Annotated in this window: 53 protein-coding genes (2 of these 53 running past the window's edge); 31 read left to right on the plus strand and 22 right to left on the minus strand. The window is 71.5% G+C overall.

Features of this window, described 5'->3' with window-relative positions; translation table 11 throughout:
• On the minus strand, nt 1–755 hold the 5' portion of the coding sequence (gene eno / locus QSJ33_RS06765; RefSeq protein ID WP_285723838.1) for a phosphopyruvate hydratase. 526 nt of this gene lie to the left of the window's left edge; the window shows 755 of its 1,281 coding nt (coding positions 1–755); the start codon lies at nt 753–755; its stop codon lies beyond the left edge, outside the window.
• 73 nt (nt 756–828) lie between these two features.
• A complete protein-coding gene (locus QSJ33_RS06770; protein ID WP_285723840.1) occupies nt 829–2,280 on the minus strand; it encodes an indole-3-glycerol phosphate synthase TrpC in 1,452 nt (483 codons plus the stop codon).
• Between the two features lie 208 nt (nt 2,281–2,488).
• Between QSJ33_RS06770 and upp the strand changes: the two genes are divergently transcribed.
• On the plus strand, nt 2,489–3,115 hold the full coding sequence (gene upp / locus QSJ33_RS06775; RefSeq protein WP_285723842.1) for a uracil phosphoribosyltransferase: 627 nt from the start codon (nt 2,489–2,491) through the stop codon (nt 3,113–3,115).
• Between the two features lie 41 nt (nt 3,116–3,156).
• Here upp and QSJ33_RS06780 read toward each other — a convergent pair whose 3' ends face one another.
• From QSJ33_RS06780 to QSJ33_RS06800, 5 genes are all read right to left on the minus strand, one after another.
• Nucleotides 3,157–3,456, minus strand: a complete 300-nt coding sequence (locus QSJ33_RS06780; protein ID WP_285723844.1) for a hypothetical protein — start codon at nt 3,454–3,456, stop codon at nt 3,157–3,159.
• Nucleotides 3,453–3,872: a flagellar export chaperone FliS gene (gene fliS, locus QSJ33_RS06785; protein WP_285723846.1), complete on the minus strand. Its 420-nt coding sequence runs from the start codon at nt 3,870–3,872 to the stop codon at nt 3,453–3,455. Before fliS ends, QSJ33_RS06780 begins: the two co-directional genes overlap by 4 nt.
• Nucleotides 3,873–3,922: 50 nt before the next feature.
• Nucleotides 3,923–5,629 (minus strand): flagellar filament capping protein FliD, encoded by a 1,707-nt coding sequence (gene fliD, locus QSJ33_RS06790; protein ID WP_285723848.1) that lies wholly within the window; start codon nt 5,627–5,629, stop codon nt 3,923–3,925.
• Nucleotides 5,630–5,653: 24 nt separating this feature from the next.
• On the minus strand, nt 5,654–6,040 hold the full coding sequence (locus QSJ33_RS06795) for a flagellar protein FlaG (RefSeq protein ID WP_285723850.1): 387 nt from the start codon (nt 6,038–6,040) through the stop codon (nt 5,654–5,656).
• 73 nt (nt 6,041–6,113) lie between these two features.
• Nucleotides 6,114–6,899, minus strand: coding sequence for a flagellin (locus tag QSJ33_RS06800; RefSeq protein ID WP_285723852.1), 786 nt, complete (start codon nt 6,897–6,899; stop codon nt 6,114–6,116).
• Nucleotides 6,900–7,023: 124 nt separating this feature from the next.
• Here QSJ33_RS06800 and QSJ33_RS06805 point away from each other — a divergent pair, with 124 nt between their 5' ends.
• The gene (locus tag QSJ33_RS06805; protein WP_285723855.1) at nt 7,024–8,352 is read left to right on the plus strand and encodes a TPR domain-containing glycosyltransferase; all 1,329 of its coding nucleotides are present in this window, start codon (nt 7,024–7,026) and stop codon (nt 8,350–8,352) included.
• A gap of 3 nt (nt 8,353–8,355) precedes the next feature.
• Here QSJ33_RS06805 and QSJ33_RS06810 read toward each other — a convergent pair whose 3' ends face one another.
• Nucleotides 8,356–9,744, minus strand: a complete 1,389-nt coding sequence (locus QSJ33_RS06810) for a tetratricopeptide repeat protein (protein ID WP_285723856.1) — start codon at nt 9,742–9,744, stop codon at nt 8,356–8,358.
• A 155-nt stretch (nt 9,745–9,899) separates the two neighbouring features.
• Here QSJ33_RS06810 and QSJ33_RS06815 point away from each other — a divergent pair, with 155 nt between their 5' ends.
• Genes QSJ33_RS06815 through queA form a run of 10 tightly spaced genes read left to right on the plus strand, consistent with a single transcriptional unit; the run spans nt 9,900 to nt 20,878 of the window.
• The gene (locus QSJ33_RS06815) at nt 9,900–11,594 is read left to right on the plus strand and encodes a serine/threonine protein kinase (protein WP_285723858.1); all 1,695 of its coding nucleotides are present in this window, start codon (nt 9,900–9,902) and stop codon (nt 11,592–11,594) included.
• Between the two features lie 2 nt (nt 11,595–11,596).
• Nucleotides 11,597–12,295 (plus strand): ribonuclease III family protein, encoded by a 699-nt coding sequence (locus QSJ33_RS06820; RefSeq protein WP_285723860.1) that lies wholly within the window; start codon nt 11,597–11,599, stop codon nt 12,293–12,295.
• A 35-nt stretch (nt 12,296–12,330) separates the two neighbouring features.
• Nucleotides 12,331–13,044, plus strand: a complete 714-nt coding sequence (locus QSJ33_RS06825) for a HisA/HisF-related TIM barrel protein (protein ID WP_285723862.1) — start codon at nt 12,331–12,333, stop codon at nt 13,042–13,044.
• 8 nt (nt 13,045–13,052) lie between these two features.
• The gene (locus QSJ33_RS06830) at nt 13,053–14,840 is read left to right on the plus strand and encodes a hypothetical protein (RefSeq protein ID WP_285723864.1); all 1,788 of its coding nucleotides are present in this window, start codon (nt 13,053–13,055) and stop codon (nt 14,838–14,840) included.
• A 42-nt stretch (nt 14,841–14,882) separates the two neighbouring features.
• On the plus strand, nt 14,883–15,899 hold the full coding sequence (locus tag QSJ33_RS06835; RefSeq protein ID WP_285723866.1) for a hypothetical protein: 1,017 nt from the start codon (nt 14,883–14,885) through the stop codon (nt 15,897–15,899).
• On the plus strand, nt 15,896–16,492 hold the full coding sequence (locus QSJ33_RS06840) for an RNA polymerase sigma factor (RefSeq protein ID WP_285723868.1): 597 nt from the start codon (nt 15,896–15,898) through the stop codon (nt 16,490–16,492). The genes QSJ33_RS06835 and QSJ33_RS06840 overlap by 4 nt, the downstream gene beginning before the upstream one ends.
• Nucleotides 16,489–17,163, plus strand: coding sequence for a hypothetical protein (locus tag QSJ33_RS06845; protein ID WP_285723870.1), 675 nt, complete (start codon nt 16,489–16,491; stop codon nt 17,161–17,163). The genes QSJ33_RS06840 and QSJ33_RS06845 overlap by 4 nt, the downstream gene beginning before the upstream one ends.
• A complete protein-coding gene (locus QSJ33_RS06850; protein ID WP_285723873.1) occupies nt 17,160–17,975 on the plus strand; it encodes a tetratricopeptide repeat protein in 816 nt (271 codons plus the stop codon). Before QSJ33_RS06845 ends, QSJ33_RS06850 begins: the two co-directional genes overlap by 4 nt.
• A 34-nt stretch (nt 17,976–18,009) precedes the next feature.
• A complete protein-coding gene (locus QSJ33_RS06855) occupies nt 18,010–19,803 on the plus strand; it encodes an ABC transporter ATP-binding protein (RefSeq protein WP_285723875.1) in 1,794 nt (597 codons plus the stop codon).
• Nucleotides 19,804–19,813: 10 nt separating this feature from the next.
• Complete coding sequence (gene queA / locus QSJ33_RS06860; RefSeq protein ID WP_285723877.1) at nt 19,814–20,878, plus strand: tRNA preQ1(34) S-adenosylmethionine ribosyltransferase-isomerase QueA; 1,065 nt, start codon at nt 19,814–19,816, stop codon at nt 20,876–20,878.
• Here queA and QSJ33_RS06865 read toward each other — a convergent pair.
• On the minus strand, nt 20,869–21,216 hold the full coding sequence (locus QSJ33_RS06865) for a hypothetical protein (RefSeq protein ID WP_285723879.1): 348 nt from the start codon (nt 21,214–21,216) through the stop codon (nt 20,869–20,871). The two genes, queA and QSJ33_RS06865, sit on opposite strands and share 10 nt — an antisense overlap.
• A gap of 134 nt (nt 21,217–21,350) precedes the next feature.
• Between QSJ33_RS06865 and QSJ33_RS06870 the strand changes: the two genes are divergently transcribed.
• Genes QSJ33_RS06870 through QSJ33_RS06880 form a run of 3 tightly spaced genes read left to right on the plus strand, consistent with a single transcriptional unit; the run spans nt 21,351 to nt 24,864 of the window.
• Nucleotides 21,351–21,842, plus strand: coding sequence for a hypothetical protein (locus QSJ33_RS06870; protein ID WP_285723881.1), 492 nt, complete (start codon nt 21,351–21,353; stop codon nt 21,840–21,842).
• A 15-nt stretch (nt 21,843–21,857) separates the two neighbouring features.
• Nucleotides 21,858–23,507 carry a DUF1800 family protein gene (locus QSJ33_RS06875; protein ID WP_285723883.1) on the plus strand — a complete coding sequence of 550 codons (1,650 nt, stop codon included), beginning with the start codon at nt 21,858–21,860 and terminating at the stop codon, nt 23,505–23,507.
• Nucleotides 23,508–23,520: 13 nt separating this feature from the next.
• On the plus strand, nt 23,521–24,864 hold the full coding sequence (locus tag QSJ33_RS06880; protein WP_285723885.1) for a DUF1501 domain-containing protein: 1,344 nt from the start codon (nt 23,521–23,523) through the stop codon (nt 24,862–24,864).
• On the opposite strand, the gene QSJ33_RS06885 is transcribed toward QSJ33_RS06880, so the two are convergent.
• Nucleotides 24,865–25,647, minus strand: coding sequence for a sulfite exporter TauE/SafE family protein (locus tag QSJ33_RS06885; RefSeq protein WP_285723887.1), 783 nt, complete (start codon nt 25,645–25,647; stop codon nt 24,865–24,867).
• Nucleotides 25,644–26,492, minus strand: coding sequence for a CE1 family esterase (locus QSJ33_RS06890; protein ID WP_285723889.1), 849 nt, complete (start codon nt 26,490–26,492; stop codon nt 25,644–25,646). Before QSJ33_RS06890 ends, QSJ33_RS06885 begins: the two co-directional genes overlap by 4 nt.
• Before the next feature lie 64 nt (nt 26,493–26,556).
• On the opposite strand from QSJ33_RS06890, the gene QSJ33_RS06895 reads away from it, so the two are divergent.
• Entirely contained in the window at nt 26,557–27,333 is a 777-nt protein-coding gene (locus QSJ33_RS06895; RefSeq protein ID WP_285723891.1) for a metallophosphoesterase family protein, read from the plus strand.
• Between the two features lie 3 nt (nt 27,334–27,336).
• Here QSJ33_RS06895 and QSJ33_RS06900 read toward each other — a convergent pair whose 3' ends face one another.
• Nucleotides 27,337–27,828 (minus strand): DUF192 domain-containing protein, encoded by a 492-nt coding sequence (locus QSJ33_RS06900; RefSeq protein ID WP_285723893.1) that lies wholly within the window; start codon nt 27,826–27,828, stop codon nt 27,337–27,339.
• Between the two features lie 128 nt (nt 27,829–27,956).
• On the opposite strand from QSJ33_RS06900, the gene QSJ33_RS06905 reads away from it, so the two are divergent.
• A complete protein-coding gene (locus QSJ33_RS06905; protein ID WP_285723894.1) occupies nt 27,957–30,395 on the plus strand; it encodes a DUF5916 domain-containing protein in 2,439 nt (812 codons plus the stop codon).
• On the opposite strand, the gene QSJ33_RS06910 is transcribed toward QSJ33_RS06905, so the two are convergent.
• Together QSJ33_RS06910 and thyX are read right to left on the minus strand one after the other, a co-directional pair.
• The gene (locus QSJ33_RS06910) at nt 30,392–31,606 is read right to left on the minus strand and encodes an aminotransferase class V-fold PLP-dependent enzyme (protein WP_285723896.1); all 1,215 of its coding nucleotides are present in this window, start codon (nt 31,604–31,606) and stop codon (nt 30,392–30,394) included. The genes QSJ33_RS06905 and QSJ33_RS06910 overlap by 4 nt on opposite strands.
• Nucleotides 31,603–32,283 (minus strand): FAD-dependent thymidylate synthase, encoded by a 681-nt coding sequence (gene thyX / locus QSJ33_RS06915; protein WP_285723899.1) that lies wholly within the window; start codon nt 32,281–32,283, stop codon nt 31,603–31,605. The genes QSJ33_RS06910 and thyX overlap by 4 nt, the downstream gene beginning before the upstream one ends.
• A 283-nt stretch (nt 32,284–32,566) precedes the next feature.
• Here thyX and QSJ33_RS06920 point away from each other — a divergent pair, with 283 nt between their 5' ends.
• The 8 genes from QSJ33_RS06920 (at nt 32,567) to QSJ33_RS06955 (ending at nt 40,930) form a co-directional block, all read left to right on the plus strand.
• Entirely contained in the window at nt 32,567–34,438 is a 1,872-nt protein-coding gene (locus tag QSJ33_RS06920; protein ID WP_285723901.1) for a hypothetical protein, read from the plus strand.
• Nucleotides 34,439–34,647: 209 nt separating this feature from the next.
• Nucleotides 34,648–35,295 (plus strand): fructose-6-phosphate aldolase, encoded by a 648-nt coding sequence (gene fsa / locus QSJ33_RS06925; RefSeq protein WP_285723903.1) that lies wholly within the window; start codon nt 34,648–34,650, stop codon nt 35,293–35,295.
• Nucleotides 35,296–35,598: 303 nt separating this feature from the next.
• The gene (locus QSJ33_RS06930) at nt 35,599–36,225 is read left to right on the plus strand and encodes a hypothetical protein (RefSeq protein ID WP_285723905.1); all 627 of its coding nucleotides are present in this window, start codon (nt 35,599–35,601) and stop codon (nt 36,223–36,225) included.
• Between the two features lie 61 nt (nt 36,226–36,286).
• A complete protein-coding gene (locus QSJ33_RS06935; RefSeq protein ID WP_285723907.1) occupies nt 36,287–36,970 on the plus strand; it encodes a hypothetical protein in 684 nt (227 codons plus the stop codon).
• A gap of 112 nt (nt 36,971–37,082) precedes the next feature.
• Nucleotides 37,083–37,571: a DinB family protein gene (locus QSJ33_RS06940; RefSeq protein ID WP_285723909.1), complete on the plus strand. Its 489-nt coding sequence runs from the start codon at nt 37,083–37,085 to the stop codon at nt 37,569–37,571.
• Between the two features lie 95 nt (nt 37,572–37,666).
• A complete protein-coding gene (locus QSJ33_RS06945; protein WP_285723911.1) occupies nt 37,667–39,205 on the plus strand; it encodes an acyl-CoA carboxylase subunit beta in 1,539 nt (512 codons plus the stop codon).
• Between the two features lie 45 nt (nt 39,206–39,250).
• Complete coding sequence (locus QSJ33_RS06950; RefSeq protein ID WP_285723913.1) at nt 39,251–39,994, plus strand: tetratricopeptide repeat protein; 744 nt, start codon at nt 39,251–39,253, stop codon at nt 39,992–39,994.
• Between the two features lie 78 nt (nt 39,995–40,072).
• Entirely contained in the window at nt 40,073–40,930 is an 858-nt protein-coding gene (locus QSJ33_RS06955; RefSeq protein WP_285723915.1) for a CPBP family intramembrane glutamic endopeptidase, read from the plus strand.
• On the opposite strand, the gene QSJ33_RS06960 is transcribed toward QSJ33_RS06955, so the two are convergent.
• On the minus strand, nt 40,931–42,400 hold the full coding sequence (locus QSJ33_RS06960; RefSeq protein ID WP_285723917.1) for a methyl-accepting chemotaxis protein: 1,470 nt from the start codon (nt 42,398–42,400) through the stop codon (nt 40,931–40,933). It lies immediately after the preceding gene.
• Nucleotides 42,401–42,527: 127 nt separating this feature from the next.
• On the opposite strand from QSJ33_RS06960, the gene QSJ33_RS06965 reads away from it, so the two are divergent.
• From QSJ33_RS06965 to QSJ33_RS06990, 6 genes are all read left to right on the plus strand, one after another.
• The gene (locus QSJ33_RS06965; RefSeq protein WP_285723919.1) at nt 42,528–43,343 is read left to right on the plus strand and encodes an MBL fold metallo-hydrolase; all 816 of its coding nucleotides are present in this window, start codon (nt 42,528–42,530) and stop codon (nt 43,341–43,343) included.
• An 8-nt stretch (nt 43,344–43,351) separates the two neighbouring features.
• Nucleotides 43,352–44,356, plus strand: coding sequence for a hypothetical protein (locus QSJ33_RS06970; protein WP_285723921.1), 1,005 nt, complete (start codon nt 43,352–43,354; stop codon nt 44,354–44,356).
• A 2-nt stretch (nt 44,357–44,358) separates the two neighbouring features.
• Nucleotides 44,359–45,057, plus strand: a complete 699-nt coding sequence (locus tag QSJ33_RS06975; protein ID WP_285723923.1) for a LolA family protein — start codon at nt 44,359–44,361, stop codon at nt 45,055–45,057.
• 32 nt (nt 45,058–45,089) lie between these two features.
• The gene (locus QSJ33_RS06980; RefSeq protein WP_285723925.1) at nt 45,090–45,704 is read left to right on the plus strand and encodes an FHA domain-containing protein; all 615 of its coding nucleotides are present in this window, start codon (nt 45,090–45,092) and stop codon (nt 45,702–45,704) included.
• A 9-nt stretch (nt 45,705–45,713) separates the two neighbouring features.
• On the plus strand, nt 45,714–47,567 hold the full coding sequence (locus tag QSJ33_RS06985) for a hypothetical protein (RefSeq protein WP_285723927.1): 1,854 nt from the start codon (nt 45,714–45,716) through the stop codon (nt 47,565–47,567).
• Nucleotides 47,568–47,631: 64 nt separating this feature from the next.
• Entirely contained in the window at nt 47,632–48,261 is a 630-nt protein-coding gene (locus tag QSJ33_RS06990) for a flavin reductase family protein (protein ID WP_285723928.1), read from the plus strand.
• A 3-nt stretch (nt 48,262–48,264) separates the two neighbouring features.
• Here QSJ33_RS06990 and QSJ33_RS06995 read toward each other — a convergent pair whose 3' ends face one another.
• The 7 genes from QSJ33_RS06995 to lysC form a co-directional block, all read right to left on the minus strand.
• Nucleotides 48,265–49,101, minus strand: a complete 837-nt coding sequence (locus QSJ33_RS06995; protein ID WP_285723930.1) for a bifunctional transcriptional activator/DNA repair enzyme AdaA — start codon at nt 49,099–49,101, stop codon at nt 48,265–48,267.
• Between the two features lie 62 nt (nt 49,102–49,163).
• A complete protein-coding gene (locus QSJ33_RS07000; protein WP_285723932.1) occupies nt 49,164–50,321 on the minus strand; it encodes an alanine racemase in 1,158 nt (385 codons plus the stop codon).
• 7 nt (nt 50,322–50,328) lie between these two features.
• On the minus strand, nt 50,329–51,444 hold the full coding sequence (locus QSJ33_RS07005) for a pyridoxal phosphate-dependent aminotransferase (protein WP_285723934.1): 1,116 nt from the start codon (nt 51,442–51,444) through the stop codon (nt 50,329–50,331).
• Nucleotides 51,441–52,262, minus strand: coding sequence for a 2,3,4,5-tetrahydropyridine-2,6-dicarboxylate N-succinyltransferase (locus QSJ33_RS07010; protein WP_285723953.1), 822 nt, complete (start codon nt 52,260–52,262; stop codon nt 51,441–51,443). The genes QSJ33_RS07005 and QSJ33_RS07010 overlap by 4 nt, the downstream gene beginning before the upstream one ends.
• Nucleotides 52,262–53,164: a 4-hydroxy-tetrahydrodipicolinate synthase gene (gene dapA, locus QSJ33_RS07015; protein WP_285723955.1), complete on the minus strand. Its 903-nt coding sequence runs from the start codon at nt 53,162–53,164 to the stop codon at nt 52,262–52,264. Before dapA ends, QSJ33_RS07010 begins: the two co-directional genes overlap by 1 nt.
• Nucleotides 53,161–53,898 (minus strand): 4-hydroxy-tetrahydrodipicolinate reductase, encoded by a 738-nt coding sequence (locus QSJ33_RS07020; protein ID WP_285723957.1) that lies wholly within the window; start codon nt 53,896–53,898, stop codon nt 53,161–53,163. Before QSJ33_RS07020 ends, dapA begins: the two co-directional genes overlap by 4 nt.
• Nucleotides 53,895–54,771: the 3' portion of a lysine-sensitive aspartokinase 3 gene (gene lysC / locus QSJ33_RS07025; protein ID WP_285723960.1), read on the minus strand. Its footprint extends 461 nt past the window's final position; only the last 877 of its 1,338 coding nucleotides appear in the window; its start codon lies off the right edge, out of view — the gene reads right to left on this strand; its stop codon occupies nt 53,895–53,897. The genes QSJ33_RS07020 and lysC overlap by 4 nt, the downstream gene beginning before the upstream one ends.

Genomic DNA, 54,771 nt, shown 5'->3' on the forward strand with positions numbered 1-54,771 from the left:
TTCCCGTGGAGGAATTCGCTGGCGGCGCAGTCGAGGCCCAGGAAGACCTCCTGGCCTAGCTTGTAGCCGGCCTTCTTCACGGCCTCGCCGATGAGCTCCAGGGCCTCCTCGTTGGACGCGAGGTTCGGGGCGAAGCCGCCCTCGTCTCCCACCCCCGTAGCCAGCTTGCGGGCCTTCAGGACCCCCTTCAGGGCGTGGTAGACCTCCGCCCCCCACCGGAGGGCCTCCCGGAAGCTCGGGGCCCCCACGGGCAGCACCATGAACTCCTGGATGTCCACGTTGTTGTCGGCGTGGGCACCGCCGTTGAGGATGTTCATCATGGGCACGGGGAGCAGCCGGGCCGAGGCCCCGCCCAGGTAGCGGTAGAGGGGCATGCGCGAGGCCCGGGCCGCGGCGTCCGCCAGGGCCATGGACACACCCAGGATGGCGTTCGCCCCCAGGCGCGCCTTGTTCTCGGTCCCGTCCAGGTCGCACATCAGCTCGTCGAGCTCGGCCTGCTGGAAGGGATCCATCCCCTGCAGGGCGCCCTGCAATTCGACATTGATGGCGTCGACGGCCCCCAGCACGCCCTTGCCGAGGTAGCGCTTCTTGTCGCCGTCCCGGCGTTCCAGGGCCTCTCGGCTGCCCGTCGAGGCACCGGAGGGCACGAGCGCCTGGCCAAGGGTCCCATCCGACAGCTGGACCCGGGCGAGCACGGTCGGGTTCCCCCGACTGTCCAGGACTTCGAGGGCGGATACGCGTTCGATCACGTTCATGGCGGCACCTGGTCCAGAGAGGCGCGCTAGCGCGCCTCTCTGATCTTAGCCAGGTTGTTGAACCGGACGGTTCCTACTTCTTGGTGGCCTTCTTGGCGGCCGGCTTCTTCGCGGCGGCCTTCTTGGCGGCCGGCTTCTTGGCGGCGGCCTTCTTCGGCGCGGCCTTCTTCACGGCCTTCTTCACGGCCTTCTTGGCGGCCGGCTTCTTCGCGGCGGCCTTCTTGGGGGCGGCCTTCTTCGCGGCGGCCTTCTTGGGGGCGGCCTTCTTCACGGCCTTCTTCGGAGCGGCCTTCTTCGCGGCGGCCTTCTTGGGGGCGGCCTTCTTCACGGCCTTCTTCGGGGCGGCCTTCTTCGCGGCGGCCTTCTTGGGGGCGGCCTTCTTCACGGCCTTCTTGGCGGCCGGCTTCTTGGCGGCGGCCTTCTTCGCGGCGGGCTTCTTCGCCGCAGGCTTCTTGGCGGCGGCCTTCTTGGGGGCGGCCTTCTTCGCCGGCTTCTTGGCGGCGGGCTTCGCGGCCGCGGGGGCGGCGGGGGTGGCGACCGGGGTGGTCATTTCGGCCATGGGTGGCTCCTTTACGCCCTTTTGGGCGGTGTTGGAAGGGGAAGTGCGGGAAGTCGGCGAAGCCTTAGCATTTTTCATGCCATGGCCAGCCTGGTCCCGCTGGGTGGATGTACGATCCTTGGCTGCGGCGGCAGCCGCGGGGGGATGCGCCGCATCGGCGGCGGAGCCGGCTTTGCCCTTGGGCTTGGCGGCTTTCTTCGGAGGTTCAAGGCCCGCAAGGATCTGCGCGAGGCGCTTGCCGGGATAGTAGTCGTCCAGGAGGGCATCGCCCACCAGGACGCCATGGACGCCGAGGGCCTCCATCTGCTTGATCTGGTCGAGCCGCTGGATCCCGCCCTCGACCATCTTCAGACACTTCTTCGGGACCTTCTTCACCAGCGCTACCGCCTGGTCCCAGGAGGCCTCCCAGGTGTCCAGGTTGCGGCCCACGGCGCAGATGATGTCCGCCCCGGCGTCCACGGCCCGCTGCAGCTCGGCCTCGGAGGTGACCTCCACCACCACGTCGAGCCCCTTGCCGGTGGCGAACTTCAGGAGCGCCTGCAGGCGCTCCTGGGTCAGGAGGGCGGGCATCAGGAAGATGGCATCGGCGCCCAGGATCTTGCTTTCCTCGACCTGGTACTCCTCGAAGATGAACTCCCGCCGGATCAGGGGGACCTTCACCTGCCCCCGGACCTCGGAAAGATGCTTGTCGTCGCCGAAGTAGAGGAACTTGTCGGTGGCCACCGACAGGGCCCGGGCCCCGTTCTCGGCCAGGCTCTTGGCGTGGGTGGAGGCCTTGTAGCTGTCGCGGACCTGCCCGCGGCCGGGATCGCCCCCGGCCACTTCACCCAGGATGGTGATTCCCGGCTGGCTCAGCTCTTCCTTCAGGGAGTGGTGCCCCTTGTAGGCATCCTTTACCGCCACGGGGCCCCTCTGCTTCTTGATTTCCACATCGAGGGCCTTGAAGATGGCGACTTTCTTTAGCATTTCCCACTCTCCAAATCTCAGATACCTCGCAGCTGGCCCTATGGGGAAGATGATCGTCCGTTTTTCCTCTGAGACAACATGAAACCAGCGATCCAGATGAGGTCAACAGAGAAATCAAAAAAATCTTCATTTTTTTTGACGCTACCTCCGCCGACCCGACCATTCAATTCCACCCCCTTCCGCGCGACACTGGAGCGAGAGGCGCGCCATGACCACCACTGTGCTCGATCACCCACTCGTCCATCACAAGCTTTCCCTCATCCGCGACCGGAAGACGCCGGGGAGCCTGTTCCGCACCCTCATCGAGGAAGTCGGCCTGCTGCTCGCGGTCGAGGCGACACGCACCCTGCCGGTGGAACCGGTGGTCATCGAGACGCCTCTGGAGCGCACGGAGAGCCAGCGCCTCCGCCAGCTTGACCCGGTGCTGGTGCCAGTCCTCCGGGCGGGTCTGGGGCTCCTGCCCTCGTTCCTGCGGCTGCTCCCCACGGCGAAGGTCGGCCACCTCGGCCTCTATCGGGATCACGATTCCCTGGTGCCCGTTCCGTACTACCGGAACTTCCCGCCCCTGCTGGAAGCGCGACCCGTCTTCGTGCTGGATCCCATGCTCGCCACGGGCGGCAGCGCCTCGGAAGCCGTGCGCCAGCTGAAGGGCGCCGGGGCCGCGAACCTGACCCTGGTCGCCGTGCTCGCGGCCCCCGAGGGCCTGCGGCGCCTCCAGGAGGACCACCCCGACCTGCGGATCATCGTGGGCGCCGTGGACCGCCAGCTCAACGAGAAGGGCTACATCCTGCCCGGCCTGGGCGATGCGGGGGACCGGCTCTTCGGAACGGCCTGAGGCGGCACCGCAGGCCGGAGTCCATCCGCGCCCTCATCCGGTCAGTGGGTATGGCTTCCGTACCCCTTGAGGGCCCGCTCCCCCTGGAGCTGCTGCTGCAGCTCCCGCCGGATGGCCTCCCGCTGCCCCTCCAGCTCGTGCTGGCGGGCCTGCACCTGCTGCCCCAGCCTGCGGGCCAGAGCGAGGGTCTCCTCCCAGCCAGGGCCCCGTTCCGCGCCGGCGAGGGCCTCCTTGAAGTTCCGGTTCCACGCTTCGAGCAGGGCCCCATCCAGGGGCGTGGCGCCATCCCTCAGCCAGTCCTCCAGTTGCCCCAGGGCCGCCCGGACCGCGGCGTCGCTCATCCCACCAGGTCCCGGACCGCCATCGCCGCCGGCGCGGTCCGCTGCTGGAGGTCCAGCTGCTCCCAGGCCTGGCGGATCTCCCCCATCTGGCGGTGCACCTCCTCCAGGCGCTTCGCGTCCTTGGTCCTGCTGGCCGCCAGGATCTCCGAGGACCACCACCGGTGGAGCCCCTGGAGGTTCTGGGCCAATCCGCCGCCGTTCTCCACATCCAGGCGATTCGTCAATTCCTCGATGATGGCCAGCACCCGGTTGGTGTGCCGGGCCTTCGCCTCGTAGTCCTTCCGGTCGAGGGCCTGCACAGCCTGGAAGAGGAACCGCTGACCCCCCTCGAGCAGGAGGGCCACCAGCTGCACCTGGGAGGCGCCCATCACGCGCTGGAAGAGGTACTGGTTGCTGGCCTTGGCATAGGGCGTCATGGATCACTTCCCGGAGGATTCTTCGGCACGAACAGCGAATGGCTTGAGGCTCAGCCCATGCCGGAGATGCTCTGCCCGGCGGCCTGGAGCTGGCCGATGACAGATTCGACCTGGGCGAACTGCGCCTGGAGCTGGACCTTGCGCCGATCCAGCCGGGCCTGCCCCACGGTGATCTGGCTGGCCAGGGTGCGATTCTGGTCGTTGATGCTGCTGATGATGCGGGTCAGCATCCCCGAGCCGTAGTCCGTGATGCTCGAGACGGCGTCCTGGGTGGCTTGGCTGACGCCTCGCGAGACGGTGAGGGTCCCGCTTCCGACGCCGCTCACTCCCAGGATGAGGCCTTCCAGGGGCGTTCCGGCCGTGCCCACCAGGCTCCCGTTGGCCCCCGACAGGGTGTAGCTGTTCCCGCCCACGGTGAAGGTGCCGGACACGGCGCCGCCGCTGACGTAGGAGGTGATGTTGAAGCCGATGGCGCCGGTGGCGGTGTTCGGCCCCGCGCCGTAGAACGAGACGGCAGCGCTGGTGGAGACACCGCTGTTGGCGAAGACCTGCTTCGCCGCGGTGGGATCCTTGTCGAGGGCGGCCTGGAAGGCCGTCGTGTCGAGGCTCAGGGTCCCGTCCTGGTTGGTCTTGACGCCGAGGCTGGCCGTCGAGTTGAAGGTCGCGGTGGAGCTCAGTCCCGCTGGCACCCCCGTCAGCGCGGAGCGGATCTGGGAGATGAAGCCCCGGGAGGAGGAGTCGTTGTAGAGGGCCCCACCCGCGGCCGAAGCGCCCTTGTAATCGCTGAGGAGCGAATTGAACTTGCTGATGACGTCCTGCATGGCGCTGGTGATGGACGACTTGTCCACCCCCACCGTGAGGGTGGTGATCCCCGTCTGGCCGCCCTGCTTGAGGTTGAAGGTCACCCCGGCCACGGCATCGGTGACCGAATTGGTCTTGCGGGTGAGCTGCACGCCATTGACGGAGAACAGCGCGTCCTTGGCCACGTTGGCGCCGCCGGAGGCGAGTCCGCCGCTGATCGTGGTGGGCGCGGTCATGCTGTCGACCGTGCCCGCGGCGATCCCGAGGGTGTTGACGGCGCCTCCGGCGGTGACGTCCGCCAGGGTCACCACGCCCCCGGTCGTGCCGGTTCCGGTCGTGTTGGACGTGAGCACCAGCTGGTAGGGGTTGGCGCCGCTCCCCGTGTTCACCACGGTGGCGGTCACGCCCAATCCCTTGGAGCCTGGCACGTTCGGGTCAGGCGTGCTCAGGGCGTTGATGGCGTCCCGGAGCCCGTAGAGGTTGTTGTTGGCGCTGCCGAGGGTCAGGGTCCGGATCACGCCGTCCGTGCCCTGGATGGCGAAACTGGCGGAGCTCCCGCTGAAGACCGGGGTGGCCAGGGGATCCGCCACGGCGAGGTTGGTGGGCAGGCCACCGGACAGGGTCGGCGAGATCTTTCCAGCCGTGGCGACCTGGGTCACCTGGAGGTCGTAGCTGCCCACGGCGGCCCCGGTGGCCGTGGCCGTGACATAGGTGTTGTTGGTGTCGGAGCTGGTGACGGTACGGGCGTCGAAGGCGGTCCCGCCAAGGGTCGCCGCGCTCGAGGAAAGGGCATTCATGTCACCCTGCAGTTTCTGCAGGGCCGCCAGGCGGTTGTTGTTGGCCGTTTGCTGGTCCTGGAGCCGCTGCACCGGCTGCCCCTCCTGCTGGAGGATGGCGCTGATGAGGGAATTCCAGTCGATGCCGGTCGCCACACCGGTGGAACTGATGGTCGCCATGGTTGCCTCCTTCGGGGAGCGCGTTCAGCCCTGCTGATCCACCAGGACACCGGAAGCGTCCATGGCGTGCGACAGTTCACGCAACTTGTGGGCCATGGCCAGCACCTCCTCGGAGGGCACCTGACGGATGACCTTCCGGGTCCTGGCGTCCACGACCTTGAAGTAGGGCTCGTTGGTGGCCCGGTCCACCTGGAAGACCAGATCGGGCTGGGTCTGCTGCAGGAATTCGCTGAACACCTGGGCCGCGGAGTTGACTTCCGCAGACGTGGGGACCTTGGCGGACGCCGAAGGCACCCTGTCTGAGGCCGCAGGAACGGCCTGTGCCGGGAGCGGCTGGTTCGGCTTGGCCGGAGGGCCAGCCGGCGGGAGGCCCGGCGCCAAGCTCACCGCGAGGTTGACTTGATCGGCCATGGGGGAGACTCCTTACCCGATACCCAAAGGGGGCCGGCCCTTCGGCCCGCCCCCCATGGGATCAGATTCCAGACTACTGGAGGAGAGCGAGGACACTCTGGGCGGACTGGTTGGACTTGCCCAGGGCGCTGATGCCCGACTGGTTCAGGATCTGGAACTTGGACAGGTTCACCACCTCGTTCGCGATGTTCGCGTCCGTGATCTGGCTGGAGGCGGCCTGCAGGTTCTGCGACTGGATGCCGAGCACGGCCGAGTAGGAGTTCAGCGTGGCCTCGGAGGCACCGAGGGTCGCCCGCTGGGTGGACACCGTCTGGAGGTCGGCCTTCACGGCACTCAGCTGGCCGGCGACAGAGGCATCCGTCCCGCTGGTGATGCTGGTCTTGGCCAGGGAAGTGGTGAGATCCACCGCAGCAAAGGACCCGACCGAGATCTTGGCCGTGTTGCTGAACACCGACGTTCCGTTGAAGGTGGTGCTATTCAGGATGTCCGCGATGGTGGCGTTGTTCTTGGAGTACTCGGCGTTGATGTTGGCCTTGCCGTTGGCATCCAGGGTACCAGTGGAGGCCTGCTGGGTCAGCTCGGCCTGCCGCTGCAGGAGGTTGGTGATGGTGTCCAGCGCGCCGTCCGCCACCTGGAGGAGGGAGACGCCGTCGTTGGCGTTGCGCTGGGCCTGGTCGGCCACCTTGACCTCGGTATTCAGCTGATTGCTGATGCCCAGGCCAGCCGCATCATCCGACGCCTTGTTGATGCGCTTGCCGCTCGTGAGGCGCTCGATGGTCTGGTTCAGACCCATCTGGGTGAGGCCCAGCTGGCGGGAGGCGTTGAGGCCGGTGATGTTGTTGAGAATGGAAAGGGACATGGCATCCTCCTTGATGCACAGGACAGCATCCGTGCCGTCCGGGTTGGGTCGCGGATGGGAACCCGCTGAGTGCCTATTCGACGGGGCCGGGCCGAACCTTTAATTTTTTTTTCGAAGCCCTACCATGGGCCCCATGCCCACCCTCTCCCTGTCCATGATCGTGAAGAACGAGGCGGCCCACCTGCCCCGGTGCCTCGCCTCCGTCCGCGATCTCGTGGACGAGATCGTGGTGGTGGACACGGGCTCCACGGACGAGACGGTCCACATCGCGGAGACCTTCGGGGCCCGGGTGGGCCACTTCCCCTGGACCGGCGATTTCTCCGCAGCCCGGAATGCCAGCCTGAGGCTCTGCACCGGCGACTGGATCCTCGTCCTCGACGCCGACGAGGCGGTGGATCCCCTGGACCACCCCACCCTCCGGAAGGCCTGCGAACAGAAGCGGATCCCGGCCTTCACCCTGACTTTCCGGAACTACTTCCTGGATGGCGACCGGCTCATGATGGACCAGGCCGTCCAGCCCAACGACGGCCGCTACCCCCTCGGCGCGGGCTACAGCCTCTTCGCGACCCACCGGGGTTTGCGTCTCTGCCGGAACGCCCCGGGTCTGGCCTTCACGGGGCGCATCCACGAGCTCCTCGATCCGTACTTCCACCGGCGGAAGCTCCCCATCGGTTCCCTCGATGCGGTGATCCACCACTTCGGGAAGGTGGACCTCGCCCGCGAGGAGGCCAAGAAGACCCTGTACCTGCAGATGGCCCTCGACGCCGCCGGGGCGGAGCCGCGGAACCAGCAGCACCAGTTCAACGTGCTGCTCCAGGCGGCCGTCGCCCGGGACTGGGAGCTGGCGATCCGGGCTGGGACCGCCTGGCTGGCGCTGTCGCCCGCCCCCAAGACCTCGGGCCTCATGACCCTCGCCGTGGCCTACCAGGGCGCCGGGCGGGTGGAGGAGTCCATCCCCCTCTTCCAGCGGATCCTGGCCCTGGAGCCGGACCACCCCACGGCGCTCTGCCGGCTCGCCCTCTCCCTCGCCGCCCTCCAACGGACCAGCGAGGCCCTGGAGATGCTGGAAGGCACCCTCCGGCGGCGCCCGGATCTCTCCGCGATCTGGCTCGCCATCGTCGACATCCTGAGCGCCATGCGGCGCTACGACGATACCCGGGAGGTGCTCAAGCGGGCCGTGGCCGCCTGCCCCAAGGATCCGGCCCTCCGCACGAAGCAGGTGGACCTCGATCTGCAGCTGGGCCTGAAGGCGCAGGCCGTGGCCGATGCCTGGGAGGCCCTGCGGGCCATCCCCGCCTGCGGGGGCGGCCAGTGGCACAGCCTCGTGGCGTCCCACCTGCTGGCGTCCGGCCATGCCCCCGAAGCCAGGGTGGTGGTCGACCTCGGGTTGAAGGCCTTCCCCGGGAACCCGGAGCTGGAGGCCCTCAGGCATTCGATGGCGACCCCGATCTGACCCTCAGCCGGAGTCCCGGCTCAGCATGCCCTTCAGCCGGCTCATGAGCCCGCCGCGAGGCTCCTTCGCCCCGGAGGATGGCGGTGCGCTCTCCACCTCCCAGTCGGCCGGCACCGCCACCGAGGGATCCAGCTCCAGGGCCCGGCGGAAGCAGCCCTGGGCGTTGGCCGTGAAGCCCTTGCGGTGGTAGAGCTCGCCCATGAGGGCCCAGGGTTCGGCGGCCTTGGGCTTGAGACGGGAGGCGACCTGGAGGGCCTCGATGGCGCGGGTGGACCAGGCCGGGTTGGCCAGGCGGAGGCGGCCGAGCAGCAGCCAGGTGTCGTAGGACTCCGTCGAATCCCCATCGAGCTTGATGGATTGCTCGAGCGCGCGGATGGCCTCGCTGGTGCGGTCCTGCATCAGGTACGACTTGGCCTTGATGTACAGTCGACGGGCCCGGTCGGCGGGCGGCTCCTCCCCGGGCTCGAGGGCCGGTTCCGGGACGGGCGGAACCCGGGCCGCGGGTGTGGCCGGGAGGTCGGGCGGCATCATCAGCTCCAGGGGCTCCCCGTCGTAGGGCATCGCCTCCAGGACGGGAGGGGGGTCCACGGGCGCCGGGGGCGGTTCGAGGTCTTCCGCCAGGATCTGGATGGGCTCGGGCTCAGGAGCCGGCGGGGGCTCGGGCTTCGGCAGAAGGGGGAGGTCGCCGCGGATGAGGGAAAGGCCGCCGAGGGTCCAGAGGGCCGCCACGAGCCGGGCCGCATCCGGCGCATCCAGCCCCGTGAGCGACGTGAGGGTGTCGCAGGCCAGGGGCTCGGTGCCCATGAGGGTCATGGCATAGGCGATCTTCGGGTTGAGCGGCAGATCCGAGAGGGAGAGCAGCAGGTCCGGCGGGGCCTGCCAGCGCCACTCCGGCTCGCTGCGGAACATCTCCAGCAGCTCCCGGTCGATCTGCGCGCTCTGGAACACATCCCACACCAGACGGCGGTGGTCCAGGCGGAACTGGAGGTCCCCGCTGAGGCTCCCGTCGAGGGGCCCGGGCAGCCAGGTCAGCTTCAGGATGGGATGCTCGAGGGCGTGCAGGAGGATGGAGGCGAGCAGCTCGTGCAAGCGGGCATCCCGCTCCTCCACGGACATGAGCCCCCACTGCACCACCCGGTCTCCCACCCGCGCGCCCTCGCCGTCGGCCAGCAGCTCGTTGAGGGCCGCCATGTCGAGTACGCCGCGCCGGATGAGGAAGTTGCCGAACTGTTCGCCGACGGCATCGCTGCGCAGGTACCTCAGGTCACCGCCGGACCAGTAGAGGCGGCGGGTCCCGTCGTTCTGCTCCAGCACGAGCTCCCCCCCGGCTCCCTGCTGGTGGAGGGAGCCCATGAGGGCGGGAAGGAAATGGCGGAGGCGGACTTCGGGCACTCACACTCCGGGATCTGATCCCTAAGTTTGCATTTTCCAGGCCAGGATTCCAGTACGGAAAGCGCCAACCATGCCGGGATATCCCAACTCCCTTGGCCCGGACCAGGACTGGCCCTATGCTTTCCCTCCATCCAGCCCGGCCTGGGAGAGTCCGCATGTTCGAGAAGCTCGGCAAGTTCGAGATCCGTCGCGTCCTCGGCAACGGTGCCATGGGCGAGGTCTACCTCGGCGTGGATCCCTCCATCGGGCGCGAGGTGGCCATCAAGACCATCCTCCCCGCCGCGGCCCAGGGTGACGAGGCCAAGGAGCGCTTCGCCCGGGAAGCCCGGGCCGCCGGGGTGCTGAACCACCCGAACCTGGTGACCATCTACGAGTTCGGCGAGGACCAGGGCGTGCTCTACATCGCCATGGAGTTCGTGAAGGGCCACGACCTCGACGAGCTCATCTCCCAGCAGGTCCTCACCCGTTCCGAGATCCTGGAGGTGCTGGCGCAGGTCTGCGACGGGCTGGGCTTCGCCCACCGCCAGCACATCGTCCACCGGGACATCAAGCCCACCAACGTCCGGGTGCACCAGGACGGGCGGCGCCTCCACGCGAAGGTGATGGACTTCGGCGTGGCCAAGATCAGCAACTCGGACATGACCGCCACCGGCATGGTGATGGGCACCGTGAGCTACATGGCCCCGGAGTACATCCGCACGGGCAAGCCCGATCCGCGGAGCGACCTCTTCGCCGTGGGCGTCATGCTCTACGAAGCCCTCAGCGGACGGAGGCCCTTCGCGGGGGACACCACCCCGACCATCCTCTACAAGATCGTCAATGAGCCCCCGGAGCCCATCGACACCCAGCAGCTCCAGGGCATCAGCCCCGCCATCAAGTCCGTGCTGGACCGGGCCCTCACCAAGAACCCGGACGACCGGTACCAGACCGCGGAGGATCTGGCCAAGGCCCTCCGGGCGGCCAAGGACCCCTCGTGGATGGGCCAGCTCGACGAAGCCACCTCCCTGCTCCGGGCTGCGGCGCCCACGGCCCCCGCGCCGGCCGCCCCCGCCGCCCCCACGGCCCAGGCCACGGCGGTCCTGGCCTCCCAGCCCACGGCCGGCGTGCCCCAGGCCACCCCCGTCCCGGCGCCCCGACCCGCCACCCGCCCGGCCGCCGGATCCCGCACCGGCCTCTGGATCGGCACCGCCGCTCTCCTGCTGGCGGGCCTGGGCGGCCTGGCCTGGTGGAAGCTCCGCGGGTCCACGGCCGCCCCTCAAGCCGCCGCGGCGGCCGCCCCGGATTCCGGGCTGCCCGCCCCCTCCGGGGCTCCGGCCACACCGACACCGGCCGCCCATCCCGCGCCAGGGACGCCCCCGCGGCCGGCCGGACCCGACCTCGCGCCGTCGGCCCCAGCGACGCGGCCGACGCCCGCGAAGGAGTCGCCACGGCTGGAGACGCCTCCCGCCGAGTCCCGCCCCGCCCCCGCCCAGAAGGCTCCTGAGCCGAAGACCCTCGACCAGCCGGAACGCTTCCAGGACGACCACCTGGAAAAGCTGCAGCCCTCCGAACGGATGAACCTGGGCAACGTCTCCATGAGCGAGGCGATCCAGATGGCCGACTCCCAGCCGGAGAAGGCCATCCACGGCTTCCGCCAGGCGCTCAAGGCCGATCCCTACAACGTCAACGCCCATGCCTGGCTGGCCGCCGTCCTCTACGAGCAGGGGCGGATGGGCGAGTTCCACCAGGAGCTTCGCGAGGCCCGCCGGCTGGGGCTCCTGGGCCAGATGGCCAGCCGGAACATCCGCTTCCGCCAGGCCCTGAACCAGGCCCGCTTCAACCGGAAGCTTCCGCCCGACCTGGCGGAGTGAGCATGGCCGCACGCAGGGACGGAACCGCCGCCCTGGAGGCGCGACTGGGCCACGCCTTCAGGAACCCGGCGTTCCTGAGGGAGGCCCTCACCCACGCCTCCTCGGGGAGGGGCCGCGACAACCAGCGCCTGGAATTCCTCGGAGACGCCCTCCTCAACTTCTGTGTGGCGCTGGCCATCCACCGCGAGCGCCCCGACTGGGAGGAGGGCCCCATGAGCAAGCTCCGGGGCGTGCTGGTCTGCACCGAGGCCCTGCACGCGTGGGCCCTCGACCTCGGCCTGGACCAGGCCCTGAGTTCCGCGGGCCGGACCGCCCTGGGCCCCAAGCCCCTGGCGGATGCGGTCGAGGCCCTGCTGGCCGCGGTCTTCCTCGATGCCCAGGCCGCCGGCGGCGACGGCGCCTCCCGGGTGCAGGCCCTCGTCGAGGCGCGGCACCTGGCGGCGATCCGGAGCGCCGACCCCGGCCTCTGGACCCGCCGGGACGCGAAGACCACCCTCCAGGAGACCACGGCCCGGCTGGGCCTCCCGGCGCCGGCCTACACCCTGCTCGGGCAATCCGGCCCCGACCATGCGCCGCGGTTCTCCGTGCGGGCCGCCACCGGCCCCCACGTGGCGGAGGCCGAGGGGAACACCCGGAAGAAGGCGGAGACCGAGGCCGCCCGGAAGCTGCTCGACCTGCTGGGACCCGGCCCATCGGCGTGACACTTGCGTTACACTCGCCCTGCTGGGATGCCCGCTTGAAGATCTACCCCACCCTCAACCTCCAACACGGACTCGTGGTCCCCGCCGGGCAGGCGGGGCCGATCGCCGTCGCCCCCCTCGAGCTGGTGGCGTGGATGCTGGACGAAGGGGCCTGCCGCCTCGCCCTGGTGGATGTGGATGCGGCGCACGGCACCGGCAACAACCGGGAGGTGATCGCGCAGATCCTCCAGATCTGCCGGACCCAGGGGCGGAAGGTCTGCATCCAGGTGGCCGGCGGTGTGCGCAGCTCGGACCAGGCGCAGTTCTTCATCGACCACGGCGCGACCTGGCTGGTGGTGGGCACCATCCTCCACAAGTCCCCCATGGTGGTGGAGCAGCTCGTGGCGCGGTTCCAGTCCCACCTGACGGCCGGCGTGGATGCCCGGGGCGGCCGGGTCCACCGCTCGGGCTGGGTGGACGCCACCGGCCTCAGCGCCGTCGAGGTGGCCACCCGGGCCCGCGACTACGGTTTCAAGCGGCTGCTCTTCGTGGACATCCCGGAAGAGGTGGATGCCGACCCCGATTTCGAGACGGCCCGCCTCCTCAGCACCGCGACCGGCCTGCCCCTCATCATGGGCGGCAGCATCACCCGGCCGGAACACCTCGACCGGCTGCACGCGCAGCAGGGCCTGAAGGGCGCCCTGGTCGACGCCCTGCTCTTCCGGGGCAACGCGCGCCTCATGGCCTTCCTCCAGACCGCCTGCGCCTAGGAGCGCCCTTGAGGGAGACGACGGAGGCCCCCTTCCTCGCGACCCTCGGGGAGTCCGACCGGAACCACTTCCGGCACCTGGCCCTGATCCGTCCCCAGCTGCCCTCCGAGACCCAGATACGCATGCTGGAGGGCCTGGCCCACTCCCTGGCCTCGCCCCGGCTCCTCACGCTCATGGCGCGCACGCCGCACTGGCTGGCCCACTGGCCCATCCTCCTGGGCCTGGCGGAGAACGAGGCCACCCCGGAATCCATCCGCCGCGACCTCGAGATGGTGGTCTCCCTCTTCGACCAGATGCGGGAGATGGACCACGCGCCCGCCCAGGAGAAGGACGAGCGGGCCGAGGCGGTGAAGACCCTCTACCACCAGCTCAGCCCCGCCCTGAAGCCCGTGGCGAAACTCCTCGCCAAGCAGCTGGCCAGGACGGTCTCCGCCACGGGCACCACCCAGGAGCTCCCGCCCCTGCCCTCCGAGGACGAGGACTGGGAGACCCTCACGGCGCCGCCGGCGGCCGCCGTGGAGACCCCCGGCGGCGGCGGCTTCCAGCGGGAGGACCGGCTCGCCCGCGCCCGGGAGACGGCCCAGGCCGAGGAGCTGCTCCTCTGCCTCACGGATGCCGATCCGGAGATCCGCCAGGCGGGCATGCAGAACCCCCTGGTCTCCGAGGACCTGATCTGCCGGGCCCTGGGCCAATGCGGCGTCCCGGACTTCTTCGAGGAGGTCTACGCCGAGGCCCGCTGGTACTTCCGCGAGCCTGTGCGGGCCGGCATCCTGGAGGCCCCCGGCAGCCCGCCGGAACTCTCCCGCCGCGTGGGCATCGCGCGGGAGCTGCTGGCCGCCCTGGACCGCGGCGCCGCGGGGCGCTCGGACCTCCGGCGGATCGTCAGCCTCTTCACCCAGCTCGAGGAGGGGGAGTACCAGTTCGTCACCTACTGGGCCAAGCGCCAGGCCCCCCACCTCCTGCGGGTGGTGAAGTACTTCTACGACCGCCTCCAGCGCCAGCGGAACGGGGTCTCCGGCTCACTCCCTGAGCGGGTGGAGGAGGGCCGCTGGGCCTCGCTCGAGGAGCGCGTCTTCCTGGCCACCCAGGGCACCCAGGAGGACCAGCTCATGCAGGTGCTCAAGGACCCGGACCAGCAGGTGATGGCCCTGGCCCTGGAGAACCCCGCCCTCACGTCCCGCATCCTGGCCTCCGCCGTGCCCACCCTGGACCGGGACCGCGCCGAGCGGGTGGCGGCCCACCGCACCTGGTCCCAGGACCCGCTGGTGGCCGAGGCCCTGGTGCACCACCCCCACCTGAGCGAGGCCTCGGCCCTGCGCCTCCTCGACGCGCTCCAGGGCGTGAAGCCCTGCATCGAGGTCCTCCGCAATCCGCGCCTGCCCCACCTGGAAGTGAAGCGCCGGGCCCTGGAGACCCTGCGGGGCCTCTACCTCGCCATGGACGTCCCCCAGCGCATCACCGCCCTCCGGGCCTCCGGCGGCGAGCTGATGCGGCACCTGCCCCAGGAGGTGCTGCAGGACGAGGAGACCCTCCGCCAGATGGTGGCCGACCGCCAGCTGGATCCCGGCATCCTCCTCCGCCTCACCCGCAACAAGCTCACGCCCCGGTCCGTCCTGGAGCAGATCGCCGGCCATCCCGTGCTCATGGCCCACGCGCCGATCATGTCGGAGCTCCTCCTGAACCCCAAGACGCCCCGCGAGGCCTCGGTCCGGATCTGGGGCCTGCTCTCCGAGGTGGAGCAGCAGCAGCTCCTCCGGAGCCCCCACCTCCCCGCGGCCCTGAGGCACCTGGCGTAAACGCCCGCCGCGCCGATCCGTAGCCCAGCCACAGGAGCCCTCATGCGACGCCCGGCCCCCATCCTGATCGCCGCCGCGGCCGGCCTGGGGTCCCTCTGCCTCCTGCCCTCCTGCAAGCCGCGCCTCCGGGTCCCGGGGTGGGTCCAGTCCGCGCCCGAGGGCAGCGTGGCCGCCTTCTCGGGCGAGGCGGGCTGGGTGATCTCCCACCGGGAATTCCAGTCCCTGCTCGCCCGGGAACCCATGGCCGAGCGCGCCCTGGACCTCTTCCTGCAGAAGGCCCGCATCAACCCCCGGACCGAGACCGGACGCTTGACCTTCCACGTCATCGGCTTGCCGCAGCAGGGCGAATCCGGCCTCGAGAAGGGCCTGGGCCATGTGCTCATCCAGCTGGACCAGTTCAAGGACCCCAAGTCCCTGGTGGCCGCCCTCACCGAGTCCTTCCCCCAGGAGGGCCACCTGCGCCTCGCCGGCCGGGATTGGCCCCTCTACGTGATCCTCGACCTCGAGACCGGGGATGTGAAGGCCCACATCCGCGCCGCCAGCGACGAACAGGGCCAGATCTGGATCGGCGAGCTGTCCGCCCTCCAGCGCCTCGCCTCGGGGAAGAACCTGGCCACCCGGCCCGGCGTGGCGGCCGCGGCGGAGTGGATCAGCCCGCGGGCCCCCTTCCAGGGCTACCTGCAGCCCGAGGCCCTGCTGGGGAGCCTCCGCAAGGAGCTCCCGGACAGCGGCACCCTCCGGGACCTGCCGAAGGACGTCCAGGCCCTCTTCTGGAGCGTGACGCCCAGCTCCGTCCCGGATCAGCCCTCGCGCTTCGAGCTGTCCCTGGCCGGGAACCCCGCCGCCATCTCGCAGGTCACCCCCTGGCTCCAGCGCCTGGTGGCGGCCATCAGCGCCGTCCAGCCCGTGCCCGGCGCACCCGCACCCGAACTGCTCCAGGAGAAGGGGCGGGTCGGGCTCCGGGCCTCCCTGACGGATGCCCAGCTCAAGCTCATCCTGGAGAAGCTCGGCCAGCCCGGCCTGACCTTCGGCCCCCTCCCGGCCCCGCCCAAGGCATGAGTCCCGCCGCCCCGCTGCCCGCCCCTCCCGCCGGGGGGACGCCTCCGCCCGAGGGGGAGACGCCCGAATACTGGATGGCCCGGCTGAAGGCCGGCCACGAGGAGGCCCTGGCCCACCTCATGGCCCGGTTCGAGCGGCCCCTCTGCGCCTTCCTCCACCGCCGCCTGCAGGGGGAGGCCGGGGTGGTCCAGGAGCTGGCCCAGGAGGTCTTCCTCAAATGCCTCCAGCATTGCCAGCGGTTCGAGGAGGGTCGGCCGGTGGCCGCCTGGCTTTTCACCCTGGCGGCTAATGCGGCGACCGACCATCTGCGTAGAAGAGGTCGGGAGGTACCCCCTCCCGAGACCTTTGACGCTCCGGACCCCCATCAGGCTTCACCCTGGGAATCCGTGGACCAAAGCCGGCGACTCCAGGCCCTCCGGGGGGCCCTGGAGGGGCTGACCCCGCGCCAGCGGGCCATGGTCCTCGCCTACTACGTCCACGAGCATCCCGTGAAGCGCATCGCCCAGGATCTGGGCTGTGCCGAAGGCACGGTGAAAGCCACCCTGTTCCAGAGCCTCCAGAAGCTCCGCAAGTCCCTTGGATCCCAGCCATGACCCCCCGCCCCGACCTCAGCCCCCTCGACGATGCCCGGTGCTTCGAGCTCCTGGAACGGCCCGAGCTCTGGCCCGAGGATCCCGCCGCCCAGCGGGAGCTGGCCGAGCTGCTGGAGCTGCACCTGGCCCTGGGGGCCCACGGGGAGGCCCTGGCGCCCGAGCTGGCGGTCCCCGCCCGCCCCTGGTACCGGACCTGGGGCCTCACCGCCGCGGCGGCCCTGCTCCTGGCCGGCATCCCCTCCCTCTACATCGTCGAGCACACCCGGCACCTCCGGGCCCTGGCCCAGGACACCGAGCGGCTCGAGCTGCTGGCCCAGCGCCGCAGCCAGGACCGGGTCTGGATCGCCTTCTTCCAGCAGAGCAGCACCCTCCTCCAGGACTTCGAGCAGAACCCCACCCTCTGCCGGAAGGGGGAGGAGGACCGCCACCAGGAGCGCGAGATGGCGCTCGCCCTGCTGGAATCCAGCCACCAGCTCGCCGCCCAGGGCGCCCCCACCCCCGAGGCCGAGGCCACCCGGGCCAAGCTCCACGCCTGGCTCTCCGAGCTGGCCCTCGAGGACAGCTGCCTCAGCACCGAGCGCGCCGAACAGCTCCGGAAGTGGGCCTCCGCCCACAACCTCGAGGACCAGGCCGTCCGCATGGAACGCCACCTCAAGGAGGGCGGCGCATGAGCCTGCGCCCCCTCCTCATGCTGCCCGCCCTGCTGGCCCCGGCCCCGGCGGATCCCGCCTTCCTGGCCGCCCCGCCCGAGGGCCCGGCCGAGGCCCTCTTCCAGCGGGCCCGGGACCTGCGCTACGCCCAGCACTGGTACGAGGCGGCCCAGGCCTACCGGCAGCTCCTCCACGCATTCCCCGATTCCTCCCGGGCCGCGGATGCCCGCTACTGGCTGGCCTCCAGCCTGGAGCAGGACCAGCGCTGGGACGAGGCCGCCGCGGCCTATTCGGACTTCCTCCAGCGGGATCCCGACCAGCGGCTCCTGGGCAAGGAGGCCAAGCTGAACCGCGTCCGCTGCTGGGGCATCCGCCAGTGGGACAGCGCCGCGGCCCAGGCGGGGCTGACCAACGCCCTCTCGGACCCGCTCCCCGACGTGCGCGTGGCCGCGGCGCTCCAGCTGGCCCGGCGCCGGGACCCCCGGGCCGTGCCCGTGCTCCAGGCGGGCCTCCAGCTGGACGCCTGCAGCGAGCCCTGCCGCCTGGCCCTCCTCGCCATGGGCGTCCAGCCCCAGGCCGCCGGCCCGGTGCAGGGCCGCTTCCTGGTGATCCACATCCGGCAGAAGGGCCAGAAGGACGTGGTCACCATCCGCGTGGCCACCTCCCTGGCCCGGGCCGTGGGCGGTTACCTCTCGGACGCGCAGCTGAAGGAGGCGCACGCCAAGGGCATCCACATGGACCGGCTCATGGACCAGGCCCTCACGGTGCCCCGGGGCACAGAGCTGTTCAGCCTCGACGACGGGAAGAGCCGGGTGACCGTGACGGTCGAATAGGCCTGTTCAGATAAGCTGATGGGTCGAGGCCCGCTTGAACCCCATCCGCCGTTTCTTCCGCCACCACCTGAGGCCCTACCTTCCCGGCACCCTCCTTGGCGGTGTCCTGCTCACGGTGGGGAACAGCCTCCAGGCCCTCATCCTCGTGGCCCTCAAGCTGCTCTTCGACCACCAGCTGGGCATGGCCGGCGGCGGCGTGGCCAGGTGGCCCCAGGCCGTCCAGGCCCTCACCCGCTTCCTGCCCCCGGCCGAGACGCTCCAGTCCAGCATTTTCCTCATCCCGGCGATCATCGCGGCCCTGTTCTTCCTCCGCGGCCTCTTCCTCTACGCCGGCTCGGTGCTCGTGGCCCGGAGCGGCATGAAGGCCGTGAAGGACCTGCGCGAGCGCCTCTTCGACCGGGTGCTGCAGCAGGACCCGGCCTTCTTCCAGGCCCGTCCCGTGGGCGAGCTCATGAACCGCATCCTGGGGGATGTGGGCCTGGTCCAGCAGCTCGTGTCCACCCAGGTGGCCGAGCTCCTCCGGCAGGTCACCATGGCCGTGGTCATGGTGGTCCTCATCGTGCGGACCGACTGGCGGCTCGCCCTGGTGCTGGTGGCGCTCTTCCCCCTGGTGTTCCTCCCCATCAAGCACCTGACCCGGCTCATCCGGCGCCAGGGGCACAAGGCCCAGAGCAGCGCCGACACCCTCCTCCAGCGCCTCAAGGAGGTGCTCTCCAACATGCGGGTGGTGAAGGCCTTCGCCCGGGAGGACTATGAGTCCCGGCGCTTCCGGAACCAGAGCCATGGCCTCTACCGCCTGGGCATGAAGGTGGTCCGGATCCAGTCCCTGTCGAGCCCGATCATGGAGAGCGTGGGCGGCCTCCTGCTGGCCGGGCTCGCCCTCTACGGGGCCGCGCGGATCCGCAGCGGGGCCATGACCGGCGGCGACTTCCTCATGTTCCTCCTGGCCATCTACCAGCTCTACGATCCCATCCGGCGCCTCACCCGGATGTTCGGCGAGATGCAGATGAGCACCGTGGCCCTGGAGCGCATCTTCACCCTGCTCGATGTCCAGCCCCAGCTGGTCGCCCCGGCGGACCCCAGGCCCGTGCCGGCCCATCCCTCGGTCCTCCGCTTCGAGGGCGTGGCCTTCGCCTACGACGCGAAGCATCCCGTGCTCCGCGGCATCGACCTCGAGGTGCGCAGCGGGGAGACCGTGGCCCTCGTGGGCGGCAGCGGCGGCGGCAAGACCACCCTCGTGAACCTCGTCCCCCGGTTCTTCGATCCCTCCGCCGGCCGGATCACCCTGGACGGAACCGACCTTCGGGAATTCGATCCCCGGGAGCTGCGGAAGATCATCGGCATCGTGACCCAGGAGACCCTCCTCTTCCTGGACACGGTGCACGACAACATCGCCTACGGCCTCGACGCCGGCCGCGAGGCGGTGATCGCCGCCGCCCGAAAGGCCCACGCCCACGACTTCATCTCCGCCCTCCCCAAGGGCTACGACACGCCCCTGGCCGAGACCGGATCGAGCCTCTCCGGAGGGCAGCGCCAGCGCATCGCCATCGCGCGGGCCCTGCTCCAGGACCCCCCCATCCTCATCCTCGACGAGGCCACCAGCGCCCTCGACACCGAGAGCGAGCGGGCGGTCCAGGCGGCCCTGGAAGCCCTCATGGAGAACCGCACCACCCTCGTCATCGCCCACCGGCTCAGCACCATCCAGCGGGCCACCCGCATCTGCGCCCTGAAGCAGGGCCGGATCGTGGAGGAGGGCACCCACGAGTCCCTCCTCTCCCGGGACGGCGAGTACGCCCGGCTGCACCGGCTGCAGTTCTCCGAAGCCTGACCGGCCCCGCATGCAGCGCACGGACTTCCACTTCGACCTCCCGCCGGAGCTGATCGCGCAGCATCCGTCCCCGGAGCGCGACGGCGCCCGCCTCCTGGTGGTGGATGCCCGCACGGGCGCCTGGTCCCACCGGAGCATCCGCGAGCTGCCGGACCTCCTGCCCGGCGGGTGCCTCTGCGTCCCCAACGACGTGCGGGTGCGCCACGCCCGGCTCTTCCTGAAACGCGCCGGGGGCGGGGCGGGCGAGGCCCTGCTGCTGCGCAGCCTGGGTGCGGGCACCTTCGAGGCCATGGTGAGGCCCGGGGCCCGCCTGAAACCGGGAGCCCGGGCCACGGTGGTGGACCCCGTCTCCGGCGCGTCCCTGGCCGAGCTGCAGGTGCTGGAGACCCTGCCGGAGGGCCTGCGCGCCGTGCGCGTCCAGGCGGACCACGGCCTGGACTGGGACGAGATCGACCGCATCGGTCGCCTGCCCCTGCCGCCCTACATCGAGCACCTGGCCGAGGGCGAGGACGAGACCCGCTACCAGACCGTCTTCGCCGCCCGCCAGGGCGAGGCCGTGGCCGCCCCCACGGCGGGCCTCCACTTCACGGCAGCGCTCATCGGACGGCTCCGCGACCGCGGCTGCGGCTGGCATCCCGTGCGCCTCCACGTGGGCCTCGGCACCTTCCGGCCCATGACCGCCGAGCGCCTCGAGGACCACGCCATGCACGAGGAGCGGTACGAGGTCCCCGCCGACACCGCCGCTGTCCTCGAGCCCGCGCTGCGGGATCGCTCGCGCCCCGTCCTCGGCGTGGGCACCACGTCCCTGCGCACCCTGGAGGCCGCCTGGGACGGCGAGACCCTCGCCCGGGAGGGCGCCACGCGGCTCTTCATCACGCCCGGCTACACCCTGCGCACCGCCGACCACCTGCTCACCAATTTCCACCTGCCCGAGAGCACCCTCTTCGTGCTGGTGAGTGCGCTGATGGGCCTGGACCTCGCGAAGGCCGCCTACGCCGAGGCGGTGCGCGAGCGGTACCGCTTTTTCAGCTACGGGGACGCGATGCTGATCCTGAACGCGGGACGCTACAAGTAGTCCACGAACTGATGGATGACGGGGATCTTGTTCCGCTTCCCCTTGGTGGCCTGGAGGATGCTCGTCACGGACATGCCCAGGCACCAGAGCAGCCAGAGGGGCAGGAAGAACCGCACGGACACGGCCCCGAAGATGGGGAAGAGGCCCAGGAAGATCAGGGCCAGGGTCACCACGCATTCCGCGAAGGCCAGGATGACGCCCTGGCGGGCATGCCAGAGCAGCTCGAGATCCTCGCGGCACTGGAGGTAGGGCCGGAAGGCCCAGGGCCCCGCGTAGCAGAGGATCAGGTCTCGCAGGCGCTCCCCCGTGTAGAGGGGGGTCTGGGCTTCCAGGGACACGGGACTACCTCCCCGTCGAGGATAGCGCATCCCCTCCGACCCATTCCCGGCCCCGGGGGCCCCGGGGAATTACCTGTTCAAACCTTGACTCGGCATATTCAATGCCCATGCTGGATGGACCCCTCCGGAGCCCCATGCGAATCCCCCTCCTCCCGGCCCTCCTGTCCGTGCCCTTCCTCCTGGCCTGCGGCGGGGGGGGCGGGGGATCCACCACGGCCGCCGCACCGCCATCCCCCCCGGCCACCACCTGCCCCATCGCCACGGCCAAGGCCAACCCCAGCTTCTCGGCCGACCTCCTGCCCGCCCTCCAGAGCAGCTGCGGATCGGCCGCCACCAGCTGCCACGGGGGATCCTCCCCCACGGGCCACGTGATCTATTCCGGCACCGCCGCCCAGGTCTACGCCCAGCTCGTGAACGTGGTCCCCGCCAACGCCCCCACGGGCCAGGGCTGGGTCCTGGTGAAGCCCGGCGACGTGGCCCATTCCTGGATCATCGCCAAGGTGACCCAGGACCAGCCCGGCGGAACGGGCTACGGCGCCCGCATGCCCCTGGCCGCCCCCAACCTCTGCCAGCCCACCGTGGACACCCTGTCCGCCTGGATCGCCGCCGGCGCCCCCAACAACTGAGCCCCAGGAGCCCCCATGGCCGTCCTCACCGCCATCTCCGCCTGGACCGTCGCGGATGTCCAGCACTTCGCCCGCCGCGCCGGGTTCGGGCTGACCCCCGAGGACGCCGCGACCCTGGCCGGCCAGGCCCCGGGCCCCGCCATCGACGCCTGGATCGACGGCACGGCCCTCGATCCCGCGGCCTACCAGGCCGCCGCCGCCACGGCCGACGTCGTCCTGGAACCGCAGATCTCCGCGAACACCACCGTGGCCGGCAGCGTGGACGTGCCCGCCGTGCAGCCTCCCCATCCCTTCCTGGTCGAGGGTGCCGACGCCTGGCGGAACAGCCTCAACACCGCGCAGGCGCTCACGGCCTGGCGCATGCAGTTCAACCCCTATGCCTTCCAGGAGCGGATGGCCCTCTTCTGGCACAACCTCTTCGCCACGGGCTGGCACAAGGTCAACAACGCCGCCCTCATGCTCAAGCAGTACCAGACCTTCCGGACCCTGGGCCTCGCGAGGTTCGACGACCTCCTCGTGGCCGTGAGCCAGGACCCCGCCATGGCCCTCTGGCTCGACTCCGTCCTCAACAACGCCGCGGGCACCAAGGTCGCCAACGAGAACTACGCCCGGGAGGTGATGGAGCTGTACAGCCTGGGGGCCGACAACGGCTACAACCAGACGGACATCACCCAGCTCGCGCGGGCCCTCAGCGGCTGGAGCTTCACCTATGCCGAGGCGGACCTCAAGGTGAATCCCGCCAACCCGAGCTCGAAGTACCCCGCCGACGCGCGGTTCAGGGTCTACGACGGCAGCGCCATCGCGCCGGACACCCGGCTCTGGTACGGGGGCACGGCCACCACCAGCCCCAACATGCACGCCACAGGGACCGTGTCCTACCTGGGCCAGACCTTCGACGTGACCACCACCACCGGCGGCCTGGCCAAGGGCGAGAACGCCCTCCGGAGCATCCTGACCTCGCGGGGGGCCAACTGCGCCCAGTTCCTCGCCAGGCGGCTCCTCACCCACTTCGTCACCGCCACCTACTCGGCCACAGATCTGGCCGACGTGCAGGCCATGATCCAGGCCGCCGGCTTCGACCTTCGGGCCGTGCTGAAGACCCTCCTGAAGTCCCAGTACTTCTTCGATCCGGCCAACCGCTTCGCCCTGGCCGAGGGCCCCGTCTCCTGGACGGTCCGCGCCGCGCGGATGCTCTGCCCCCCCCTTCCCGCGGCATCCTCCGCCACCCCCCCGGCCTATCCCGCGTGGCGGCTGGTGACCAACGCCGCCACCACCTTCGACCAGGCGGGGATGAAGCTGTTCGATCCCACCGGACCCAACGGATGGAAGGAGCACACGGCCTGGCTGAACAGCAACACGATGCGGTACCGGGGCAGGCTCGCCGCCGCCCTCGCCCTGGCGGAGACCCGCAGTTTCAGCGGGGCCACCTATCCCCTCTTCCCCACCACCGTCACCGCCTGGTTCCCCACGGCCCCGGCCACTCCTCAGGACGTGCTGGCGCGCCTCACGGCCCTGCTCCAGCCCGCGCCGCTGCCGGCCGCCGTCACCGCCGAGTGGCTCGCCGCCCTCTGGCCCTCCGCCTTCGCCTGGGACGCCGCCTCCCAGGCCAAGGCCCGGGAGCTGGCCTTCCTCATCCTCTGCTCGCCCGCGGGCCAGCTCTACTGACGCCGGAGGGACCATGACCACGCGACGCGATTTCCTCCAGACCCTCGGGGCCGCGGGCGCGACCCTGGCCGGCCTCAGCGCCTGCGGCGGCGGCCACGGCAACGGCGGAACCGGCAGCACCCAGCCTCCCATCGCCGTCCCCACCTCGCCCATCCTCGTCATCGTCAACATCGACGGCGGGAACGACTGGCTGAGCATGCTGCCGCCCAATGCCGGCGCGAACCTGGGCATCTACCAGACCAAGCGGGCCACGCTCCAGATCCCCGGCACCCAGCAGACCGACCTGGGCAGCGGCGTGGGCCTCAACACCGACTTCACGGGGATGGACCAGCTCCATGCCCTCGGCCGGGTGGCCTGGATCACGGGCATCGGCATGCCCAATCCGAACCTCTCCCACTTCACCTCCATCGACCTCTGGGGCCAGGGCGCCACGGTGCCCGCCGGGAACGGCTGGCTGGGCCGCTTCGCCGACACGGCCTTCAACCCCACCGGCGACGTGCTGCGGGGCCTCACCGTGACGGCGGACCTGCCCATCATGCTCAAGGGGGCCACCCGCAGCTACGTGTCCATCACGGGCAGCGGGGGGTATGTCTATCCCGCCTATCTGCTCAGCAGCTCCCCCGTGGCCGATGCGGCCACGCTGGAGCAGGGCTGGGCCGCCGCCCTGGCCGCCACCGGCCCCGATCCCGCCTCCGCCGCCGCCTACCAGGCCGCCGCGGCCGCCGGGACCCTCTTCTACGACGCGCAGAACAACCCCGCCTTTGGCGCCGGCGGCTCCCTGCCCAGCCGCACCCCGGCGGTGCTGTACCCGGGGGACAAGGGCTATCCCGTCACCCGCCTCAACGGCTCCGCCCTCTCCTCTACCCTGAGCAGCCAGTTCAAGCTCATCGCCCAGATGATCGCCGCGGGCCTGCCCACCCAGGTCTTCTTCACCCGGCTCAGCGGCTGGGACACCCACAGCAACCAGGCCACCGACCACCCGAACCTGCAGCGGACCCTCGGGGGCTCCATCAAGGCCTTCTACGACGACCTGGCGAGCATCACCACCCCCTCGGGCACCGCCCAGGACCGGGTGATGATCCTGGCCTACAGCGAGTTCGGACGGCGCGTGCAGGAGAACAGCAGCGGCACGGACCACGGCACGGCGGGGCTCTCCTTCTGCGTGGGCCGGGCCGTGAAGGGCGGGCTCTACGGCGGCTACCCGGACCTGGCGAACCTGGACGCCAACGGGAACATGAAGTTCACCACCGACTTCCGGAGCCTCTACGCCACCGTCCTCGACCGGTGGCTGGGCCAGGCCACCAGCACCACGGACACCCTCCTCGGCGCCAGCTACCCCCGCCTCGGCTTCCTCTGATCAGTGTCCCCGCAGGACCAGCAGCAGGGCCATGGCCACGGCCAGGACGGCGAAGGCCTGCTTGAGCCGGGCCCCGCGGAGCCGGGTGGCCACCCGGGCCCCCAGGAAGGCGCCGAGGGCGAACCCCAGGGCCACGCCCCCGATGACCCGCCAGGGGAGGCCACTGCCGGTGCGGGCATAGACGAGGACCCCCGGCAGCCCGATGGGGGGCAGCAGCATGGCGAGGCTCGTGAGCTGGGCCTCGTGCTGGGTCATGCGGAACCGGGCGGCCAGGAGGGGGATCACCACGATGGCCCCGCCCAGGCCCGTGAGGCCCGAGAGCACGCCGGCCAAGGCGCCGATGGGCAGGCCGTACCGCCAGGCTCCCCGGCTGAAGTCGAGGGGCTCGGCCCCCCGGTCGGGGAGGGCCGGCTCCTTCCGGCGCCAGGTGTGCATGGCGATGATGAGAAGGAAGGCGATGAACCCCCACCGGAGCGCGGACGCAGGGATCCCGTTGGCCACGGCGGCGCCGCCGGTGATGCCCGCCAGGAAGCCGAGGATCAGGATCGCCACCAGCCGCAGGGAGGTGCGGATGCCCCGGCGGCGGTACTCCAGCACGGCCGGCAGCCCTGTCGGCAGCAGCATGGCGGCCAGGGTGGCGCCCTGGGCCTGGCGCTGGTCCAGGCCCAGGATGAGCCCCAGTAGGGGCACCATCACCAGGCCCCCGCCCACGCCGAAGACGCCCGCCAGCGCGCCGCCGGAGAGCCCCGTGGCCAGGCCCGCGAGCAGGGGGGCGGGACTCATGGGGCCTCCAGGGGATGGGCCTCGAAGAAGGCCCAGATCAGCTCCGCGGCGGGCAGGTCGGGCGCGGGGGCGTCGGCTCCGGGCGCGTAGGCCCGGCCCCCGGGCCAGGCATGGCCCATCCCGGCCACGGTCCAGAGCCCCACCTCCACCTCGCCGCCCCGCCAGCGGTCGAGGGCATGCGGTCCCCGCCAGGTCTGTTCGGGTCCCTGGTCGCAGCCCATGAGGGTCGCCCAGCGGGCCCAGGCCCCGGGCGCCGCGGGGGCAGCCAGGCGGCGCCCCTGGCTGCCGGTGCCCCCGAGGTAGGGGATGTGGCGGTCCTCCGTGCCGTGGAAGGCCAGGGTGGGCACGGGCCGGGCCGGCGCCGGGCCGTCCACGGGCGACCCGGCCACGGCGGCGATGGCGGCCACCCAGCCGGAGGCCTCCAGGGCCATGCGGGTGGCCATGCGCGCCCTATTGGAGAAGCCCGCCACGTAGATGCGGCGGGGGTCCACGGGGCCATGGCGCTCGACCCGCTCCACCACCGCCTGGAGGAAGCCGCCGTCATCGGTCCCCGGATGCAGGGGGCAGCCGAAGCCCGGCCCCGCGTTCCAGGCGGCGCCCCGGGCGGGATCCTCCGTGCCCGGCTCGCCCAGGGCCTGGGGGTAGGCCACGCGGAAGCCCTCGCGATCCGCCAGGCGGCTGAGACCCGAGAGGGTCGCCATGATCCGGCCCGTGCCCCCCGTGCCGTGGAGGGCCAGGACCAGGGGCAGGCGCCGGCCGGCCGCGTCCGGGGGGTCGTGGAGCAGCACCTTCCGGGCCTCCCCCCGCCAGTCCAGTCTCAGGCTGTGGCCCTGGCCGTGCGACACGCGTCCTCCCAAGGCGATTCTGGCGCCCGGGGCCCCCTGTGGTCCAATGGAAGCGGGAGGCCCGATGCAGGTCCAGCTCAGCGACGATGTGGTGCTCGACAGCCGGCGTGCCGTGTGGCTGCCCCGGCAGAAGACCCTGGTGCTGGCGGACTTCTTCTTCGGGCTGGGGGCGGCCCGGCGCCGGAGGGTGGATGCCCTGCCCGCCACCCCCCAGCAGGAGATCTGGGAGCGCGTCTTCGGCCTCCTGGACGACTACGCGCCGGAGCAGCTGGCCCTGCTGGGGGACCTCAAGCCCTCCCAGGGGGCCCTGGAAGGCGACGAGGCGGACGAGCTGCGGACCATCTTCCGCAAGCTGAAGGCCGGGGGACGCAAGGTGGTGCAGGTGGTGGGCCATCCCGACCGCAGCGACGGCCCGGCGCTGGAGGGCACGGGCATCCGGCCCGTGGAGCAGCACAAGGTGGGCCCCTTCACCCTCATGCACCGCCGCCGGATCTTCGTCTACCCGCGCCACGACCCGCACCACGGGTTCTGGATCAACGGCGGGGTCCACCCCCTCTTCGCCGTGCCGGCCCCCGGGCCCGCCGCGGAGCCGGACTGGATGCGGCTGCCGGCCTTCCTCTACACGGGCTTCGCCCTGGTGATGCCCCCCTTCGTGAGCTACGCCCAGGGCTTCGAGGTGATCCAGCCCGAACGCCTGCCGCGCCAGGCCCGGGCCTGGCGGCTCCTGGCGGATCGCCTGGCGCCCCTGGACCTGCCAGAGCTGCCCCCCACGCCGGAGGCCCTGCGCACCCTCACCCGCCCGCCCCGCAAGGGACGGGAGGGCGCCAAGGCCGAGGAGTAGGGCCTACTTCCGCTTCCTTCCGCCCTCGGGCACGGGGGCGCCGCCCTTCACCCGGGTGCCGTCATCCAGGGTGAGGTCCCAGCCCAGCCGGTCGCCCTTGCGAAGGCCCAGGCGCTTGAAGGTGCCCACGGGAAACTCGATGAAATAGCGGGACGGCACGGTGCCGCCGTAGGTGGGGCAGTCGTCGCCGCGCATCGGCGAGCAGGGCGGCACGCGTTCCACCAGCTCGGCGACCCTGCCGTCCGCGTCCACCCAGGCCACGTCCAGGGCGATCAGGCAGTTCTTCATCCAGATGGCGTGCAGGCCGTCCTCCGAATAGACGAAGAACATGCAGCGGTCCTTGGCCAGGGACTGCCGGTACATGAGGCCCTTGGCCTTCTCCGGGTCCGTGGAGGCCACCTCGGCCATGAAGGTGTGCTGCTTGAAGGCCACGGTGCCGCCCCCGCCCGCCAGCAGGGGCAGGGCGGCCAGGACGGCGATGAGCAGGGTGCGCATGGGGACTCCTCGGACCTCTGTAGGTGCGTCCAGGATGCCCGAGGCTCCCGGCGCTTCGTGATGCCTCGCGACGTGTGGCAAGATGATACCCCACGCGCGGCCCCGGCGGGCCTGCGTCCTGGAGGTCCATGGGCGTTCGCATCCGGTCCCTCGCCGGGCTCCTGCTGGGGCTCGCCCTCGGTGCGCAACCCACCGTCCAGGAGCTTCGTGCCATGCGGATCCGCGGCCCCATCCGCATCGATGGCCGCCTGCAGGAGCCGGACTGGCGCCTGGCGCCCGCCGCCACGAGCTTCACCGAGGAGTGGCCGGACAGGGGGCGACCCGCCCGCCAGGTGACCGACGTGTCCGTCCTCTACGACGACCGCTACCTCTACGTGGGGGCCCGGATGCACCACGACCCCGCCCTGGACGGGGGCCGGACCACCATCGTGCGCCGCCTGCACCGCCGGGACCAGGACAGCCAGAGCGACTGGTTCAGCGTGGCCCTGGACACCACCCACGACCACCGGACCGCCGTGGTGTTCGAGGTGAACGCCGCGGGCGTGCAGCGGGACGGCATCATCGCCAACGACACCGACTACGACACGAGCTGGGACGGCGTCTGGGAGAGCGCCGTCACCCGGGACGCAGGCGGCTGGACGGCGGAGCTGAAGATCCCCCTGTCCCTGCTCCGCATCCGTGAGGACGAGGGCCCCCAGGTCTGGGGCGTGAACTTCACCCGCACCGACCAGGGGCATCTCCGCGAATCCTCCCGCTGGTACGTGGTGCCCCAGGGCGAGGGCGGCTTCGTGAGCCAGTTCCCCCTGCTCGTGGGCCTGGAGGACGTGCACCCCCGGCCCCGTCGGGAATACGTGCCCTTCGTGAGCGCCGCCCGCAAGTTCGAGACGGCCCGGAGCTACGACGACCGCGGCTGGCAGCGCCGGGCCGGGGTGGATGCGCGCTGGGGCCTGGACGGCATCGGGCAGGTGGACCTCAGCGTCCGGCCCGACTTCGGCCAGGTGGAGGTGGACCAGGCGGTGCTGAACCTCGGCACGGTGGAGACCTTCTTTCCCGAGAAGCGCCCCTTCTTCCTGGAGGGCGCCGAGATCTTCCGGGTGGCGGGTCCCGACCTCTTCTACAGCCGCCGCATCGGCCGGGGCCTCTCCGATCCCGACCTGAACCCCGGCGAGACCCTGGTCGACCGCCCCGACGCCACCACCCTGACGGCGGCGGCCAAGTACACCGCCAAGTACGACGGCGGCACCAACGTGGGTCTTCTGGGCGCCAGCGTGGAGCCCGCCCGGGCCGTGATCCGCGACGCCTCCGGCCAGACGGTGGAACGGGAACTGGCGCCCCTCACCAACTACGGGGTGCTGCGCGTCCAGCAGATGATGGACGACCGGGGCAGCTACCTCGGGGGCTTCACCTCCGAGGTCCACGAGGCCGGCCCCGCGGGCCGGGTGGCCCAGGTGCAGGCCCTGGACGGGGTGTACCGCAGCGCCGATCGCAGCGGCCTCCTCGAGGGCACCCTCAGCCGCAGCCAGGCGGGACCAAAGGAGGATCAGGCCCAGGGCTGGCGTGGCCGCCTCCGGGTGCACCGGGACTGGGCCGACGGGTGGGGCCTGGAGGCCCAGGCCATCGATGCCGGCCACGACTACAATCCCAACGACCTGGGCTACCTGGACCGGGCGGACGAGCAGAAGGTCTATGCCGGCGTGACCCGCCGCTGGGATCGCACCGCGGGCGTCTTCCGGAACTGGGCCTGGGGCCTCGACCACGTCTCGGCCCGGGACCAGGCCGGCCACGTCTTCCTCCGGGAGTTCAACACCTGGGGCCACACGGACTTCACCAACTTCATGTCCCTCTGGGGCGGCGGCGGCGTGGACCTCCCCGCGGAGGACGACCGGGAGCTGCGCACCTACGGGGACCCGGCGAAGAAGTACCTCCAGCGGCCCGCCATCCCCTACGCGAACCTGGGCTTCGACACGGCGGGGAACCGCCCCTGGTACGTGCGGGTGGCCCTCAACCGGGCCTGGCGCGAGGGCGGCCCCTCCACGAACAGCAGCCTCTTCCAGTCCATCAAGCCCACCCCGGCCCTGGAGATCCAGCTCTCCACCTCCCTGACCCGGGACGAGGGGGAGCTGACGTGGCTGGAAACCCCCGTCCTCACGCCCATCGTGGGCCTGCGGCGCCTCAGCCAGTTCAACCAGACCCTGCGGGTGTCCTACGCCTTCAGCACCAACCTGACCCTCCAGGCCTTCAGCCAGTGGCTGGCGGCGAACTGGGCCTTCCGCGACCTGCAGTACTACGTGGACGACCAGACCCTCGCCGGCGGCCTGCCCCCGGACCTCCCCGCCGGCACCGCCCCCCAGACCGCCTTCAGCTACCGGGACTGGAACCTGAACCTGATCACCCGCTGGGCGTTCAGGCCGGGCTCCACCTTCTTCCTGGTCTACACCCACGGGGCCAGCACCGATGCCCTCATCAACGACCGGGCCAGCCTCTCCCCCCGCCCCGATCTCGCCGTCCTTCCGCACCTGCCCTCGGACGACGTCGTCCAGATGAAGCTGAGCTACCTGTTCCGCTAGGCCGGGACCCCCCGGAGCCAGGCCGCCACGCGATCCGCATCCGCCTCCGTGTGGAAGCCGTGGAAGGCGATCCGCAGGTAGCCCTCCCGCACCGAGGCGTAGATGCCCCGCCGGAGCCCCTCCTGCAGGAGGCCCTGGAGGCGCTGCGGCCCGCGTCCCCCATGGTGCAGCGCCAGGATGGACCCCAGCCTTCCGGACCGGCGGAGATCGGACAGGCGGCGGGCCTCCCCTTCCCAGGCCGTGCGCCGGAGGGCGTCCAGCAGGCGGGCCTGCAGCGCGTCCACATGGCGGGCGATGGCGTCGACGCCCGCCCGGTTCAGCAGGTCGAGCGAGACGAGGAGTGCCGCGGCCTGGAGCAGGTTCGGGCCGCCGGGCTCCAGCCGGCGCCCATCCTCCAGCCAGCCCCGGTGGAAGTCGGTGGAGGGGCGGGAGAAGTCCGTGGCGTCCTCCACCGAGAGCCAGGTGCCGGAAGGCGACAGCGACTGGCGAAACCCCGCCTCCGTCCAGAGGAAGCCCATCCCCTGGGGCGCCAGCAGGCCCTTGTGTCCACCCGTGGCGAAGGCCGACACCCCCTCGAGATCCACGGGCAGGGTGCCCGCCCCCTGGATGCCGTCCACCACCAGCCGGACGCCCCGCGTGGCGCAGGCCCGGCCCAGGCGGGCGAGGTCCAGCCTGAGGCCGTCCTGGAAGCGCACCCAGGACAGCGCGAGCACGCGGACCCTGGGACCCAGGGCCGCCAGCAGGGCCGATTCGGGATCCACGCCCTCCCCGGGCGGCGCGCCTTCCCAGGCCATGCGCCCAGCCCGGTGGCCCTCCCACAGGGGCACCTCGCGGAAGGCCACGCCCCGCCCCGCCAGGGCCAACCAGGGCCAGGCATTGGAGGGGAACTCCCCCAGGGGCGCCACCACCTCGTCGCCCTCCTGCCAGGGCAGGCCCTGCGTGACGGCCAGCAGGCCCGCGGAGGTGTTCGTGGTGAGGCTGATGTCCTCGGGGCGGCCGCCCACCAGGGCCGCCGCCTGGGCCCGCAGGGCGGCCGGGATGCCCTGGAAGTCCTCCTCCCAGCGCATCTCCCAGGGCCTCAGCTCCTTCAGCATCATCGACCGGACCGCCCGCATCCCCGCCCTGGGCACTGGCCCCTCGGCGCAGTGCATGACCCAGAGGTGATCCTCGTCCAAGTGGAAGAGGGCCGGGTTGAGGGGGGGCGCGCTCACCCCTTCTCCAAGTCCAGGAGGGCCGCGAGGCTGACGGGATAGAGGGGCTCCACCGCCTGCCGCACGGCGGCGGCGTACTGCTGGATCTCCCACTGGGCGTGGCTGTCGGAGCGGAGGCGGATGAAGTGGGCCACGGCCTGGAGGCTCACGGTCCAGTAGACCTCCGAGTAGAGCCCCAGGGGCAGGACGCAGCGGGCCTGCTCCCGGCAGACCCCCAGCTCGATCAGCTCCTTGTAGTGGGCCACGGCACCCCGGCAGCTCTCCAGGTAGGCCGCCCGGGCCCGGTCCCGGTTGGCGGCGTCGATCTCGCCCTCGCTGCCCTGCTTGTTGACCTTGGCCTGCTTCCGGAACAGCTCCGGCACGAAGTACTCGTCCTCCGCGAACTCCACGTAGCGGCCGGAGATCTCGTTGAACTCCGAGGCGATGCGGTGCTTCATCCACTGGCGGAACACGAAGATCGGCGCCTTCACGTGGAAGGTCATGGCGGTGTGCCGGAAGGGCGAGGTGTGCTCGTGCGCCGAGAGGTAGCGGATGAGCTTCGCGTCCCCGTCGTCCAGGGCCTCCTTGCGCTTCCCGAAGGACACGCGCGCCGCGTTCACCACGGACAGGTCCGATCCCATGTGGTCGATGAGCCGGACGAAGCCCCTGTCGAGGACCTGGATTTCTTTCTGGAACATGCGCACCCCTCGTCTACCGCCAAGTGTATCCAACCGTCCACACCCGCCGGATCGGCCCGGAATGCCCTTGGCTCCGCGAAAGGAACCCCTTGGTCAATTACGGCTTCTCCGGGTAATATCCCATATCCTCACGAGGTACAAGATGCGTTCACGCGTATGGCGATCTGGAGCCATGGTTGTTGCTGCATCCCTCGCCGTGATCCATTGCGGCGGGGGAGGTGGGGGGAGCTCGAGCCCGGCCTCCACCCCGACGGTTTCGGCCGAGGGTCCCACCGCCCTCAGCGTGACCCTCGCCCAGGCGCCGGAATACTTCGGATTGAGGTGGACGCCGCCCGCGACACCGTTCGACGGGTATGAATTCGAAGGTCGGTCCGGGACCGGGACCTACACCAAGCTGCATGATGGCCTGATTCCCAACACCTGGACCACGGCCTACTACAACGCCGGGACGAGCATTCCTGAACTGACGACCTGTTTCTTCCGGGTCCGTGTCATGCGGGGTACCACCCCCTCCGCCTACAGCAATGAAGCCAACTACAGGGTCGCCCTCTTCACCCCCAGCATGAGCGAACCCTACCCATCCGGGAGCGGGCTGTCCATCACCTGGTTGAACACCAGCCTGGTGGCGGACACCCTCCTCCTCGAGCGGGGCGCCTCCCAAGGGGGAACAACGACCTGGACCGCCATCCCGAATGTCCCGTTCGGAACCACCTCATGGATCGACAAGGATGCTCCGGAGGGTGTCGCCTGCTACTACCGGGTGACCTACAGCAAGGGCCAGGACTCGGCCCAGGCCACCAGCTCCGGCACGGCGACCATGCCCATGGCCCCCCCGAACCAGATTGTCGCCACGCCCCTGGTGGAAGGCGTCCACCTGTCCTGGCAGAACATGAGCACTGTCGCCACTCAAGTCGCCGTCATGCGGGCCCCGGGCCTGGACAGCTATCCCAGCTACCAGGAGGTGGCCGTTCTTCCCGCCGGCACGACCTCCTACGACGATACGCAGCTCGCCACCGGCTATTACACCTACCGCCTGGAGAACCGCAAATCCGGACTGACCTCGGCCAGCTCTTCGCCTATCCAGGTGGTCACCCTCCCGCCCCAGAACGGGGCTTCGGTGACGCCCACCATGGTCACCCTGCCCCAGTCCCAGATCGTCCGTCGTGGCAGCCTCGGCCAATGGTTCCTTTCAGGATCCTACGCGAATGACATCAGAGTCCGGGTTCCTTCCGGAAATGCCTGGATCGACCATGTGCCGACAAGCTCGCTTTCCTGGTCCTCCCCCTACTTCCTCCTGGACCGCAAGGACCAGCCGCACATGGTCTACACCCGCTTGGTCGTGCAGGGCTCGCAGGAAGTCGCGATCATGCATGCATGGCAGGACGGCGCCGGCTGGCAGACCGAGGAGATCGCTCGCCGCACCCTCTACTCTTCTTCCGCGATGCCACCCCTCACCTTCGCGTTGGATGCCCAGGATCACCTCCACCTGCTCTGGCTCAAGGGGAACGGAACACCCCAGGATCTGGAATACGCCTCCAAGGCCCAGAATGGCACCTGGGCCGTCGAAGGGTTGACGAGCATCCCCACGACTCCGTCCAGTCTCGGCAACTACAGGCTGGCGATCGATCCCACGGGACAACCCCATGTCTTCGTCGGCGCCTGGCAGAGCCTCTTCCACCTCACCCGGGCCGGCGATACCTGGGCTGTCGAGACCATTCCTTCGAACGGAGCCTCCGTGGGCTGGTACGAGTTCATGGATGGGTTTGCCCCCGGTCCCGATTCCATCACGTTCTTTGCTCCCCGCGCCCACCAGCCCTATGACGGCTCCTACGACCTGATGATGCTCCGGAAGGAGGCGGGAAGTTGGCTACCCGAGGAGGTGGTCGCCACGACCACCGGCTACAGCTCCTTCAATGGATGGCTGAGCGCCTCGATGGATGGCTCCAGGTTTGCCCTGTACTACCCCACCTCGAGCGGAAACCTCCTTCGCGTGTGGACCTCGGGAACCTGGACCAGCACACTCGTCGGTCCATCCTCCTACGGAAACCCGCTCCTCGGTTTCGACGCGCTGAACAAGCTCTACCTCCTGGTGCCCGCAGGATGGGGGTCCACCCAGAACAGCTATCCCTACGTGCTGTACCTGGAACAGCCCTGAACCCGAACCCGCCCTGCCTGGAAGGGCCCGGAAGCGGGCCCTTCGGCTTTCCGTGCCCGCATGGGACAATGGGGGGCCACTGGCCCGTCCGGCCCGGACCTCCCGAAACACCCATGTTGCTGCAGGAGGCCCGATTCCGCAGGCGGCAAGCCTGGAGCCACCAGGCCTATCCGACTTCCCTTCCCCTAATTTCTCTCCTGGAGACCTCGATGCGCTTTTTCATCGACACCGCCAACATCGACGAGATCAAGCGCATCAACGCCCTGGGTGTGCTGGACGGGGTGACCACCAACCCCAGCCTCATCGCCAAGGAGAGCGGCAAGCCCTTCGAGGCCATCATCGAGGAGATCTGCGGCATCGTGGACGGCCCCATCAGCGCCGAGGTCATCGCCCTGGAGGCCCCGGGCATGATCGAGGAGGGCCGCCGGCTCGCGAAGATCCACAAGAACGTCGTGGTGAAGCTGCCGCTGATCGCCGAGGGGCTCAAGGCCTGCAAGGCGCTCAGTTCCGAAGGCATCCACACCAACGTGACCCTCTGCTTCAGCGCCACCCAGGCCCTCATGGCCGCCAAGGCCGGGGCCACCTACGTCTCCCCCTTCGTGGGCCGCCTGGACGACATCAACCTCGACGGCATGGAGCTCATCCGCGAGATCTGCGCGATCTTCGAGAACTACGGCTTCGAGACCCAGTGCCTGGCCGCCTCCATCCGCCAGCCCCGCCACGTCACCGAGGCCGCCCTCGCCGGCGCCCACGTGGCCACCATCCCCACCAAGGTCTTCGACCAGATGCTGAAGCATCCCCTCACCGACAAGGGCGTGGAGGGCTTCCTGGCCGATTGGAAAAAGAGCGGTCGGTAGTCCGAGACCCGACCGGGCCCTCCAAGCCTCCGCGAGCGGCGAAGACGTTAGGACTGGGCGAGGAGCCTGGCCCTGCCTGGGGCCACCCTGCCTTTCCGGGCGGCGAACCGGAGGCCCGGCTGTCGGCTCGCCGGGGCCAGCGCCCGGGGCCTTTCCCTCCGGGGACGGGCCTGAGCGGGATTCTACATGTAACTACCCAAAGGTCTGGTATGCTCTCCTGACTCATCACGCCCATCCGACCCAGGTCTGGCCCGCTTTCCGGGCCGCGTGGTGACCCCACCAGTCCCCTTTTGCGGAGCCCCCATGCGGTCCTTCCTTCTCCCGGCAGCCCTCCTCCTGAGCCTAGGCTCCATGGGCTGCCTCCGCAGCTACAACGCCACGCCCCTCACGAACGCCTCCCTCCAGGGGAGCGTGAGCACGCCCGATGGGGTCGAACTCAAGACCAAGGCCTTCCTGTCGCCTTCGGAAGTGGCCGAGAAGTTCGGCACCAAGCTGGCCGAGGACCGCCAGGTGATCCCGGTCCAGGTTCTGCTCACCAACAAGTCGATGGCCTCCTACCGGGTGCTCCGCACCTCCTTCGTCATCGAGGAAGTGAGCCAGAAGGTCCGCCTGGAGGCCCTCGATTCCAGCCAGATGTACGAGCTGGGCCGCCACGGCTACGGTGCGCCCGTCTGCGGCATGATCTTCGGCGGCATCCTCGGCCTGCCCAGCCTCATCACCACCATGAACGCCAACGACCGCCTGCGGGAGGACTACAACCGCAAGGCCTTCGTGGATTCCATCGTCGAGCCGAACAAGGAGACCGCCGGCGTCGTGATGTTCGACCCCGCGGCCCGCGCCCTGTACCGCAATGGCAAGTACAAGCTCGTCGTCGAACTGGAGAACACCGCCTCCAAGGCCAAGGTCGTTCTCGAGCAGCCCCTGAGCTGACCCAGGCATGGCCACCCCGGGGGAGGGCCCGGCCCTCCCCCTCCTTGCATCTGGAGATGACATGCTCTCGCCGCTCTTGTCCTGCCTGCTCCTGGTCCAGGCCCCCCAACCAGCGCCACCCACTCCCGCGGCCCCGGTCTCCGCACCCGTGACGGTCACGCCCCCCGCACCCCCGCTTCCCCAGCCGCCCCCGGTGCCCGTCACCAAGGTGGAAGACGGCGGCCTCCTGGAGCACGCCTACTTCGGCGCCGTCCTTCCGTTCACGCCGAGGGAGGGGGTCGATACCCTCTGGATCAAGGACGGGCTCAGCCTGAAGGGCAAGCGGATCACCTATGGCACCTGGGAGACCAGGATCCTGAAGGCCGGTCGTCAAGAGCGGGACCTTCAGCGTGCCGCGGACCTGGCGAGGCTGATCCCCGATGCCCTCATGCCCCAGCTGCGCGCGGCTTTCCAGGGCATCGCGGACTGGCAGCTGGGTGGCACCGGCGAGTACCGGTTCGAGGCCCGGATCGTGGATGCGAACGTGCCGAACCAGGCGTCCAAGCTCGTCTTCGGCTGGCTGGGCGGGAAGGACAACCTGGAGAACGTCACCTGGGACATGAAGCTCGTCGACGTCGCGACCGGCGAGACCGTGCTGGCCTTCCACCACCGGATGGTCAAGGTCAACACCCTGGGATCCCTCGACTCATCCCTGCGGACCTGGGCGGAGGCGTTCCCGAAGCGCCTGGTCGCGCTGGTCCGCTGAGCCGCAGACGGACGGGGCGGGAACCCTGACCCGGAACCACCGCCCCGGACCCTCCCCGGGGTGGTGGGACGGTCCGGACGGGGCTAGGCTGGGGCCACCGCCCGGAGGCCCCATGAGTCCCGACGACCGCGCCGCCCTCCTCCTCTCGTACGCCCAGGGCCCGGAACAGCTCCGGCGGGCCGTGGAGGGCCTCCCTGCTGCCCTCCTGGATGCCCGGCCCGCGCCCGGGGCCTGGACCATCCGGGAGGTGGTGGTGCATGTGGCCGAGGCCGAGCTGCACGGCTACCTGCGGATGCGCTTCGCCATGGCCCAGGAGGGCGTGACGGTCCTCCCCTACGACCAGGAGGCCTGGGCGGCCACCTTCGCCGGGGCCGACCAGCCCCTCTCGGAGGTGCTCGACCTCTTCCGGCTGGTGCGCGAACTCCTGGCCCGCCAGCTGCGGTCGCTCTCGGAGGCCCAGTGGGCCCGGTCCGTCCGGCATCCCGAAGCGGAGGCGCCCCTCACGCTCGAGGCCCTCCTCGCCCGCTACGAGCACCACCTGAAGGTGCACCTGGCCCAGATCGCCCGGACCCACCGGGCCGTCGAGACCGCGGCCCGGTAGGGACCTCCAGGTCCCTGGAACCCCGGCCCGGGGGCCGTCCGGGATAGACTGGCGGCAGATCTCCCGATCTCCGTCCGCCCTGTCCCGGAGTCCCCATGTCCCTTGAACAGAAGATCGAGACCCTGAGGGCCAAGCACGCCCAGGCCCTGGCCGGCGGCGGCGAGGACCGTGTCCGCAAGCAGCATGAGGGCGGCAAGCTCACGGCCCGGGAGCGCGTGGCGGCCTTCCTGGACGAGGGCTCCTTCGAGGAGATGGATGCCCTCATGGTCCACCGCACCGAGGGCGTGGAGAAGATCCCGGGCGACGGCGTGGTGACGGGCTTCGGCCGGGTGGACGGGCGTCCGGTGGCGGTCTTCGCCCAGGACTTCACGGTCTTCGGCGGATCGCTCAGCGAGGCCTACGCCAAGAAGATCTGCAAGGTGATGGACCTGGCCATGAAGGTGGGCTGCCCCGTCATCGGCCTCAACGACAGCGGCGGTGCCCGCATCCAGGAGGGGGTGGTGAGCCTGGGCGGCTACGCCGACATCTTCCTGCGCAACACGCTGGCCTCCGGCGTCATCCCCCAGATCAGCCTCATCATGGGCCCCTGCGCCGGCGGCGCGGTCTACAGCCCCGCCATCACGGACTTCATCACCATGGTGAAGGGCACGAGCTACATGTTCGTGACGGGCCCCGACGTCATCCGGACGGTCACCCACGAGGAGGTGACGAAGGAAGAGCTTGGCGGCGCCCATACCCACGCGGCCAAGAGCGGCGTGGCCCACTTCGTGTGCGCCAGCGACCTGGCTGCGCTGGCCCATACCCGGGAGCTGCTCTCCTTCCTGCCCAGCAACAACCTGGGCGAGGCCCCGCGGAAGGCGCCCCGCACCCAGATGCCCCTCGAGAACCCCGACCTGGACAAGGTGGTGCCGGACGACCCCAGCAAGCCCTACGACATCCGCGACATCATCCGCGGCGTGGTGGACGATGCGCACTTCTTCGAGGTGCATGAGGCCTTCGCGCCGAATCTGGTGGTGGGCTTCGCCCGCATCGACGGCCGAAGCGTGGGCGTGGTGGCCAACCAGCCGGCCTTCTACGCCGGCGTGCTGGACATCGCCTCCTCCGAGAAGGGGGCCCGCTTCGTGCGCTTCTGCGACGCCTTCAACATCCCCCTCATCACCTTCGAGGACGTGCCGGGCTTCCTGCCGGGCGTGACCCAGGAGCACGGCGGCATCATCCGCCACGGCGCCAAGCTGCTTTTCGCCTTCTGCGAGGCCACGGTGCCCAAGATCACCGTCATCACCCGCAAGGCCTACGGCGGCGCCTACTGCGTGATGGCGAGCAAGCACATCCGCACGGACTTCAACTTCGCCTACCCCACCGCGGAGATCGCCGTCATGGGGGCGGAAGGGGCCATGAACGTCCTCCACGGAAGGACCATCGCCGCCGCCCCGGACCCGGCGGCCAAGCGGGCCGAGCTCATCGCGGACTACAACGAGAAGTTCGCCAATCCCTACATCGCTGCGGAGTTCGGCTTCGTGGACGAGGTGATCCTGCCCCGCGAGACGCGCCAGAAGCTCATCAAGGCCCTGGCCTTCCTCGACACCAAGCGGGACACCATGCCCCCCAAGAAGCACGGGAACATCCCGCTCTGAGCGGCCTTCAGGGCTAGACTCAGGGGATTCGTCCCGGAGCCCTCGATGCGCAGCCTCGCCCTCCTGCTCGCCCTGCCCCTCTCCGCCCAGGCCCTGCCACCCACCCCGGAGGCCGCCTTCTTCAAGGGCGATGCCCGGAAGGTGATGGTGGCCTGCGCGGACCGCGCCCTGGCCCTGAAGGCCAAGGACAGCCGCCTCATGGCCGAGTACGGCCGCGCTTTCCTGGCGGGCGGCGACCGGAAGCGCGCCGAGGAGACCTTCGAGCGGGCCGTGGCCCTGGACCGGAAGGACGGCGAGACCTACCGGCTCGTCGCCCTCGCCTGGCTGCGCAACGGGTTCAAGGCCGAGGCGCTGAAGGTCCACCAGCAGATGCTGGAGGCCGACCCCCGGGCCGACCGGCCCCAGAAACTCGCGGCCATCGACCTGCTGGAGGCGGGATGCCTTCCCGAAGCCGAGGCCATGATGGCGCATGTGCAGCAGGTGGCCCCCAAGGATACGGACAACCTCAAGGATTTCGCCCTCGCGGCGCTCCGGTCGGGCCAGGGGGCCCTGGGCAGCCGGTGGGCCGAGCGGGCCTGGGAGGCCGATCCCAAGGGCCTCCCCCGGGACTGGCACGACTGCTTCGACCTGGCCCTGGCCGCGCGGCAGGCCCGCATGGACGACCTCGCCGCCCGCTGGTTCGCGCGCACCCTGGCCGCGGATCCGAAGGAGGAGCGCATGTGGAACGCCGTCGCCCTCGCCTTTGCGGATCCCGTCGCCCAGGCGGGCGGGGCCGGGGCGGCCCGCTGACCGGACGGATGGCCCGGGCGCCAGGGGGGCCTCAACCGGCCAGCCCCATGCCCGTAGCCGACCCATTCCGGAGTCTCCATGCCCCCTGTCTTCCTTGATGACCAGCACCGGGTCCGCAACGGCTGGAAGGTCGCCGGCTACGTCGCCTGCACGCTGGCCCTCGGCTTCATCCTGAGCAACGCCTACGGCATGGTGCCCAGGGCCCTCCGCCCCGCCGGGGCGGGTCCCTGGATCGAGTTCGCGATCTTCCTGGGCGCCGCCTGGGCCTGCCTCCGCCTGGAGCGCGCGCCGCTCGCTTCCATCGGCTACCGGCTCGACGGCCGCTGGGGCCGGGAGCTGGCCCTGGGCACCCTGGGGGGCTTCGCCCTCATGGGGGTGACCGCCCTGGGGGTCCTCGCCCTGGGGGGCTTCCACTGGACGCGCACGCCCAATGTCGGGGTCGGCGCCTTGGCGAAGGGTCTCCTGCTCTACCTGGGCGTGGCCTTCGCCGAGGAGACCGGCTTCCGGGGCTACGCCTTCCAGCGCCTCATCCAGGGCGTGGGGGTGCCGGCGGCCCAGGTCCTGTTCGCCCTGTTCTTCGCCCTGGCCCACTGGGGCAACCCGGGCATGTCGGGCGCCACCCGGATCTGGGCGACGGTGAACATCGCCCTCGCGGCCCTCCTGCTGGGCCTCGCCTACCTCCGCACCGGCAGCCTGGCCCTGCCCATCGGCATCCACCTGGGCTGGAATTGGACCCAGGGCACCCTCTTCGGCTTCGGCGTCAGCGGGAACGCGGAGGCCGGATGGTGGACCCCGGTCTTCCACGGCCGGCCCGAATGGCTCACGGGCGGGGCCTTCGGCCTGGAGGCGAGCCTGCCCTGCGTGGTGGTCTGCGGCGCGGCGATCCTCCTCCTGGCGCGGTGGAGGGGATCCGCCCCCCTGGCCGCCCGGGCCTGATCAGCCCTCCGCGGTCCCCAGCCCCGCCAGGAAGTCCTCCAGCTCGCCCAGCTGATGCTCCAGGGCCTCGAGGGCCCGGCCCACCCCCTCCGTGGCCTGGGCCACCGTCTCGGTGGCCCCGTGCATGCCGCGGAAGGCCGTCGCCACCTCCTCGGCGGAGGCGCTCTGGCGCTGGCTCGTCTCGGCCATGCCGCCGATCATCCGGGCGGCTTCCTGTGAGGAGGCGATGATCCCGCCCAGGGCCTCGGAGAGGGCCCGGGTGTCCCGCTGGCTGGCGTCGAGGCGGCTGCCGCTGGAGGCCAGGGTGGCGATGGCGTCCTGGGTGCCCGCGACCACCTGGCCGATCTGGGCCCCGATCTCCCGGGTGGCCTGCCGGGTGCGCTCCGCCAGCTTCCGCACCTCCTCCGCCACCACCGCGAACCCCTTTCCGTGGGTCCCCGCGTGGGCCGCCTCGATGGCGGCGTTGAGGGCCAGCAGGTTGGTCTGGTGGGCGATCTCCTCGATCACCTGGACGATGGATCCGATCTGGTCGCCCTTGGCGCCCAGGTCCGAGATGGTCTGGCTGGTGTGCCGGCCCGCCTCCACCAGCTCGTCGATGGCCTGGAGGCTGACCCGCATGCGCTCGCCCCCCGCCAGGGCCTGCTGTTCGGCGGCGTGGGCATGCTCGGAGGACTGCGCGGCGGTCTCCGTGTTGCGCGCCACCAGGCGGCCCAGTTCCGCCAGGGCCTGCTCGATGTCCCGGAAGGCCTGCTGCTGGTCCGCCACCGCCCGGGTCATGTCGCGCATGTTCTCCGTGATCCGGCGGATGGCCTCGTGGTCCTCGTGGAGGAGGATCGTCACCCGCTGGAGCATCTCCCGCTGGCGGCCGCCCTGGCGCTCGGCCTCGGCCCGGGCCCCCTCCAGCTGGGCGGCGTTCTTCGCCTTCTGCCGCTCGGAGAGGCCGATCACGGCGAAGAGGGCCACGCTCAGGCCCAGGGCCGAGGAGAACTGGAGCTCCCGGAGGGCGTGCTCAGGAACCTGCCGCAGGGGCGGCACCAGCTCCAGGTTCACCAGCACGATGCCCAGCAGACCCATGCCCAGCCAGATCAGGCCCTGGCGGAGGTCCCCCAGCAGCAGGGCCCCGCAGGGCACCAGGGCGAACCAGAACACGTTGGAGGAGAGGACGCCGCGATTCACGTGGCAGAGCCAGGCCATGAGGCCCCAGATCATCAGCAGCAGCAGCTCCCGGGCCGGCGAGAGGCGGCCCGTGAGGCGAAGCAGGGGGAGCACCAGCAGGGCCGCGGCCCCGGCCACACCCACCCCCTCCACCGCCGCCGGGGCCCCCAGGTGGTGGTACTTGGCCATGAAATAGAGGCAGGCCACCGCCGCCACCAGGGCGATGCCCACGATGCTGCGGGCCCGGGCCGCCTGGTCGCGGTCCGCGGCCAGCCGGGGCGGGATCCACATCTCCACGGGCGAGAATCCGGACATGGGGGCTCCAATCGGAAGGTGGATGCCCCCTTCATCGGCCGCCGGTCCCGGATATGAAGTCCTATATGATCATGCAGGTTTTTCCCTGCGCCCGGGAGGAACCACGCCCCTCGGCTAGACTGCCTGGATGGATTACGCCGCCCTCGCCTCGGGCTCCCAGGGGAACTGCCATGCGCTCTCGGACGGCGGGCGGACCCTCCTGGTCGACGCGGGCGTCTCCCTGCGGCAGATCCGCCAGCGGCTGGAGGCCCTGGGCTGGGATCCGGGGGCGGTCCGCGCCGTGGCCCTCACCCACGAGCATTCCGACCACGTGGGCGCCCTCGGGGTCCTCCTCCGCCGCACGGACTGGTCCATCCTGGCCACGGCTGAGCTGCGCGCCGCCCTCTGGGCCTCCCAGCGCCTGGAGCTCCCCCGTGACCGGTGGATCGAGGTCCAGGCCGGCCGCCCCCTGGACTGGGAGGGCTGGCGCATCCTCCCCTTCGCCCTGCCCCACGACGCCGCCGACCCCGTGGCCTACCGCGTGGAGGCCGCCGGCTTCCAGGCCGCGGTGGTGACGGACCTGGGCCACGCCACGGCCCTGGTGGCCGACCATTGCGGGGACCTGGACCTGCTGGTCCTGGAGGCCAACCACGACGTGGACATGCTCCGCGAGGGCAGCTACCCGCCCCAGCTGAAGGCCCGCATCCTGAGCCGGGTGGGCCACCTCAGCAACGCCGCCATGGCCGAGCTGCTGGACCGGGTGCGCTCGCCCCGCCTGCGGGCCGTCGTGCTGGCCCACCTCAGCGAATCCAACAACCTGCCTGAACTGGCCCGCTTCGCCGCCGGGGAGGTGCTGGCGGGTACCGGGGTGGAGCTCCACCTGGCCCACCAGCGCGAGCCCCGCCAGGTGCGGCTGGACCGGACCGCCGGGGAACCCTTCCGCGCCGTCGGCGCACCTGCCTGAGGATGCCGATGCCCCGCCGTTCCGCCCTCCCCCTCCTCGCCGCCCTCGTGGTCCCCATGGCCCTGGGCGCCCAGTCCTTCGGGGACGGCCCCGCCTTCGGCGGCTCCCGGGTCTTCTCCGAGGGCTACGATCCCCTGGGCAGCAGCGCCCGCTTCGACCGGGTGCCCGCCGGCTGGTACGCCGCCTGGGAGGGCGGGGACGCCAAACCCCGCGGCTTCCGCACGGATTCCGACGCCCTGGCGCAGGCCGTCCAGGCTGGGGATCCGGCGGCCGCCGCCGCGGCCCTCCTGCGCCTCCAGGAGACGCCCTTCCCCCTCCGCCGCACGGCGTACGGCCTGGAGTACGCCGCCACCGGCGGCCTGCGGGTCGCCTTCGGCCGGGAGGTGCTCACCGGGGCCCAGGCCGGCCCGGCCCTCTCCGCCGAGGCCCGCCGGGCGGAGGTGGACCGCATCGTCGCCGGGGCCGGCAGCGGCGACGGCGGCTCGGCCTACGGCTTCACCTTCCGGCTCGAGCGCCTCCGCCTGGGCCGCGGCAGCGTCCCCTCGGCGCCCGATGACGCCCTGGGCTTCGGCACCACCGACCGCAGGGCCTGGAGCCTGACCTCCGACGCGGGCTTCACCACCCAGCTGACTCAGGGCCTCCGCTTCGGACTCACGGCGAGCCGCCTGATCCCGCGGCACTTCTGGGACGTCTACGAGCAGCCCCAGGCGCGGGCCGGCTTCGAGCTGGACCTGGGCGAAGCCGCCCGGCTGAGCGTGGAGGGCGACCTGAACGAAGCCGCCCGCCTGCCCATGCCCCAGAAGCAGAAGACGCTCTCCTCCTCCCTCCGGATCCTCGCCTCCCCGACGGTGACGCTCCTCGTCGGCGCCGAGCGGCGCACGGTGGAAGGCGTCTCGGCCACCCTGGCCGGCGTCTCCGTGCGGATCGCCACGGCCCCCCTGGTGCTGGGCCTGGGCTTCCAGTTCGGCGACGACCGGCCCCAGCGCGCCCTCTCCGTCCGCCTCGGAGGCTGATGATGAAGGCCGCCGCCCTCCTCCTGCCGCTGCTGCTCGCGCTTCCCGCCCTCGGGGCCCAGGCGCCCGTCGCCGGGGCCCCGCCCTCCCTGAAGGAGGTGGTGGAGCGCTTCGATGCCGCCCAGGCCCAGGTGCAGACCCTCCAGTGCCCCTTCACCCTGACCCTGCGGCGGGCCCTCCTGAAGACCCCCACCGTCACGAAGGGGACGCTGTACCTCCAGGGCTCGGACTTCGTCCACTTCGCCTTCCAGCCCCCGGAGGACCTGATCCTCCACCTCACCCCCAAGGCCCTCACGTCCTACAGCCCCGGGGCCAAACAGGGCGAGCTCCTCAAGATCGGCATCATCCGCAACGCCGACCGGAAGTTCCTGGGGCTCGGGCAGAAGCTGAGCTTCCTGTCGGAGTACTTCCAGATCGGCCTGGGCGAATCCAGGGACGTGCCGGGCACCTGGTTCCTCACCCTCCTCCCCCGGCGGATGGCCACGCGGAAGCGGATGCAGGCCCTGAACCTCTGGGTGGACCGGGAGACCTGGCTGCCCCGCCAGGTCCAGTGGATCGAGCGGAGCGGGGATTCCTGGCTGCTGGAACTGGGGCCCCTCAAGCTCAACCAGCCCCTGCCCCCGGCCGTGACCGGCTTCAAGCTGCCGGAGGGCATCCCTGTGCGGAATGAATTCAGCTTCTTCGCCACTCGGAAAAAGTAGGGGTACACTTCTAGGGCTTTCTCGAGGGCCCGATGATCGTGGTTTGCCCGGCCTGCCAGGCGCGCTTCCAGTACGACGACAGCCGCTTCGGCGCGGCCCGGATGAAGCGTTTCAAGTGCCCGAAGTGCGCCCACGTGTTCGAGGTCTTCAACCCGGCCCTCGCGGCGTCGGATCCCCTGGAGACCCTCTCGCGGCCCCTGCCCCCGGAGCCCGGTCCCGACGCCCCCACGCCGTCGGCGCCGCCGCCGATCACCCACACCACCACCCGCCGGGACCGGGAGGCCATGCTGGTGGCCGCCGGCCTGCAGGAACCGGGCATGCCCGCCGGCTTCAAGTTCAGCCTCGCCTTCCTCACCGGCCCCCAGGCCTCCACGGTCCAGGTCCTCGAGCGCGCCATCATCAGCATCGGGCGCGAGGACGGCGACGTGGTCACCCGGGACCCCGAGACCTCGCGGCGCCATGCCCAGCTGGAGATCCACGGGGACGGCACCGTGTGGCTGAAGGATCTGAATTCCACCAACGGCACCCTCGTCGAGGGCCAGCGCATTGCCGCCCCCACCCAGATTCAGAGCCAGCAGGAGTTCACCTGCGGCAACAGCACCTTCATGCTGCTGATCCGCAACACCGATGAGTTCCCTCTGAACTGAACGAGTCCCATGAGCCAGGATCCCTACGCGCCCTACCTCCGCCAGGCGGACGACCTCTTCTCGAAGGGGGAGCTCGTCAAGGCCGGCCAGATCTGGCAGGCCATCCTCAAGCAGGCCCCGCAGCACGTGGAGGCCCGCGGACGGCTCCTGCAGGTGAAGCAGCGCCTCCTGGCCCTGCAGGCCGAAGCCGCCGGGGCAGCCGCCCCGCCTCCTCCGGCGCCTGGACCGGCCGCTCCCGAGGCCGTGGCCTCCGAACCCATGGGTTCCACCGCGGCGGAGGGGGCCTCCGGGGCCGCTCCGGTCCCTCCGCCGCAGCCCACCCCGCCCCCCGAGCCCACCTCGGTGCCGGCACCGGCTCCTCCGCCCGCGCCCCCTGTGCCCCCGCCGGCCAGGGTCCCGGCCGGGGACCTGGACCCCGATCGACTCCTCAACGAGGGCTGCACCCTCTTCGACATGGGCCAGGTGGAGGATGCCCTCCGCAAGTGGGAGCAGCTGCTGGCCCTGGAGCCGGGCCATCGCCTCGCCCGCGAGTACGCCAACGGCGCCCGCCGGGACCTCGGGCTGCCGCCCCTCGAGGCGCCCGCCCCCGAGGTGTCCTCCGGCCCGGGCGCGACCATCGACGAGGAGGACGTCGACAAGCTGCTGCGCGAGGCCGTGCAGCTCTATGACATCGGCCTCGTGGAGGAGGCCGTCTCCAAGTGGGAGCGCGTCCTCGCCGCCGATCCCGGACGCCTGGACGTGAAGGCCTACCTGGAACAGGCCCGGTCCGAGCTCGGCCACCCGCCGACGGGGCCGGCCGCGCCCGCCGCGCCGGCCGCCCCGCCCCGCCCCGCCGGACTGGATCCCGGGATGCTGGACCTCAAGCTCCGCCAGGCGGACCACCTGCTCAGCCTCCAGCGCCACGAGGAGGCCGCCTTCACCTTCCAGCAGGCCCTGGCCCTCGATCCCGGGAATGCCCGGGCCCTGGACGGCCTGGAGCGCTGCCGTCCGACGCGGCCCCGTCCTCCCGCCCAGGCGCCGGAGCCCACCCCGGCCCCTGCGGTGTCCCGGGATCCCCAGGGCCGGATCGCCATGGTCGAGGATCCGGACCGCACCCTCATCACCGACCCGCCGGCCGTCGCCCCGCCCGCCTCCCTGGTGAAGGCCGCGCCGGCGCCGCGCCAGGGCCTCGCCATCCCGGATCGGGTCCATTCCCTCACGGAGCGGCTGCCCTGGCTCGGAGAGCCCAAGGTCCTGGCCATGATCGGCGGCGGCGTCCTCGTGCTGCTGCTGGGCGGCGGCATCCTCCACCGCTACCGCAAGGACCAGGCCCTCAAGGAAGCCGTCCAGGCCGCCCGCTCCGCGGCCCTGGGCCCCATCTCCCAGCAGGCCCAGGCCCCCGACCTCGCCGAGACGCCCGCCGCCATCCGCGAGGAGGCCCAGTCGGCCCTCGACACGGATCCCCTGCGGGCCTACCTCCGGGCGGCCACCCTCGTCCGGCGCGACCCCGCCGACGCCGCTGCCGCGCGGCTCCTGGAGAAGGCCAGGGCCGCCCTCCCCGGCGGCGTCGTGGGCGCCTCCCTGGCCGAGTACCAGAAGCACCTCCAGAGCGGGGACCTCGACGCCGCCGCCCAGGTCATGGACGCCCTCCTGCGCGCGACGCCCGACGACGCGGACCTCCGTGCCCGCGCGGGGCGCCTGGAGCTGGCCCTCTGCACCGCCCACGCGGCCCAGGGGCGGTGGGATGACGCGGCCCTGGACCTGCAGCGCGGCCGCGCCCTCTTCCCCGACGACAAGGGCTGGCAGGCCCGCCTCAAGCTGCTGGACCAGGTGCGCGCCATGCCCAAGGCCCAGCGGGGGGACTGGATCGCGCTGCTGGGCTGATGGCCGCAAGAACCGGGTCGCCGCGCCGCCCGGGCCGCCGGATGCTGGCCACAGGAGGCATCCCATGCACAAGGTCGTCCACCCGAAGATGCTCTACTTCGGGACGCCGGTGGTCCTCATCAGCACGCTGAACCCGGACGGCTCGCCCAACCTGGCCCCCATGTCCTCCGCCTGGTGGCTGGGGGACGCCTGCCTGCTCGGCATGAGCCGCCGGTCGCGGACCGTGGAGAACCTCGTCCGCGAGGGCGAGTGCGTCCTCAACCTGCCCTCCCAGGCCCTGGTGGGCGCCGTGGACCGCCTGGCCCTCCTCACCGGGAGCGACCCGGTGCCGCCCTACAAGGCCGCCCTGGGTTACCGGCACGAGGCCCGGAAGTTCGAGGCCGCGGGCCTCACGCCGGAGCCGGCCGACCTGGTGAAGCCCCCCAGGGCCCTGGAGTGCCCCGTCCACCTGGAGGCGAAGGTGCGCGGCATCCGGCGGGTCGGTGGCGAGGACAGCCACCTGGCGGCCATCGAGACCCAGGTGGTCCGGGTGCACCTCGACGAGGCGCTCCTGATGGCCCGGGAAGGGGACTACATCGACCCGGAGCGGTGGCGGCCCCTCATCATGAGCTTCTGCGACTTCTTCGGCCTGGAGGGCGGACCGCTGCTGCCTTCCCGCCTGGCCCGGGCCTGGCGGCCGCCCGCGGCCTCCTGAGGCTCAGGCCGACCGGACCCGCTCGAAGGCCAGGAGGGCCTGCTTCCGCGGCGCCCCCCAGTGGTACCGGCCCAGGGCGCCCGTGGCCTGGAGGACGCGGTGGCAGGGGATGAGGCAGGCGATGGGGTTCTGCCCCACGGCCGTGCCCACGGCGCGGAGGGCCCGGGGCGAGCCCGCCAGGGCCGCCAGGTCGCGATAGGAGATGGCCTGGCCCGGCGGCACCCGGAGCAGGGCCTCCCAGGTGCGGAGCTGGAAGGGCGTGCCCTTGAGCACGAGGCCCAGGGGCCGGCCGAGACCGCCCCGCAGGTGCGCGTCGAGGGCCTCGGCATAACCACGGATGCCGGCCTCGTCGGCCACCAGGCGGGCGCCGGGCCACCGCGCCCGCAGCTCCGCCAGGGCCCCCTCCCGGTCGTCGTCCTGGAGGAAGCCGAGGCCGCAGAGGCCCCGCTCCAGGGCCGCGAAGAGGGCCGGGCCGAAGGCCGTATCCGCCACGCCCCAGCGGATCGTGAGTCCCGCGGCCCGGGCCTTGTACTCGCCCGGCGTCATCCGCTCCAGCCCCAGGAAGAGGTCGTGCAGCCGGCTGGGCCCGGAGAGGCCCACCCCGTGGCTCACCTCGAGGAGGCTGCGGGACTCGGCCAGCATGCGCTTCGCCTCTTCCAGGGTCAGGACCTGGAGGAACCGCTTGGGGCTCACCCCGGCCCACCGCTGGAAGAGGCGCTGGAAGTGGAAGGGGCTCAGGCCCACCTCCGCGGCCACCCGCGCCAGGCTGGGCTGCTCCGCGGCGTGGGCGGTGAGGAAGCGGATGGCCTGCTCCACCCGGCTGTAGTCGCTCGTGGACATGAGGGCCTCCCCCACCAGGGTGGTCCCGGGAAGCCCCCCGCCCCACCCGGTTCTTGCGCCGATCAGGCCTCGACCCAGACTTCCGCCGGCACCGGATGGCTCAGAAAGTGGGTCATGCCCTCGTTGAGGCCGTAGGCCCCGGTGCGGCCCAGGGCCAGGAGGTCCCCCGGCGCCAGCTCCGGCAGGACGGCGTCGCCCAGCCGATCCAGGCTGGTGCAGAGGGGGCCCGCGAGCGTGTACGGGAGGTCGCCCCCGCCCTTGCCCACGGCCGTCACGGGGAAGGCCTGGCCCGTGAGGAGGGGCCGGATCAGGTGGTTGATGCCGCCCTCCAGGATGGCGAAGCGGACCCCGCGGCTTTCCTTGATCCGCACCACCCGCGCCAGGTACACGCCGCAGGGGCCAGCCAGGAAGCGGCCCGGCTCCAGGATGAGCTCCCCCGCGAACCAGGGATGGGACGCCAGAAGGTCAGACAGTCCATGTCCAAACCTTGCGAGGTCCAGCGGCGCCTCATCGGGCGCATAGGCGATGCCCAGGCCGCCCCCCAGGTCGATCTGCTCGAAGGCGAGGCCGTGCGCCTCGTGGAGCCGCTTGGCCAGGTCCAGCACGGCGCCGTGGATGGCCAGGAGCTTGGCGGCATCCCGCTGGTTGCTGGCGGCGAAGACGTGGAGGCCCCGGATGCGGACGTGGCGGAGCGAGGCGGCCCGGGCCAGCAGCGCCGGCACGTCCTCCTCGTCCACGCCGAAGGCCGAGGGACCCGTGCCGCCGATGATCCGGTTCCCCTCGTCGAGGTCGAAGGCCGGGTGCACGCGCAGGTTCACGGCCACCTCGCCCGCGGCCAGGGCGTCGAGGCGGGCCAGGTCCTCCCAGCCCTCGGCCTGCACGCGGACGCCCATCTCGAGGGCCTTCGCCAGCTCCGCCTCCCGCTTGCCGGGTCCCGCGAAGAAGGTCCGTCCCGGCGGCAGGCCCAGGGCCTCCACGCGCGCCAGCTCGCCGATGGAGGCGCAGTCGAAGCTGGCGCCCAGCCCCGCGAAGCAGCGCAGCAACGCCGGATGGGGGTTGGCCTTCACCGCATAGGCCAGCCGCACCCGGGCCGGAAGCGCCGCCCGGAGGGCCTGGAAGCCCGCCCTCGCCACGGAGGCGGAGTAGGCGAAGCAGGGCGTGCCGTGGGCCTCCGCCAGGGCCCGGCAGGTGGCGTCGTCGAAGGCGAAGAGGGGATTCATGGGCCGTTCACCGGGGCCAGTAGGGCGCCAGCCTCCGCACGCCTTCCTCGAGCTGCTCCGGAGTGGCGGCGAAGCTGAGGCGGGCGTGGGCGCGGCCGCCCTCGCCGAAGGCCAGGCCGGGGATGAGGACGACCTTGGCCTCGTCGCGCAGCTTCAGGGCGAAGGCCACGGGATCCGCCACGGCTGCGGGCGGCAGGGCCATGAAGTGGTAGAAGGTGCCGTCGGGCGGCAGGGCGTCGTGGCCGAGGTGCGTCTTGAGGGCCGCGGCCAGGGCCTGCCAGCGCTCACCCACGGCAACCCGGGCCTCCGCCAGCACCGCGTCCGAATGCTCGATGAGCGCGAGGGCGGCCCACTGGGCGGGCGTGGCCGTGCCGGTGACGGCGTAGCCGTGGACGGTGCGGGCGGGCACGAGCCAGGCGGGGTCGCCCACGGCCCAGCCCACGCGCAGGCCCGGCGCACCCCAGCCCTTGCTCACGGAGCTGGTGACCACGCCGCGGTCAGTGACCTCCCGCAGGCTGGGGCAGCGGGTGCCGAAGTGCAGGTCGCGGTACACCTCGTCGGAAATGAGCAGCACGTCCCGGGCGATGCAGGCATCGGCCACGGCCTTCAGGGCGGCCAGGTCGCCGCCGCCGCCGGTGGGGTTGGAGGGCAGGTTCAGCACCACGGCGGAGACCTCCTCCGTGGCCGCCAGCACCTTCAGCAGGGCCGCGGCGTCCAGCCGGAAGCGGTCGGCCGACAGCGGGTACGGCACGGGCTCGGCGTCGGCCATGCGGGCCAGGGCCGGGTAGGCCACGAAGCCCGGGTCGGGCACCAGCACCTTGGAACCGGGCCGCACCCAGGCCTGGAAGAGCGCGAAGAGGGCGCCCTGGGAACCTGTGGTGATGAGCACCTCGTCCGGGGTGGCGCCGTGGAAGGCGGCCACGGCCTTGCGCAGTTCCGGCAGGCCCGCGTGGGGCACGTAGGGGCAGGGCCCGGGATTCCGCAGGAGGGCCCTGCGGGCCGGTTCCGGCAGGTCCCAGGTGGGCTCCCCCAGGCCCAGGGCGATGGCCCCGGGGGGCGTGCCGTCGGTGATGGCCCGGATGGGGGAGGGCTTGAGTTGCGAGAGGCGGCTGGCCTGCTTCATCGAAGGGCTTGCTCCAAGGCGGTGGCGGCGTCGGTGCGCTCGTCCCGGTACTTCACGATACAGGGGGCCGACACCTGCAGTCCGTGAGCCTTGGCATAGTCTCCCGAGGCAGGGCGCGAGCCCGGCACCACCACGGCGCCCTCCGGCACCTCCTGGCGCAGCTCCCGGCCGTACACCAGGTCGTAGATCACCGTGCTGCCCGTGATCACCACGCCGGAGGCCAGCACCGCCCTGCGGCGCACCACGATGCCCTCGAAGAGGCCCACGAGGCCGCCCACGAAGGCGTCGTCCTCCACCACCACGGGGCGGGCCCCCGCGGGCTCCAGCACGCCGCCGATCTGGGCCGCGGCGCTGAGGTGCACCCGCCTGCCGATCTGGGCGCAGCTCCCCACCAGGGCGTGGCTGTCCACCATGGTGCCCTCGTCCACGAAGGCCCCCACGTTGATGTAGGCGGGCGGCATGACCACCACGCCCTTGGCCAGGTGGGCCCCCCGCCGGGCGGCGGAACCGCCGGGCACCAGGCGCACCGCGTCCTGGAGGACAAAGTGCCGGGGCGGGTACGCCGCCTTGTCGAACATGGGGAAGCCGGGTCCCTCCAGCTCCACCATCTGGGTGCGGCGGAAGCCCGCGAGGATGGCCTGCTTCACCCAGAGGTTGGCGGTCCAGGTGCCGTCTGAGGCGCGCTCGGCGGCGCGGACGGCGCCGGTCTCCAGGGCCGCCAGGAGGAGCTGGTGCATGGCCGGGGCCTGGGGATCGGCGGCCAGGGCCTCGGGGGGACGGTCGTAGAAGGCGCGGAGGATCTCGGGATTGCCGGTCATCACATCGCTCCGGGGATGGTGCCCTCGGCGCCCAGGCAGAGGGCCTCCGCCAGGCGCTTGCGGGTGGCGGCGTCCGCCGGCACGAGGGGCAGCCGGACCAGGTCCTCCCCCAGGCCCAGCAGCTTGAGGCCGGCCTTCAGGGGGATGGGGTTGCTCTCGAGGAAGAGGGCGTCCATCAGGGGCAGCAGCTGCTGGTGGAGGCGGCGGGCCTCCGCCAGGTTCCCCTCGCGGGCGGAGGCCACCATGGCCGCCGTCTCGCCCGGCAGGAGGTTGGCCAGGACGGAGACCAGGCCCTCGGCCCCCACGGCGATGGAGGCCAGGGCCAGGTTGTCGTCGCCCGAGAGGAGCTGCTTCCCCTTGGGCAGGGTGCGGGCGATCTCGGCGATCTGGGCCAGGTTGCCGCTGGACTCCTTCACGGCCACCACCTGGGGGTTGTCCCACAGCCGCGCCAGGGTGGCGGGCGTGAGGTTCAGCCCGGTCCGACCCGGCACGTTGTAGACCACGAGGGGGAAGCCCGGCGCGGCCTCGGCCACGGCGGCGTAGTGGGCCACCAGGCCCGAGGGCGTGGGCTTGTTGTAGTAGGGTGTGACGACCAGGGCCCCGGCCGCGCCCATGCCCTGGGCCCGCCGGGTCCACATGGCCGCGTGGCGGGTGGCGTTGTGGCCCGTGCCCACCACCACCGGCCGGCCGCCGCATTCCTCCAGGCAGGCGTCCACGATCGCGTCCCGCTCTGAATCGAGGATGGTGGCAGCCTCGCCCGTGGAGCCGAGCGGCACCAGCACGTCCACGCCGCCGGCCACGACATGGCGCACCAGCTTCCGGAAGGCGGGCAGGTCCACCTCCCCCGCGGGCGTGAAGGGGGTCGCCAGGGCGACCGAGAGTCCGGACAGGTCGAGCGTCATGGCGTGCCTCCAAAGTTGAACAGGGGGTCCAGCACCTCGCGGGCGAGGTCGTCCATGGTGAAGCAGCCCTTGCGGCCGCGGAGCCAGCGGGCGGCGCCGAGGGCGCCTTCCGCGAAGGGGGCCCGGGACCGGGCGCGATGGGTGAGCTCCACCACCTCGGCGGGGGCATCCAGGCCCACGGTGTGGGTGCCGAACTCCGCCCCGGCCCGCAGCACCCCCACGCTGAGCTGGTGGGGTTCCGCGGGGCCCAGGGTCCACTCCGTCTTGCGTGGGCAGCCGGCCAGGAGCGCCGCCGCCAGCGTTTTCGCCGTGCCCGAGGGCGCGTCGGCCTTCAGGCGGTGGTGGTGTTCGAAGAGGTAGGGATCCCGGGCGGGGTCCAGGGCGGCGAAGCGTCCCAGCACCGTGGCCAGGCGGGCCATGAGGGCCACGGCCAGGGAGAAGTTGGAGGCCGAGAGCACGCCGATGCGTCCCCCGACGCGGGCCCCCAGGCCCGGCATCGACCAGCCCGTGGTGCCGATCACCAGGTCCGTCCCCGTGGCCAGGGCCCAGTCCAGGTGCGCCTCCACGGCCCCCGCCACGCTGGCGTCGATGGCCACGTCCGCAGGGCCGCCGGGGACCTCGTCCCGTCCCACCTGCCAGGCCAGGGGCGTCCCCGCCGACTGGGCCGCCTCCACGATGGCCGCGGCGAGGCGGCCCCGGCCGAAGAGGCCGATGCGCAGCTCCGGATCGCTCATGCGGCCTCCGTCAGCACGCGATGGAGCCGTCGCAGGGCCTCGTCCGCCTGGTCGCGGCGGACCACCAGGCTCAGGTTGATCTCGTTGGCCCCCATGCTGATCATCTCCACGTTGATGCCCCCCAGGGCCGAAAGCAGCCGCGCGCCCAGGCCCGGCGTGGACTTCAGGCGCTCGCCCACGGCGGCGATGATGGCGCGGTCCTCGCTCACCTCCACCGTGGCGAAGGCGGACAGGTCCTGGAGCAGCGGCTTCAGGGGCACGTCGGCCTCCACGGTGAGGGACACGCTCACCTCGGCGGTCGCCACGAGATCGACGCTCACGCCCCGCCGGCCGAACACCTCGAAGAGCCGGGCCAGGAAGCCGCTCTGGGCCAGCATCCGGGAGCTGCTCACGGTGAGCACCGTCACCGGTCCCCGGCTGGCCAGCGCCGTGATGGGCCGCCCGGTGCGCACCTCGGCGGAGATGGTCGTGAAGCGGCCCTGCGGCTTCAGGGTGTGGCGCACGGTGACGGGGATGCGGGCCTCCACCGCCGGCTGGATGGTGGCGGGATGGAGCACCTTGGCGCCGAATGCCGCCAGCTCGGCGGCCTCCGCGAAGCTCAGCTCGGGGATGGGCAGGGCCTCGGGCACGATTCGGGGGTCGCAGGTGAGCACGCCCTCCACGTCGGTCCAGATCTGCACCTCCGTGGCACCCAGGGCCGCGCCGAAGAGGGCCGCGGAGTAGTCGCTGCCGCCGCGGCCCAGGGTGGTCGTGAGGCCATCCTCCGTGGCCCCGATGTAGCCCTGGGTGACCACCGCCCGGCCCGCCCCCAGCTGGGGCGCGAGGTGCCGCACCGCCAGGCCGCGGATGGCCGCGGGATCGGGCGTGGCCTCC

Source organism: Geothrix rubra (genome assembly GCF_030268065.1).
Classification (GTDB): Bacteria; Acidobacteriota; Holophagae; order Holophagales; family Holophagaceae; genus Geothrix; species Geothrix rubra.

What these genes read in the sequence shown, in the direction of transcription:
- QSJ33_RS06895 (WP_285723891.1), top strand. Translation starts at nt 26,557, where the DNA reads ATGCAGGTCCAGCTCAGCGACGATGTGGTGCTCGACAGCCGGCGTGCC.
- QSJ33_RS06815 (WP_285723858.1), top strand. Translation starts at nt 9,900, where the DNA reads ATGTTCGAGAAGCTCGGCAAGTTCGAGATCCGTCGCGTCCTCGGCAAC.
- QSJ33_RS06795 (WP_285723850.1), bottom strand. Translation starts at nt 6,040, where the DNA reads ATGGCCGATCAAGTCAACCTCGCGGTGAGCTTGGCGCCGGGCCTCCCG.
- QSJ33_RS06995 (WP_285723930.1), bottom strand. Translation starts at nt 49,101, where the DNA reads ATGTCCACGAGCGACTACAGCCGGGTGGAGCAGGCCATCCGCTTCCTC.
- QSJ33_RS06770 (WP_285723840.1), bottom strand. Translation starts at nt 2,280, where the DNA reads ATGCTAAAGAAAGTCGCCATCTTCAAGGCCCTCGATGTGGAAATCAAG.
- QSJ33_RS06970 (WP_285723921.1), top strand. Translation starts at nt 43,352, where the DNA reads ATGCCCCGCCGTTCCGCCCTCCCCCTCCTCGCCGCCCTCGTGGTCCCC.
- QSJ33_RS06905 (WP_285723894.1), top strand. Translation starts at nt 27,957, where the DNA reads ATGGGCGTTCGCATCCGGTCCCTCGCCGGGCTCCTGCTGGGGCTCGCC.
- QSJ33_RS07000 (WP_285723932.1), bottom strand. Translation starts at nt 50,321, where the DNA reads ATGAATCCCCTCTTCGCCTTCGACGACGCCACCTGCCGGGCCCTGGCG.
- QSJ33_RS06950 (WP_285723913.1), top strand. Translation starts at nt 39,251, where the DNA reads ATGCGCAGCCTCGCCCTCCTGCTCGCCCTGCCCCTCTCCGCCCAGGCC.
- QSJ33_RS07020 (WP_285723957.1), bottom strand. Translation starts at nt 53,898, where the DNA reads ATGAGCGATCCGGAGCTGCGCATCGGCCTCTTCGGCCGGGGCCGCCTC.
- QSJ33_RS06845 (WP_285723870.1), top strand. Translation starts at nt 16,489, where the DNA reads ATGACCCCCCGCCCCGACCTCAGCCCCCTCGACGATGCCCGGTGCTTC.
- QSJ33_RS06840 (WP_285723868.1), top strand. Translation starts at nt 15,896, where the DNA reads ATGAGTCCCGCCGCCCCGCTGCCCGCCCCTCCCGCCGGGGGGACGCCT.
- fliD (WP_285723848.1), bottom strand. Translation starts at nt 5,629, where the DNA reads ATGGCGACCATCAGTTCCACCGGTGTGGCGACCGGCATCGACTGGAAT.
- QSJ33_RS07010 (WP_285723953.1), bottom strand. Translation starts at nt 52,262, where the DNA reads ATGACCGGCAATCCCGAGATCCTCCGCGCCTTCTACGACCGTCCCCCC.
- QSJ33_RS06780 (WP_285723844.1), bottom strand. Translation starts at nt 3,456, where the DNA reads ATGAGCGACGCCGCGGTCCGGGCGGCCCTGGGGCAACTGGAGGACTGG.
- QSJ33_RS06875 (WP_285723883.1), top strand. Translation starts at nt 21,858, where the DNA reads ATGGCCGTCCTCACCGCCATCTCCGCCTGGACCGTCGCGGATGTCCAG.
- QSJ33_RS06935 (WP_285723907.1), top strand. Translation starts at nt 36,287, where the DNA reads ATGCTCTCGCCGCTCTTGTCCTGCCTGCTCCTGGTCCAGGCCCCCCAA.
- fliS (WP_285723846.1), bottom strand. Translation starts at nt 3,872, where the DNA reads ATGACGCCCTATGCCAAGGCCAGCAACCAGTACCTCTTCCAGCGCGTG.
- QSJ33_RS07005 (WP_285723934.1), bottom strand. Translation starts at nt 51,444, where the DNA reads ATGAAGCAGGCCAGCCGCCTCTCGCAACTCAAGCCCTCCCCCATCCGG.
- QSJ33_RS06900 (WP_285723893.1), bottom strand. Translation starts at nt 27,828, where the DNA reads ATGCGCACCCTGCTCATCGCCGTCCTGGCCGCCCTGCCCCTGCTGGCG.
- QSJ33_RS06940 (WP_285723909.1), top strand. Translation starts at nt 37,083, where the DNA reads ATGAGTCCCGACGACCGCGCCGCCCTCCTCCTCTCGTACGCCCAGGGC.
- fsa (WP_285723903.1), top strand. Translation starts at nt 34,648, where the DNA reads ATGCGCTTTTTCATCGACACCGCCAACATCGACGAGATCAAGCGCATC.
- upp (WP_285723842.1), top strand. Translation starts at nt 2,489, where the DNA reads ATGACCACCACTGTGCTCGATCACCCACTCGTCCATCACAAGCTTTCC.
- QSJ33_RS06990 (WP_285723928.1), top strand. Translation starts at nt 47,632, where the DNA reads ATGCACAAGGTCGTCCACCCGAAGATGCTCTACTTCGGGACGCCGGTG.
- dapA (WP_285723955.1), bottom strand. Translation starts at nt 53,164, where the DNA reads ATGACGCTCGACCTGTCCGGACTCTCGGTCGCCCTGGCGACCCCCTTC.
- QSJ33_RS06955 (WP_285723915.1), top strand. Translation starts at nt 40,073, where the DNA reads ATGCCCCCTGTCTTCCTTGATGACCAGCACCGGGTCCGCAACGGCTGG.
- QSJ33_RS06975 (WP_285723923.1), top strand. Translation starts at nt 44,359, where the DNA reads ATGAAGGCCGCCGCCCTCCTCCTGCCGCTGCTGCTCGCGCTTCCCGCC.
- QSJ33_RS06985 (WP_285723927.1), top strand. Translation starts at nt 45,714, where the DNA reads ATGAGCCAGGATCCCTACGCGCCCTACCTCCGCCAGGCGGACGACCTC.
- QSJ33_RS06805 (WP_285723855.1), top strand. Translation starts at nt 7,024, where the DNA reads ATGGGCCCCATGCCCACCCTCTCCCTGTCCATGATCGTGAAGAACGAG.
- QSJ33_RS06885 (WP_285723887.1), bottom strand. Translation starts at nt 25,647, where the DNA reads ATGAGTCCCGCCCCCCTGCTCGCGGGCCTGGCCACGGGGCTCTCCGGC.
- QSJ33_RS06820 (WP_285723860.1), top strand. Translation starts at nt 11,597, where the DNA reads ATGGCCGCACGCAGGGACGGAACCGCCGCCCTGGAGGCGCGACTGGGC.
- queA (WP_285723877.1), top strand. Translation starts at nt 19,814, where the DNA reads ATGCAGCGCACGGACTTCCACTTCGACCTCCCGCCGGAGCTGATCGCG.
- QSJ33_RS06870 (WP_285723881.1), top strand. Translation starts at nt 21,351, where the DNA reads ATGCGAATCCCCCTCCTCCCGGCCCTCCTGTCCGTGCCCTTCCTCCTG.
- QSJ33_RS06945 (WP_285723911.1), top strand. Translation starts at nt 37,667, where the DNA reads ATGTCCCTTGAACAGAAGATCGAGACCCTGAGGGCCAAGCACGCCCAG.
- QSJ33_RS06850 (WP_285723873.1), top strand. Translation starts at nt 17,160, where the DNA reads ATGAGCCTGCGCCCCCTCCTCATGCTGCCCGCCCTGCTGGCCCCGGCC.
- QSJ33_RS06800 (WP_285723852.1), bottom strand. Translation starts at nt 6,899, where the DNA reads ATGTCCCTTTCCATTCTCAACAACATCACCGGCCTCAACGCCTCCCGC.
- thyX (WP_285723899.1), bottom strand. Translation starts at nt 32,283, where the DNA reads ATGTTCCAGAAAGAAATCCAGGTCCTCGACAGGGGCTTCGTCCGGCTC.
- QSJ33_RS06835 (WP_285723866.1), top strand. Translation starts at nt 14,883, where the DNA reads ATGCGACGCCCGGCCCCCATCCTGATCGCCGCCGCGGCCGGCCTGGGG.
- QSJ33_RS06980 (WP_285723925.1), top strand. Translation starts at nt 45,090, where the DNA reads ATGATCGTGGTTTGCCCGGCCTGCCAGGCGCGCTTCCAGTACGACGAC.
- QSJ33_RS06965 (WP_285723919.1), top strand. Translation starts at nt 42,528, where the DNA reads ATGGATTACGCCGCCCTCGCCTCGGGCTCCCAGGGGAACTGCCATGCG.
- QSJ33_RS06930 (WP_285723905.1), top strand. Translation starts at nt 35,599, where the DNA reads ATGCGGTCCTTCCTTCTCCCGGCAGCCCTCCTCCTGAGCCTAGGCTCC.
- QSJ33_RS06960 (WP_285723917.1), bottom strand. Translation starts at nt 42,400, where the DNA reads ATGTCCGGATTCTCGCCCGTGGAGATGTGGATCCCGCCCCGGCTGGCC.
- QSJ33_RS06880 (WP_285723885.1), top strand. Translation starts at nt 23,521, where the DNA reads ATGACCACGCGACGCGATTTCCTCCAGACCCTCGGGGCCGCGGGCGCG.